Here is a 57,671-nt window from a genome sequence, read left to right as displayed (position 1 = left end):
CTCAAACCTATCAAACTACATATGAAATTGCAGAGGCCCTTGATTCCAGCCAGGCAACGATTGTGAGGAAACTAAAAAAATATCGATTAAAGGTCAGTGAAAAGAATAGGTAAGCACAGGGGATTACCGTTTATCGGTGATCCTCCTTACTTTTGCCGAATATAGCCTAATAGGTGGATTTGAAGTAGATGGTAAGAAATAATACACGTTGAATGAAACAGGGGCGAATGCTAAACGATTAAGTCAGGAATATGATTCGTCGATCATTTTCACGCCTCATAGCAGAGATGGGCTTGCACTGCGGTCTTTAATGAAAAAGAGGAATACGAGTGAACCGGCAGTGACCGAGGGCGGAAATTCATTAACCGTTTGAATTCCGCCGAATTATGAAGGGTATATCGACCTGTTTACAACATAGGAAATGGAGTATTTCGGAAAGAAAATTGCCGCGTTCCCATCAAGCAAGGCGGTAAAATCGTTTTTAATTCGTCGATTGATGAAAATGGAGGATTTGCATCAACAATTGTCGTAGGCGCAGTAGAATACGGGAAAGTTGTCCCCGTCCGTTAAATGGGTCAAGGGATGGAGGTGCCCGGGTTCGGCGAAGCATATTAGTTTCGCATTTTGTTATATTACTTTGAGTACACCGTTCCCAAATCTGGAACAATATACGTTTTTTTCTAGAAAAAATCAGGACAAAAAAAGAAGGATCCTATGAGTAAATTACGGACATTAATAGGCTATATATGCACGATTATATCCAGGAGTAATGAAATTTTCTTGGATTCCGGATAAGGTGCAATGGCATTGGTTTTTTAGGGAATTAGCTAACAAACATCACAAAATATCTTGAATCTAAGTAATGAAAACGCTGTCATTGAATATAATATGAAATATAATTTCATTATTATCTATTAAATAATGAAATTATATTTAAGTAAATGATAATAGGAGGATTTAATTGTCTATGGAAGAACATCTGCGTTCATTAACGACTGAATTACGGAACGAAGATACGGTGAATATCGATAGTTTAAATACGCTGGAAATCATTTCAGCAATCAATAAGGAAGATTTAAAAGTGGCAGCAGCGGTTCAGGAGGTTTTGCCAGAAATAAAAACGGTAGTTGAATGGGCTTGTGAATCGTTAAAAAAAGGTGGGAGACTCATATACATCGGTGCAGGAACGAGCGGAAGACTCGGTGTTCTGGATGCCGTGGAATGTCCACCGACATTCAGTACACCACCTGATAGAGTGTTGGGAATAATCGCAGGAGGGGAAAAGGCGTTTGTTCGAGCCATCGAAGGAGCGGAGGATAAAGAAGAGTTTGGGGAATGTGATTTAATCGACGTGGATCTTACAGCAAATGATACGGTTATTGGCATTGCAGCAAGCGGCCGTACCCCATATGTGAGAGGCGCTTTACGTTATGCAAGAAAAGTTGGGGCTAAAGCGGTGGCATTATCATGCAATAAAAACGCGAGCATCACAGAAGCAGCTGATATAGGGATTGAAGTGGTGGTCGGACCGGAAGTCTTAACAGGGTCCACGAGAATGAAAGCGGCAACCGCACAGAAAATGGTCCTCAATATGATCTCAACGGCTACAATGATCCGGTTGGGAAAAGTCTATGAAAATCTCATGGTTGATGTAAATGTCAGTAATCAAAAACTGAAGGACCGTGCAATTAGCATCATAGAAACTGTAACAAATGCTGACTATAATCATGCTTTGAATATGCTTAAAAAAGCAAATAATCAAGTTAAACCAGCGATAGTCATGATAAAAACGTCAACAGATTATGATAAAGCAATGGAGTTACTAGAAAAAGCGGATGGAGATGTCAGAAAAGCCATTTCGATTTATGAAGATTAAGGAGGGAAGCAATGGCTACAGGAGGATTATCCATCATACAGACGATGTTGAGCAAGCTCCCGCAATCAGAACAAAAACTAGCAGAATATATTCTTCAGAATCCTCATGAAGTTGTGAACAGCACTGTACAGGAATTGAGTACTTCTGCTCAAACAAGCGGGGCTGCTGTTATTAGGTTGTGTAAATCGCTCGGAATAAAAGGGTTTCAAGATTTGAAAATAAGGATTGCCGGAGATTTGATGAAAACTGTTGAACAGGGCTACAGGGATATCGAGCCCTCAGAATCACTGTATCGGATTGTTGAAAAAACAACGAGTAATTCGATTCAGTCCATTCGAGACACATCTGAAATAATCGATCACGACACTCTCAAACAGGCGATAACGTTGATGCTGAACGCTAAAACCGTCCACTTTTGCGGCGTGGGTGCCTCGAATATAGTTGCTGCAGACGCTCAGCAAAAATTACTTCGCATCAATAAAGGGGCAACGGCTTTTACGGATATGCATTTAGTTGCAACCCTGATTGCAAATGCTGATGAAAATGACATCGTTTTTGCCATTTCATTCTCAGGGGAAACTCCTGAAGTTGTCGATATACTGAAGCTTGCTAAAGAACGCGGGGTCAAGACGATCGGGCTGACTCATTTTGGCCAAACAACGGTATCTTCCTTGTGTGACGCCACACTGTATACATCCTTTTCGAATGAAGCACCATTTAGGAGTGCAGCGACATCATCAAGATTGGCGCAGTTATATATGATTGACATTTTGTTTTTGGGGATGGCTTCAGAGCAATATGAAGAGACTGTCCAATATATTGATAACACCAGGTCTGCAATCAAATCGATGACGAATCGTTATAAATGAAATATTACGAGATTTGACAAAGGGGGCTTTTGAATGGGTAAGGGAGATAAGTACGCCAGTTTAGCAGAAGAGTTATTGGGAAAATTAGGCGGGGCATCAAATGTTGCCGATGCTGCACATTGTATGACCAGACTAAGGGTAATGCCAATCGATCGTTCAAAAGTAAACATGGAAGATATAAAAAATACGGAAGGTGTTCTGGGCGTCATTGAAGAGGAAACGATACAAATCGTCCTGGGGCCAGGCGTGGTGAACAAGGTTTATACAGAATTTGAAAAGCTTTTGGAGTCTTACGGCGGTTTGAACTTAAAAGAGGTGGCATCGAAGAACAAATCAGAGAATGATAGAAAAAATGCAAAACCTTTTAAACTTTTTTTACGCAGGATTGCAAGTATTTTCATCCCTTTAATTCCCGCCTTAGTGGCATCTGGTTTGATTACCGGTATAACAAAAGCGACCGTTCAAGCGGGGTGGCTTGCAGCAGAATCGCAATTAGCCATCATATTAACCGTTATCGGATCTGGGTTGTTTGCCTACCTGGGGATTTTGGTTGGGACCAATGCGGCTAAGGAATACGGCGGATCACCTGCACTTGGTGCGCTGGCGGGTATCTTGGTCATCAATCCGGCTGTCGGCGACATATCATTGTTCGGTGAAAATTTGCTCCCTGGACGCGGTGGGTTGATAGGAGTCCTCTTTGCCGCTATTTTCATAGCCTTGGTGGAAAAACAGGTTAGAAAATTCATTCCTCAATCACTGGATATCATTTTGACGCCAACCATCGCTTTACTTTTTACTGGGATTGTCACTTACATTGTTTTTATGCCGCTAGGAGGTTTTTTATCGGATGCCATTACGACAGGGTTATTAAATGTCTTGGATTTCGGCGGTGTAGTGGCTGGATTCGTGCTTGGAGCGACCTTTCTTCCCCTAGTCATTACTGGTTTACATCAAGGTTTAGTGCCTGTCCATCTAGAATTGATCAATTCTATTGGGGATGATCCACTGCTTCCCATCTTGGCAATGGGTGGTGCAGGCCAAGTTGGGGCGGCATTTGCCATCTATATGAAAACGAAGAAAGCGAGTTTAAAGAGAGCAATCGGCGGAGGCCTTCCTTCAGGTCTGCTTGGTATCGGCGAACCCCTTATATTTGGAGTGACTCTGCCATTGGGCCGGCCTTTCTTAACGGCCTGTTTAGGTGCTGGAGTAGGTGGGGCATTCCAAGCACAATTCGGAATTGCGACGTCGTCCATTGGTGTTTCCGGACTGCCGCTTACATTTTTAGTGCATCCAAATCAAATCGGTCTATTCTTGGCTGGGTTGTTCATTTCCTATATAGCAGGATTTATTTTTACGTATTTGTTTGGATTTAATGATGAAATGGCCGTTGAATTCAAATGATCGGAATCTCTTTTTATCTGCAGGACCCACTTGCAGAAGCACAAATCATCCATGCTGCTAACCTAGGAGTGAAGAGGGCCTTTACCTCGCTTCATATACCTGAAGAAAAGGGTGACCTCGTAAAGAGGATGATTAGGCTTTTAAAGCTTTCAGAGTCCTATGGAATGGAAATCCATGCGGATGTCTCATTAAATACGCTTAATCATTTGGGGATTTGTAAATTTACGGATTTAAAGCAATTGGGTATTAAAGGTATTCGTCTTGATGATGGGTTTGATCGAGAAGCTGTTACATCTTTATCCAAGGTGTTTTCCCTCTCACTGAATGCAAGTACGTTGAATGAAGATGATCTTCTAGCCATACTTGGGAGCGGGGTAGAACCGGAAAGTTTGATAGCTTGGCATAACTTTTATCCTAGACGTGAAACGGGCCTTGAGGAAGAATTCTTTCATGAACAAAATCGAATATTCAAGAAATACGGTATACCGATCTTTGCTTTCATCCCGGGTGCTGGAAGTAAACGCCGTCCTCTTCATGATGGTCTTCCTACGCTTGAAAAACACAGGTTAATGAATCCTTACGCTGCCGGTGTTGAGCTATTTCAGCATGTGGACGGCGTTCACGTAGGAGATCAAGGAACCGAGAATAATATGCTTGAGAATCTAACTGCTTATAAAAATCTCAATATTCTTTCTATTAGAATAGAATCCCAACTTTTTGAAGGCGGTCAGTATAAATTAAGGCCAGATGTTTCTCAAGATGTTTTCCGGCTGCAAAATACCCGCGTCACAGCAAATGTCGTGCCGAGTAATACAGTTACACGCAGCCTTGGATCCATAACGATGGACACGGAAGATATCGGGGAGAGATTCAAATTTGCAGGAGAGACTTGGAGGCTAATCACAGAGTCAATGTGATAGGGCGAGTAATAGTTGAAGATATTCCCTTGCTTTCCCTTCTAAAACCTGGTCAATCCATAGAACTGTTAAGTGAAGGGAAATTGAGCTCGAACGATCAATGATACTGGGATGAACGGATATATTACATGAAGGCATGTTAAAGAAGGCGGCTGATGGGATTCCAGATGCTGCCTTGATTTCTTTATAGGATCTATTTAGATCATTTCCACTTCATGGTACTGGATATGGAAGTGTTGCTGCAAGAACTTAAAGGTAAACAAGGGAGGAAGCCTAAATGATAATAAGGATATGTGTCCCCGCTGGAATCGCATTATTCTTGGTAATATCCATTCTGGGAGGGAATGCGGCTGCAAAGGGATTAGAGAACGAAAATTCAGCATCGGATGTTCAGGAAATCGTTGAAAACATGACAGTTGATGAAAAAGTCGGCCAAATGCTCATGCCGGATTTTCGTAATTGGCAAAAACAAGGAGAAGGGAAGGCGACAGGGTTTATTGAAATGAACTCAGAAATTGCAAGCATCATTAAAAAATATCATCTAGGCGGTGTGATTCTGTTCGCTGAGAATGTAGTCGACACCGAACAAACAGTTCGGCTCACGGATGGTTTGCAGATGGCAAGCCCAGACCTTCCGCTGTTCATAACGATTGATCAGGAAGGTGGAATCGTAACCCGCCTTCAAACCGGAACGAACCTTCCAGGTAATATGGCGCTTGGTGCAACCAGAAATGAGAATTACGCTTACCAAACTGGAGAAATCATTGGGAGGGAACTGTCGTCACTTGGCATAAATGTCAATTTTGGGCCGTCTGTCGATGTCAATAATAATCCCGGAAATCCTGTCATTGGCGTTCGTTCCTTCAGTTCTGATCCGGAACTTGTATCAAAGCTGGGCATTCAGACCATAAAAGGATTGCAAAATCAGAACATAATAGCAACGGCCAAGCATTTCCCTGGCCACGGAGATACAGCAGTCGATAGTCATTATGGTCTCCCTCTTGTCTCTCATGATAAAGACCGCTTGCGTTCCATCGAGTTGGTTCCTTTCCAAAAGGCCATCGATGCTGGAGTGGATATGATGATGACTGCACATGTTCAATTCCCTGCATTCGATGACACTACGTATATCAGTAAAAAAGACGGCCAAGAAATTATGGTTCCTGCAACGTTGTCACATAAGGTCATCACGGGTCTATTACGTGAAGAAATGGGTTTTGAAGGTGTTGTGGTTACAGATGCTTTGAATATGAAAGCCATCGCGGACAACTTCGGACAGGAAGAAGCTGTGGTCCTTGCCCTGAAATCTGGAGTGGATATTGCATTGATGCCTGCACAGGTTAATTCGCTCCAAATGGAAAAGAATATAACCACTGTATTCAATGCAGTGAAGGCAGCAGTGGAAAGCGGCGAAATTCCTATAGCTCAAGTCAATCAATCTGTAACGAGGATACTTGAACTGAAAGTGAAAAGAGGGATTTTAAACCCTGATAAAACTCCAATCGATAAAAAGATCAAAACCGCACTTCAAGTGGTCGGGAATGAAGATCATTTGAAAAAAGAAACGGAAATTGCGGAAGATGCCATCACACTATTAAAAAATGAAGGCAGAACCTTGCCTTTCAAACCTAAGAAAAATGAAAAAGTTTTAGTGCTTGCTCCTTTTGATGATCAAGTTGAATCCATGTCAAGGAGCATCCGCGAATTAGCTGATAAAAAGAAAATAAAGAAAGTCCAAATAACGGGTATGAGTTTTTCGGAAAAATCATTTACAGATGAAGTGGCTAGACTTATTGATGAATCAGACTTTGTCATTACTGGTTCCTATATTGTCAAAAATGATCCGACTGTCAATGATGGAGTGATCGATGATAGCGTTCAAGATTCTTCGAAGTGGGCAACAGCCTTCCCAAGAGCGGCCATGAATCATGCTAAGAAGCAAGATAAAGAATTTGTTTTAATGAGTTTAAGAAACCCTTATGATGTTGCAAATTTTGAAGAAGCGAAAGTAGTGCTTGCTGTTTACGGATTTAAAGGTTATTCGAATGGGCGTTATAGACAGCCAAATATTCCGGCAGGCATCTCGACCATTTTTGGAGGATCAAAACCTAAAGGCACTTTGCCGGTCGATATACCATCAGTGACTAAACCCTCTGAAAGCCTTTATAAACTTGGATATGGATTAGATATTAAATCAGGAAAACCCATTAAAAAATAGAGGGGGAAGTAATTTGAAAAGAATGATTATTTTATTTACCATTTGCTTGTTTGCTTTCGGCATCGTTTCGTCAAAAAGTGTGACGGCTGTCAAAGAAAAGAAAAATCAAAAGGTCAGTCCCGGAATTGAAGTCCTTTTAAAAGAAGAAAAGAACGTGTTAAGAGGAAAGAAAGTGGGGTTGATTACGAATCCAACTGGCATCGATTCTAAATTAACTAGCATTGTCGATCTACTTCATGACGATCCGAATATTAATTTGACTGCGTTATTTGGTCCCGAACATGGAGTGCGCGGAGATGCACAAGCTGGTGATAGTGTTGAATATTATATTGATGAAAAAACAGGTTTGCCCGTTTATAGCTTATATGGTAAAACGAAAAAACCGACGCCTGAAATGTTAAAAGATGTTGAGGTCCTTGTCTTTGATATCCAGGATGTCGGAACACGCTATTACACTTATATCTACACGATGGCTTATGCAATGGAATCAGCCAAAGAAAATGATATCCCCTTTATCGTGCTGGACCGGCCGAACCCACAAGGCGGGGAATCGGTAGATGGGCCGGTACTTGAACCTGAATACTCATCTTTTGTTGGTATGTACCCAATACCGCTTAAGCATGGGATGACCGTTGGGGAACTCGCGACTTTGTTCAACAAGGAGTTTAAAATTGGTGCAGATCTAAAGGTCATCAAGATGAAAGGCTGGAAACGAGATATGGATTATGACGATACTGGGCTTCCTTTTGTCTTGCCGTCACCGAACATGCCGACCGTTTCCACTTCATTCGTATATCCCGCTACAGGATTGATCGAGGGAACGAATGTCTCGGAAGGCAGAGGAACGACTAAACCATTCGAACTGATTGGTGCTCCCTATATAAACAGCGATGAACTTGCTGGGAAATTAAATGCGTTACGGTTACCTGGCGCAAAATTCAGGGCCGCCTCATTTACACCTACGTTTTCAAAGCATGCAGGTAAACTCAGCCATGGAGTCGAGATTTATGTTACGGATAGAGCGGAATTCAAGGCTGTTCCTACTGGACTTCATATCATCAAGACCATCCATGATCTATACCCAGATGATTTCGAATTCCTTGCAGCCAACAATTTCAACCTATTGATTGGCAATGGGTGGGTAAAGTCAAGGATTGAAGAAGGTTCATCAGTAAATGAAATCATCAAAGAATATCAAGTAAAGCAGGATGATTTTAAAAAGGTTCGCAAAAATTATTTGCTCTATAAATAAAAGTGAAGAAAAGTCCGGTTGGACTTTTCTTTTTTTATTAACTTTCGATGGAGGAGTAAATTGCTAAGCCTTTTTTCCTGAATATAGACAATTTATAAATGAAATGAAGTTCTAAAATAGAAGGAACCGTTGTCTAATAGAATATAGGGTTTGCCCTAAATCAATATTGTCAGGAGGAAAGCGGGATGAAAAAATATCTTCAAAAAATTGGACGTTCCTTGATGCTGCCAGTAGCCGTGTTGCCGGCAGCCGCCATTTTAATGGGGATCGGTTATTGGATAGATCCAGCAGGATGGGGAGCAGGAAGTCCGTTAGCAGCCTTCTTAATAAAAGCAGGTTCTTCGATCATTGACAATATGGCTATCTTGTTTGCTGTAGGGGTAGCGTTGGGGATGTCGAAAGGAAAAGATGGGGCCGCCGCTTTGAGTGGGCTTGTAGCCTATCTAGTCATAACGACATTGCTTTCCACGGACTCGGTAGCGATGCTGCAGGGAATTGATGCAAAAGATGTAAATCCAGCATTTGAGGAAATAGAAAATGCATTTGTCGGAATTCTCTCGGGGCTTGTAGCTGCAGCTATGTATAATCGGTTCAGTAAGGTCGAGCTGCCGGATGCATTCGCTTTCTTTAGCGGTAAACGACTTGTCCCCATCCTTACTGCTGTTGCCATGTTACTGGTTTCCCTAATATTATTCTTCGTATGGCCACTCATCTACTCCTGGTTAGTTATATTTGGAGAAGGAATAAGTGAAATGGGTGCTGCTGGAGCAGGACTCTATGGATTCTTCAATAGGCTGTTGATACCAACAGGTTTACATCATGCGTTAAACTCCGTTTTCTGGTTCGATGTAATAGGACTTAACGATATCGGCAATTTCTGGGCTGGAACGGGAATAAAAGGAACCACAGGCATGTACCAAGCTGGATTCTTTCCCGTCATGATGTTCGGTTTGCCAGCTGCGGCTCTTGCCATGTACCATTCGGCAAAATCCCAGAAGAAAAAACAAGTGGCATCATTAATGCTCGCTGCAGGTTTCGCTTCGTTTTTTACAGGCGTTACTGAACCATTGGAGTTTGCTTTCATGTTTGTCGCACCTGCCCTTTTTGTGGTGCATGCCTTATTAACCGGAATTTCGTTAGCTATTGCTGCGACTTTCCAATGGACAGCAGGGTTTGGTTTTAGTGCAGGATTCATTGACTTTGTTTTAAGTTCAAGATTGCCGTTGGCAAATGATCCTTATATGCTGCTTCTTCAAGGACTGGTTTTCGCTGTAATCTACTATTTCTTATTCCGCTTCTTGATAAAAAGGTTTAATTTAATGACTCCCGGAAGAGAAGCTGATACAGAAGATGAGCTTGATGGTGGAGGAGCGAATGCACAAGCAGACAGCAGTCTAGACGGGTCTAATCAGAGTAAATTCTTCGGGATGGCTTCTGCAATTTATGAGGGGCTAGGCGGAGACGCTAACGTAATAACTGTAGATAACTGCGTTACCCGTTTAAGAGTGGAGGTGGAGAATATGGGAGCTGTCGATCAGAATAAAATCAAATCAACAGGGGTTGCTGGAATCAATATCGTGGGTCCCCAAAGCATTCAAGTCATCGTAGGGACACAGGTGCAATTCATAGCTGATGAAATTGAAAAGATCCGACGGCAATAGGAAACCGGTTAATGCAACTATTGGTTTATGCTTGTAAATAAGGTGGGTACTCTAATCTACGATCAGTATTGTGCTTTCTCATCTTTTCTGATCGTAGAGTTTTTTATGAAAAAGTACCGTTTTAAACGTACCAATAAATCGACTTTCATTAAATCGATTCCTAATAGTAGATATACCTTTAGACACTTTTCCCTTAAATTAGAATAAAACGAATCGATGTTCTATAATATATTAAGGGTATTGTATTAAAGGATTTGCCATGAAGCTTGGAGAATTAGTAATGAAGCTCGTCCATCATGCAATTGAATGGCTAGGATTTCATCGGAAATTAATGTTTTAGCTGCATACATACACGTCACCGCTTAAAACACGATCGTCTAAGTTTTGGGCAAAGGAAATCTTTTGATTTTTTACTAGTATAGGAGAGGTTCCGGTCATGTATAAACCAAAAACCAAAGAAACTGACAGCAGTGTTATTGAGTTCATTGAGAAGGTCGATAATCTAAAAAAACGTGAAGACGCATATAAATTATTGGATATTTTTACCGAAACGACAGGTCATGAGGCAAAGATGTGGGGACCGAGCATCATTGGTTTCGGTACTTATCATTATAAATATGAATCTGGTCACGAAGGCGATGCCCCTCTAGTTGGCTTTTCACCTCGTAAAGCAAAAATCAGTTTATATTTTACTCCGGGCGACAAAAGAAGAGCAGAATTGTTACAGGCATTTGGAAAACACACCTCCGGAAAAGGATGTGTATACATCAATAAAGTGGCAGATATCGAAATTAATGTTTTGAAAGAATTGATTAATCGGTCTTTCAAGTTTTTGAGAGAAACATATCCGGACAATGATGAAAAATAAAGCATAAGATCAGTTTTATAATTGTTTTAGAGGAACAAGAAAGCGAGAGGGAACGAATGAGAAAAATTAAAGTCGGCATAGTTGGGTATGGATTGTCGGGTGCTACATTTCATGCGCCATTACTAAGTGTTTTAGGGGATTTTCAAATAACGAAAGTAGTCAGCTCCAAAAAGGAAAAAGTCCAAAAAGATTTGAAGGATGTGGAGGTGGTAAGCAGCTTAGACGATATTCTTGAAGATGCGTCCATCGATTTGGCTGTTATTACGACACCGAGTGGTTTACATTATGAAATGGCCAAGCAAAGCTTGTTAGCCGGGAAGCATGTCATCCTGGAAAAGCCGATGGTAGTGGAAGTTTGGGAGGCAGAGGAGCTCATTAAGATTGCCGAGGAAAAGAATCTGCTATTAAGCGTCTATCATAACCGGAGATGGGATAATGACTTTTTGACGGTGAAAAAACTTATTGATGATGGAGTGCTTGGGGAAATCAATACATACCAGGTCCATTATGATCGATTCAGGCCGGTGGTCAGGGATAGATGGAGGGAAAAACCAGGCCCAGGAACAGGTATGCTATTTGACTTAGGATCACATCTGATCGATCAAGCCTTGCATTTGTTTGGTTTGCCGCAATTCGTTTGGGCAGATGTATTTTCACAAAAAGAGAATGCCCAAACGGATGATTATTTCCATGTGATATTAGGATACGAAAAGCTGAGAGTGATATTGCATTCAGGCTCGATCGTACCGGTTAATGGACCGCGGTTTCAAGTGCATGGAAGTAAAGGATCATTTATCAAGTACGGTCTCGATTGCCAAGAGGCGGCGCTAAGTGAGGGGAAAAAACCGGTGGATGGCTCTTGGGGTTCAGATGATCCTGAGTTTTATGGCAAGCTAGTTACCATTGAAGGCGAAAATGAGACATATGAAACCATTGAAACTCTGCCTGGTTCTTATTTAACGTATTACCAGGCAGTTGCCGATAGTATATTGCACGGGAAAAAAGCTCCGGTCACTGCTCAAGAGGGACTATCGGTCATTAAAATCATTGATGCGGCATTCGAAAGCAGTAAAGGGAAAAAAGCAGTGTTTATTAAATGAAATCCATTTTCCCATTATAACAACAATATGAAATGAGAAGAACTGAATGATAAGCGGCCTAATTCTCTTCCAAGAGGAAAAAGGACGCTTTTTATAGCTGTTTACGCACGAAATTGGAGTAAATACTTAAGAGGTTGAAGCGTTACTCGTGAGTTTGTGCCATTTACTCGTGAATTCGAAGCAAATACTCGTGAATTCGAGCTTTCTAGAAGATTTTGACCTGATTACACACGAAATTGAAGCAAATATTTAGGAGATTGAAGCGTTACTCGTGAGTTTGTGCCATTTACTCGTGAAATTGGAGCAAATACTCGTGAGATTCGTACATTTACCCGTGAATTTGAAGCAAATACTCGTGAATATACTGTTTTGCAGGATTTCGATTACAAGCAGAAAGGATATAAAATCATAATGAAAACCCCCGAATAGCGGCAGCTACTCGAGGGATTTGTTAAATGAATAAAATTGATCGTACCTTCTTCAGCCCTAGGATAATGCCTTTGCATGAAGAGATCGCTTTTGCCAAGCCATAGTGATCATCAAAGTGATGAATAAGAGGAAAAGGCCCAACATGAACGGATAGGTAATGTGGACATCATACATCATTCCGGCAAGTGTGGGTCCGAGCACATTTCCGATACTCATATACGCATTATTCATCCCCATTGCAAAGCCCTGCTCATTTCCTGCCATCTTGGAAATCAGTGTGTTAAGAACTGGACGTAAGATGGAGGTGGAAAGGAAGATGATAAGTGAGATTAAAAAGAAAATCAGGTAACTTGAAGCAAAAAGTGATAGGAGGAAACCGATGGCTGCAACACTGATAAAGATATTCAGCACATTCACTTCCCCAAAACGGCGTACAATCCGGTCGACGACAAACAATTGTACAATTACACTGACGATACCTGTGGCTGTAACCATTACAGCGATGTCCTTAGGACTTGAATTGAATTGATTATCAAGATAAAGCCCAATTACAGACTCATATGACATTAATCCAAAGCTCATTACAAGTGTAATGATGAGTGGGATGAAATAGGGCATTTTCACGGATAAGGCAATCTTCCGAACCAACGTTTCAGTTTTTGCATCCATGGATTGAGTAATTTTTGCCGTTTCGCTTTCTTTTAAAACAAAAATGGAAAATACCACTGCTGACAGGGATACAAGCGCAGAAATCAAAAAGGGAAATTTCAAGCCAAAGTCAGCTAAAAATCCTCCAATTCCCGGACCGACTACAATACCTAGGGACATGGCGGCAGATACTAAACTATTGCCTTTAGCGCGCTGATCAAATGTCGTGATGTCAGCTACATAAGCAAATATTGCGGGTATAAGCAAAGCGGCTCCGATCCCACCGATGATACGTGAAGCATACAATAACCAAATGGAATTGACTGCATAAAAAATAAACATGGATAATGTCAAACCGACCAACCCATAAATAATCATTTTTCTGCGCCCAAATTGGTCTGTCCATTTTCCGGCAATTGGTGAAAAGATAAGTTGTGCACCTGCGAAAATGGCAATCATTAGGCCAGCGGCGGTTCCGCCTTGATTAATGGAGGCCAGGTATGCTGGTAAAATGGGAATGATGATACCGAAACTTCCTATTGCTATAAACATATTGATCATTAGGATAATGATCTTTTTACGTTGCTCTGCTGACATGGACAGCCTCTCTCTCTCTCGTTAAAAATCAATAACCATTTTAATTCGTATGGTTAATTTTTTGATACGTTAATTATGTTATAGTTTTATATAGATAGTTGTCAATAAGAAAGGATTGTCAAACATGCATTCAGGTGAATTGTACAATTTACATATTGAAATCAAAGAACTAAGCAGTCTCTCACAGGAATTAGTGGAACCGTTATTGGTAAAATACGATTTAACCTCTGTACAGTATCGCGCATTGCAATTAATAGTCTCAAATGAATCCATGCCTGTTAAATATGTTTCGAATCATTTGAAGATCAAACCTGCAGCAGGAACTGCGCTAATTGACCGGCTCGAACGAAAGAAATTGATTGAGAGGGTACACAGTGAGGATGATCGGCGGGTCGTTTTTATCCAATCAACCGAAAGTGGAAGGGAAACCTATCATTCCATCAATAAGTGTTTCGCCAAAATCTTTCGTGACTTTTATAGCGTCTTAAATGAAGAGGAAACGGAACGGCTTAAACAAATGGTGGGGAAACTGACCGAACACGTGTCGTCTCTCATAGAGAATAAAATATAGTCTTCCTGACATGTCCAGGTTCCTTTATATATAGAAAGAAAAGGCACTATATTAATTTTCATTTTGGTCTAATACATATTAAAGCAGGAATTTCAGTATAACTTCACTGCTTTTAGGGAGTTTATTATCTGAATAACCAATTAATTATTAAGGAGTATCTAAAATGACAGCATTGAAAATAAGGACTATCTTTAGGAAAAAATAGCGGGTATTCATAGGTTACTTTGTAACAATTCGTTTTAATTTTAGGCTTTGTTAAGTAGTATTGTTGTTTTTCAGGTATAAAATATGGGAACGTCCGATTTGGACGTTCCCGTTCTTATTCCATTAAAGCCTACTATAATTGAATAACTGTAAAGCTAATGAAGATTTTTTAAAAGCTGCGTTTCTCTGGCCAAGCTCCTTGCATTTTACTAAGGAATACAATTTGCCCAATATGATATGCATCGTGCATTGCTAAACTCTTCAGTTCAAGCACTAATGGATTATCTCCTGGAATCTGTCTATACAAATCTTCATGTTCTGATTTTGCTAGTATTTTTCCAAGTTCACGATGAACATAAAAGTATTCTTGTTTTGTTTCCTTCCAATTTTCTAACGTCTTAGTTGGTAATCGAAATGTAGAGTCATTATTTTCTGCCTGTGGTTCATTCGCTGTTTTACCAAGAAATCGCATCAGATATCTCTTTTCAAAGAAAAGTAAATGACAAACTAATTCCCAAATAGAATTCATTGCCCCATCAGCTGGTTTCCAAATTGCCTGTTCAAAAGTGATGTCCTCTAGCACTTTTTCAAGTGGTGGAAACCAGTCTTCTTCATCTAAGCAACTTGCCCATTGTTGTAACAAAAGTGTCTTTACATCCATTTTCTATTCCCTCCAATTTAATCCCTTTGGTCAAAATTCATTTGCGTCGTGTTGTAGATAGCTCACTAATTAAGGTATCATGCCAATTCCTTGTTGAATGTTCCGGTATTCGGAAAATTCTGATAACATTAGTTTATCATAAGTTGTTTTAACTGAGAAAGAATTATTTTGGTTATCGCAAAGTTATCTTTTATATGTTTGATGGTGTCTAAGTATTGGAACCAGCTCAAATAATGGTCTAGATATTTAAACGCTCCATCCAGCTCTTTAAACGGCTGTGATAACTATTTATATTCTGGATGTGATAAATCCCTTTAACTCGCTTCCTACCATTTGCTTTAAAGCGATGATGCTCAATTCCTTTTTCTTTGGCATAAGTCATAAACGCCCGCCAAGCATCCGTACATAGAACATTTTGTATTGTTAGCTTGGAACCTGACGCTTCGTCCAAACTCTTTTTTATAATACGCCCTTTTCCTATTGTTTTGGAAAACGTTATCTTTTGGCGGTCTCTGGCTACAAGAACGCATACTTGATCCTTACTTATTCCACTAAACTCCGAACTACCACCGAGTAACCTGGGTTTTCGACATTGAATATTCCGTTTTCCTTTCTCGGAATAGAGGAAATAGGTTTCATCCATTCCTACTATACCTTCGAAAAGTTCAAAATCCATCTGTTTCAATGCAGTTAGAATTTTATGCCTCCAATAAAAAAGCGTCACATAATGAGCACCAATGAGTTTAGCTGATTTCCGAAAGGGAATACCCTTCAATCATATTTACTAGGCATATGAGTTCTGTGAAGAGGAGTGTTCGTCATATCTGTGAATGTTTTACCGCACTCTTTGCAGCGGTATCTTTGACGTTCAATGGTATTGATTGTAGTTTTTACCTGATATTTACCAAAGGGAATGACATTAGTGGATTGACAAGGGGTGCAGGTGTAGCCGTCTTTGTGTTTCTGTTCTGATACATCAGTGAATACAGACTCTGTTTCTCCCGCACTCCCTAATGAGTTTGTGAAGAACTCATTCAATCGCTGCTGGTCTCTTTGGCTAAGATTTCTGATTTGGTTAATTATGTCCGCTAACGTCATTAAAACTCACTCGCTCTCAGTAAATTTAGTTCATTGTTGAACAACTGTTCGAGCAAATCAAATAACAACATTATTCTTTAACAAAGTCTAATTTTAAGGACTTATTGGGCATTCCCTTAATTGATCACACTATATGGGGAAATTTATTGGATTGGCACATGGATAAATAATTTATCATTTTTTAAAAAGTGATTCTGTAAATCAAACATTATAACGTTACATTGATTAGTTCAGGGGAATATGATAATCTATTTATGTAAAGAAAATTAAATGAATTCGCACAATTAAGAAATCGTATATAAAGTTACTTGCACTCGATAGGATGTACCGAAAAGGATGAGGGAAATGACAGGTAGTTTAATTCTGAAAAATGTAAAGATGTTAGACGGAACTGCAGCAGATATCATACTGGAAAATGGGGCGATTAAAGAAATCGCTTTGCCCGGAACTGCATCTGGAGATGAAATAATAGATTATGATCACAAAGTTTTTGTTTCCAGCGGATGGATTGATATGCATGTACATGCTTTCCCGGAATTCGACCCTTATGGTGATGACGTTGATGAGATTGGATACAAAACTGGTGTAACAACGGTCATTGATGCGGGAAGTACCGGGGCAGATAGAATATCAGATCTGGTTAGCAGCTGTGAAAATTCCAAAACGAATGTTTTTGCATTTCTGAATATTTCGCGGATTGGATTGAAAAGGATTGATGAGTTATCGGATATCTCTTGGCTGGACGAGGGGGAATTAAGGAAGGCAATTTCTAAGTACGGGGATTTTATCGTTGGACTTAAAGCGAGAATAAGTAATAGTGTGGTTGGTCCAAATGGTATCGAGCCATTGAAAATCGCCAGGAAGTTCTCGGCTGAAACTGGTTTACCTTTGATGGTTCATATCGGTTCAGGGCCACCTGAAATAAAGGAAGTCCTTGATTTACTTGAGGAAAAAGACATTATTACACATTTCTTAAATGGTAAAGCGAATAATTTATTTGATGAAAGAGAAGAGCCACTGCCTGAGCTCAGTAAAGCGATTGAACGTGGTGTTCATTTGGATGTCGGTCATGGAACGGCAAGCTTTTCTTTTCAGACTGCAGAAACTGCGAAAAAACGGGGAATCTGCTTCAATACGATCAGTACGGATATATACCGGAGAAACAGAGAGAATGGGCCTGTTTTTCATATGGCAAATGTGCTTACAAAATTTTTGTACCTTGGTTATCCATTAAAAGAGGTAATAGATGCAGTTACGGTTAACGCGGCTGCTTGGTTGCATAAGCCAGAGCTAGGTAGGATTTCAACTGGGGATATTGCGAACTTAACCTTATTCTCAATCGAGAATGAGCCGACCCTTTTATGGGATTCCGATGGCGAAAAAAGAATGGCAGAAAAAAGAGTTGTCGTAAAAGGAGTGGTTATAAATGGAGAGTTCATTGAATGCTAAATACGGTTTGAAAAGAGTCATCAATGCAAGCGGAAGAATGAGCATATTGGGGGTTTCTGCCCCAACTGACACAGTGATGGACGCGATGAAAAAAGGTGGACAAAATTATGTTGAAATTTCTGATTTAGTCGATAAGTCAGGACAGCATATAGCGAATTTGCTTCATTCTGAAGCTGCGGTCGTCGTAAACTCGGCATCAAGCGGAATTGCCCTTTCAGTAGCGGCGATCGTTACTGAAGGAAACAGAAGGAAAAGCGAAAGGCTTCATCAAGAACCGATTCAAAGGAATGAAATCATCATGCTAAAAGGTCATAACGTACAGTATGGTGCACCGGTTGAAACCATGATTTACCTGGGTGGCGGAAAATTGGTTGAAGTTGGGTATGCAAACGAAGGGAAGGCGGAACATATAGCGGAAGCCATTAATGAAAATACTTCTGCCATTTTATTCGTGAAATCTCATCATGCTGTTCAGAAAAATATGATATCGGTCGAAGAAGCATGGGAAGTGGCCAAAACGAATAATATCCCCCTGATTGTCGATGCGGCAGCCGAGGAAGACTTGGAGAAATATGTACAATTTGCCGACTTGGCGATTTATAGTGGATCAAAAGCCATTGAAGGACCCACATCCGGGATCGTTGCGGGCAGAAAAAAATATATCGAATGGTTAAAGGTTCAATTGCACTGCATCGGAAGGAGCATGAAGGTCGGTAAGGAAACCACCTTTGGGCTGCTTCAGGCATTGGATGAGTATTTTGTCAAACAGGATAATAGTGAAAGAGAGAAAGCTAGTTTACAAGTTCTCAAGACACTTGACTCAATTGATGGCGTAAAAGTAACGATCGTACAGGATGAAGCCGGTCGTGCCATATATAGAGCACGTATTTCCATTGACCCTTTGATAACGGAAACAACGGCAAAGGAAGTTAACGATCGGCTCAGAAATGGGGATATTGCCATTTATACACGTGATTATGGTATACGGCAAGGCTTTTTCGATATAGACCCCCGTCCATTTCAAGGTGATGATATAAACGTCATTGAAGCTCAATTAAGAACCATTTTAGGAGGAAACCAAGGATGACTAACATAAACAAACGGTTTTTGAATGATCGTGTAGCCTTAAATGTACTTGCCAATAGAGTGGAAAATGCAGTGGAAGTCTTTGAAGCGGCGGAAGGCCATGTATTGGTTGGCGTTCTTTCAAAGGATTATCCAACAGTTGAAGCTGGTGTTAAAGCAATGAAAGAGTACGGGGAAGTCATTGATGAGGCCGTTTCAATTGGATTGGGCGCGGGCGATAATAGACAGGCAGCAGTTGTCGCAGAAATTGCAAAATACTACCCAGGCAGTCATATTAATCAGGTTTTTCCGGCTGTAGGTGCTACAAGGGCAAATTTAGGTGAGAAGGGTAGCTGGATAAATTCACTTGTTTCTCCAACGGGGAAAGTCGGTTATGTAAATATTTCAACTGGTCCAGTAAGTGCAGGTGCAAGTGAAACTGCCATTGTCCCTATCAAATCTGCCATCGCACTGGTTCGCGATATGGGAGGAAATGCATTGAAATACTTCCCGATGAAAGGCCTGAAGCATGAAGATGAGTATCGTGCAGTTGCAAAAGCTTGTGGTGAAGAGGGATTTGCTTTAGAACCAACAGGTGGAATCGATTTAAATAATTTCGAGACCATTCTGGAGATAGCATTGGAAGCAAAAGTGCCTAAAATCATTCCCCATATCTATTCTTCCATCATCGATGAAGAGACTGGAAAAACGAATGCGGAGGATGTTCGGAAATTATTAGCCATAACAAAAAAATTGGTTGAAAAACATGCCTAAAAGGATTGTGGCATTCGGGGAAGTAATGATGCGTTTGCAGGTACCAGGGTATGAATTGCTTTCACAGGCTAACACTTTGCAATACTCCTTTTCAGGCACGGGGGTAAACGTTGCTTCTGCGATGACAAAGCTTGGACATGATGGATATCTCGTGACAAAATTACCGGATAACCCCCTTGGGGATTCAGCGGTTTCAGCTTTACAGCGCTTAGGAGTTGGAAGGAACTTCATCTCTAGAGGTGGCAAATACATGGGGATGTACTTTTTGGAAAATGGATTTGGACAGCGGGCGAGCCGTGTCACATATTCCAATCGACTGGAAAGCAGTTTTAATACAGCATCCATATCCGATTATGATATGGATTTGATTTCAGAAAATACAGATATCCTCCATTTTTGCGGAATCACGCTTGCAATGGGGGAAAATGTACGGGAAAGCATGAAGGTGCTGGCTAGAAAAGTAAAAGAAAAAGGCGGTACAGTCTGTTTCGATTGCAATTACCGCCCCTCTTTATGGAAGGGAGGCTACGCTGACGCAAAGCCTCATTATGAAGCAATGCTTTCTTTGGCCGATATCGTCATGATGAATGAAAAAGATGCCCTATATATTTTAGGAATGAAGTCAGAATGCTCTACAAGAGAAGAACAGCTTGATGAGCTAATCCCTTACGTTGCCAGGAAATTCAATATTCAATCGATAGCAGGGACACATCGTTCGATCAACAGTGATAATACCCATACATTGAGGGGATATATGTACAAGGAAGAAACATTTTACTTTTCCGATATTCTATCATTTTCCGTATATGATAGAATTGGTTCAGGCGATGCTTATACCAGCGGGATCTTACATGGCGAATTGCTGGGATTTCCCCCTGAAAAGACAGTTCGGTTTGCGGCTGTATCAGGAATGCTGGCGTGTACTGTCGTTGGGGATACTCCTTTGGTAACGGAAAAGGAGATACTCTCGGCCATGGAAGGTAAAATGGAAGATATAAAGAGATAAAGGCAGGAGATTAGGGATGAATGTGAACAGAAAGAATGGACCGATGTATTTACAGATAAAAGAAATAATGAAGGATCGTATTTTACATGGTGTTTATGCCATCGACACAAACATTCCCTCCGAGCCTCTATTGGAAGAAGAATTTAATGTAAGTAAGGTCACTGTCCGTAATGCAATCAAAGAACTCGTGCAAGAGGGGTATGTTGAAAAGAAAAGCGGCAAAGGCACCAGAGTCATAGCTAATGGTTCGATTGTCAAACTTTCTAAAGGAAAGCGTTTCACAGAGCTTTTGGTGGAGGAAGGGCACTTCATTTTAAAAAAGGTGTTAAACATAAGTCAAGTTGACCTTTCTTCAGACGCTAAGCTTCATTCTTTATTTGGTGACCATTGCACAAGAATCGAACGAATATATTTATTGGACAATGAGCCTTATATTTACTTTACACATTATGTTTCACTTAATTTAAACCAAGAAGAGATAAAAGAGGTCCAAATCAATTCTTTGTACCGATTTTTGGAAGAGCAAAACGTCAAACTTGAAATATTCAGAGATGAGTTTGCCGTTGACATCGCACCTGATCACATTTGCAAAACACTGAAAATCGAAAACAATAGTCCAGTATTAAAAAGGATTCGGATTTCCAGTGATGGGGACGGAAATGTTATGGAATACAGTGAAGGGTATTACAACACGGATAAACAGAACTACATTGTGACATATAACGAGCCGGTACAATAATCTTATTTATTGTACGGGTTTGATTGTAAGCGATTTCAAAAGGGGTGGGGAGAACTTATGGATCTATATTTATTAGGAATCACGCTGATAGCAATCGTAATTGTTATTTTGGGGGTATCATGGTGGAAATGGCATGCATTCATAAGTTTGACTGTAGCCAGTTTATTTTTAGCAGTTTTTTCTGGACTGCCTATGGACAAGATTGTAGGGGCTTATGAAACGGGTGTCGGTGCTGTCCTTGGTCACCTTATTGGAATATTGGCCTTAGGGACCATCTTAGGAAAGATGATGTCCGACTCAGGAGCCGGTATGCAGGTAGCTGACTTTTTCATTCATAAATTCGGCGTGAAGAACCTGCCATGGGCCATGCTTTTATCTGGTTTCATCATCGGTATTCCAGTATTTTTTGAAGTTGGTTTAGTAATATTGCTGCCTTTGGTCATTTCCATCCGAAAAACTACCAAAGTGAACATCTTGTTAATAGGAATTCCAGTACTTGCTGGCTTATCAATCGTACATGGGTTGGTACCTCCGCATCCGGGAGCCATGACAGCTATAGGGATCTATAATGCAAATATGGGACACGTACTTCTGTACTCACTCATCATTGCATTCCCGACTGCTGTAATTGCCGGACCTTTATTCGCAAAATGGATTCATAAACGGGTTATACCCGTTGGAGAACCGGAATTAATCCGTGTGGAAACAAAGTCAAGTGGATTACCAGGGACTGGTGTTTCCTTCTTCATCATCCTTTTGCCTGTTTTGTTAATGGTTTTAACTGTAGTGGCACCTTTTCTGCCGCTACGGGGTTCCCTTGAAAAATTCTTGGTGTTTATCGGCAGTCCAGTGATTGCCCTATTAATCTCCTGTTTTGCTGCTTACTATTTCCTGGGCTACAGACAGGGAATGGACAAATCGCTAATTAAAAAGTTAACGGAAGAATGTTTATTGCCATTAGCCTCCATAATACTAATTATCGGTGCGGGTGGCGGGTTCAAGCAAATTTTGATTGATAGTGGCGTAGGGACCGCAATTGCTTCCATGTCTGAAGAAATATCATTATCACCAATCGTCCTTGCATTCCTGGTGGCTGGATTGATTCGGATTGCCACAGGTTCTGCAACAGTCGCTTTGACTACGGCAGCAGGAATTGTTTCACCGGTGGTTGCAAATATGACGGGTGTAAATCTAGAATTACTTGTTATTGCAACTGGGGCAGGCTCACTTATGTTTTCCCATGTTAATGACGCCGGTTTCTGGTTAGTAAAAGAATATATGGGATTAACCGTAAAAGAAACGTTCAAAACATGGACAGTCATGGAAACCTTACTTTCTTTCGTGGCATTCGGTCTGGTTTTAATTTTGGATATATTCATATAGTCAACAAAGGAATTTCTGCGATTGCTGAATAATTAGTCTTTACCTCCGTAATATGTCCTGGGGTGATATATTACGGAGGCTTTTATTTATGGAAAACATTCGGGATAGGGATCTAGTCTTTCTAAGTAAATGAAAAGGGTTGAATATAGCTGACTAAGCCCCTAAAGATAGGCCGATGCAACAGGGCAGAAATAAAATTCAAATCTTGATTCGAAAATGTGTCAGAAGTGTTCTTTTCATCCAGAAGATGTTTGTTTTGCTCCTCGAAGATATAATTCCTGACAGAGACTCCTATATTGAAAGATTGACAGCTTCCCGTTTACATATTCCTTCTGAATATAATCCAATAATTCATTGGCATGATTGGGCTTTTGACGTTTTTCCTGAATATAATGGAGTATTAAAACTTCTATATTCACACACTCACCTTACTTGACAAGTATTTTTAACATTAACAATATAACATGGGTTACCGAGCAATTGTCATTTTTTGAATATTTTAACTATCGACATTTTTATACAAAGTGAATATATAAATTATGCTCTCCTCATTCTGAGTTAACTTTTTTAAAAAATGCTGTTTTCCAACTCTTGCTGACTAACAGAGATAATTAGGAATAACTAAATGAAGTTATATACATATTATAGGATATGTTCGATCACTCAGAATTGTTTTCAAGTATAACTCCATAATAATATCCAATAAAAGGGTGGGTCCACTTTAATAGAGATCCGCTATTTTAAGAAGTTTGAACTAGTGATCCATGTAAAAAAAGTAAGAACGGGGCATGGCTTTGCTGCATGCTCCTTTTGTTCGCGATATGTTCTAGTAGTGATGCCTAAATGATAAAGCCGGTGGTAGTGAGCAGGACTTTCTTGGAAATAAAACGGTTTTATGCTTTAGTTGTGGAGGACCAGGTAAGCAATGGATCCAGGAATGGTACACTTACTAATGGAATTTGAATAAGTGAAGCTATTTTTAGGATGGATGGTGGATGGCAGCCATATTAAGATTCTGGGACATTTAAAAAAATTAGATTCGTGGATTCGCAGAAGAATAGGATTTGATCAAGGAACAATGAAAGATCCCGAGGGACAAGAGTAAAAGGACTATCTAGTAGCTACAATGAGTAATAGAAGGGATAATAGTACATGACTCATAGTCCGCTCAAGAAAAAACCCTTGATAATTCAAGGGTTGGATAAAATGTTGGTCATGATTGCAAGGAGCTTACGCTTCATACTTGGATCTTTTGTGCAGGCAAAGGTGATAAATGCAGTGCTGCCGCTTCTCTTTTAATGGAGAATATATACGCTCCCAAACCTAAGATGGCTGCAAAAATCAGCATGGCAATCGATGTACTGAAGTCCCCGCCAGACAAGTCTCGAAGCCACCCCATGATATAGCTTGAAAAGCCGCCCATAATGTTCGTGAATCCAATTAGACCAGCAGCCCGTCCTGCCGTTTCAGGTGTTGAGTATTTTACCATGAGCATATTACTTAAATGGAACACACCGCCTTGACATCCCATTGCAAGTCCCATACATAGCCCGGCCATAATAGGGTCGGGGATGAAGACCGCTACAGTTAAAAAGACAGCAGTCAATGAAAATAGAATCGAGGCCATCAAACTTGGACGCTTGGTTTTGTCCGCCAGAAAACCGCATGCCAAGACAAATCCTAAAGCAAATAGCCAGGAAAGCGAAGTAATGCTTGACATCCCTTCCTTTTCGAATCCTTTTGCTTCAATTAGATAGGTAGGGAGCCAAATGCTGATTCCGAAGAAAAGGAAGGAGCATACGAGCATACCGAACCATACAATCCAGAAACGATAATCCTGAACGAAACTTTTTTTCTCGGAAGGGGGAATTTCTTTCTCTTCATCATCCGATTGGCGAATGAAGGCCAATTCATCCTTACTTAAACGGGGGTGCTCCTCTGGTGTATTCCTAGTCATAAAGATGAACATCGGGATATTAATAAATAAGTTGAAGGCCGCAAGCATAAAAAAAGCTGCTTGCCAGTGGAGTAAAGATATCACGAGCACCAAAACAATGGCTCCAGTTGCCGGACCTAAATAGTTTCCGGAAATCCATGATGCCTGGGCCCTCCCCAATTCGCGTTTATTAAACCAGTTAGAAATGAATTTTCCGGAAACTGGAATCATCATCCCTTCGCCAAAACCAAGAATGATCCTGCTTATTAAAAACATTTCATATGAATTTGCTAAGCCTGACATAATCATGGTAAGTGTCCATACGAATAATCCGGCGATGGCTGTTTTTCGGGCACCTAATTTATCAATGATGAAGCCCCAAAAAAGATTTGAAACTCCATAAGCTATGGTGAATACAAAGGAAAGAAGACCGATCTTTGCATTTTTGTCATCGCCTGTCATTCCGAGTGCATTCAAGAATTCTGGATCTGTTTGAATGATGGAAATGCCAACCTTATCAATTTGTCCGAAAAACCAAAAGAAAAAAATTGGAACGGCAATATACAACCATCTTTTTTGCCCATTTAACATAATACCATCTCCTTGTCGCTTTTTAGCATTGCTTAAAAACACTTACCTTTTAGGTGGACTAAGGTTTTCCTTTAAATAGGCACTAGTTTCGATTTCCCCATTTACGAGCTGCACCCCGCCTTTCTTTAAAATACTGAGAGATAGATAAGTTATTGGTAATGTTTTGCAAGGAAAACAAAGTTTCACTTTATTAACGATAAAATAAATAGAATTGATTGTCAATTTAATATTTTGATAATTTTGTATTTTTAGAATAAATGGATATATTTCCGTTTTTTATGTTTAAAATCAAACTCTATTGGCATTACACTTTTTGCGTTGTGGGGAATCATACAAGCTGAATGGCCTCTATTTAGGACTTAAAAGGGGAAGTGGATTTGATCTTTTGTGTCAAAAAAAGTAATTAATATCAAATTATTAAAAATTCCGACTTATTGATATTGAATTTAAAATCAGGAAAATCTATAATTCATTTATATTGTTTTGTATATGAAATACTTATTACGGAAAATATCAAAAGATTAAAATTCTTTATTTGTTCTTATTTGCGCATTTGGATATATTGGGTTGATCGATATGTCTTCGATCATAGCGTATTATTCTATCAATATGCCAATTAAGTTAGGTCTTCCAAATAGTTTTAAATGTGTAATTATGCTTTAATTGACAAATAAACACTTAAATTTTTATTCATTAAGAGAAAAGGATTGTGAGGTTGAAAAGGATGCCAATTAGCCAATTAAAAGAATTTTCGATTCATTATCTGGAATCGGGAGAAGGAAAAGCGCTTGTTATCCTGCATGGTTTGGGAAATAATTCTCAATCATGGAGAAAACAGCTCTGTCAGATGAATGAAGAATTTAGGGTAATTGCCTGGGATGCGCCAGGGTACGGTGAAAGTTCCGATCCAAAAGAGGAATTTCAAGATTTTTCTCAGTTTGCAGATGTATTGAAAGAATTCCTTGAGAGTCTTGGTTTGCAATCGGTATACCTGCTCGGTCATTCGATGGGCTCGGCTATCGCACTCGATTTTACTAGCCGTTTTCCGGAGATGGTCGAGGCGCTGATCATATCTGATGCAACTCGTGGGGCAGCTGGTGTTAGCCAGGAAGAGAATAAACGGAAACTTCAGAATAGATTGCACTCTATCGATGCGTTAAATCCAGGTGAACTGGCAAAGAAAAGGGTCAAAGCACTAATGTCTCCAAATGCTTCTATTGAGTTAGTTAAGGAAGCAGAACGCATCATGTCGCAAGTGCGCCCGGCTGGATATCGGTCTGTTTCCTTCTCTTTATCAAATTTAAACCAAATGGACATCCTTTCTTCTATATCCGTTCCGACCTTGGTCATATGCGGTGAACTGGATCAGGTCACACCGGTTAGTGAATCCAGAATTTTTCATGAATTGATTCCTAATTCCGAATTTGCCATCGTACCGAATACCGGCCATTTATGTTATCAGGAAGATCCAGGGATGTTCAATAAATATGTTACGGATTTTTTACAGAGACAACAGGTAGGGCAAAATTGAAGTATGTATGAAAAAATATACATCAACTAAATTTGCAGGAAAAGATGTAGTACATATGCTGCAAGTTTCTTTTAGGTAAAAGGTGAGGTGAAGAAAGCTTATTAAAATGGTTTATAGCTCTTAGAGAAATGAGAATTACAACGGGGGGAATACTCGAATGGCAAGCGAAGAAAAAGATAAAGAGAAATATAGTGCTAATTCATTGGTAAGAGGGTTGGAAATCATTAAGCTCTTTAATGAATTACAGCCGAGTTTGTCCCTTTCAGAAATTGCAAAACAACTTGGAGTAAGCAGAACGGTGCCATATCGTTTATTATTCACATTACAAAGTATTGGTTATCTGTCTCAGGATGAGCATACCAAACGTTATAGTTTAACGCCAAAGGTTCTTGAATTGGGCTTCAGCTATTTGAATAGTTTGAAATTCCAGGAAATAGTCCAACCTTATATGGAGACCCTGCGTGATGAAATCGGAGCCTCCTGCCATCTGTCCATTTTGGATGGATTGGAAGTTGTTTATGTTGGCAGTGCCCCGATCAGAGGGGTGTCTGCTGTCAATGTGAACATAGGTTTGCGGCTGCCAGCACATGCTTTGGCCAATGGAAAATTACTTTTGGCGTATCAACCGAAAGAAATGCTCATGCAAATGTTCAAAATCTCAAACCTCACTCCTTATACAGACAAAACACTTACCGCGCCGGGTGAGTTTCAAAAACAGTTGGAATCGATTCGGCAAAATGGTTATTCGATGACAAGCGGGGAATTCCACCCTGGAATCCGTTCTGTTGCCGCTCCGATTTTTGACCGGACTGGAAAAGTATTGGCAGCCTTGAATGTCGTTGCAACAGAGTCGGCTTATCAGGAAGATTTCATCGATAAAATTGCCTTGCCGAAACTGCTGGAGGTTGCTCGGCAGTTATCCCTTTATATGGGATATAGTGGGGTTAAGCCGTTTCAACATGAAGATGTGTGAACATGCTTGAGTGCGAATCTAATAAACGAAAGTGTGGATATCCCAAGTCTGGGGTGTCCGCACTTTTTTGCGTTAATAAAAAGAAATATTTGGTTAAATCGTTCACAAGTTATCGTAAAAGAATAAATTGTTCGGATTATAAAAATAGTTTCAAATATTCTAAAAATTAATTGACAATGAAAGGGTTTCATTTTAGAATTAATTCATAGATGAAACACTGTTTTGCTTATGAAACATAATGTGATTTAGAAACAACAAATAAGGGAGGATTTTAAAAATGACAAAAGAAATTTTTTCAGTGAAAGATTTTGAAAAAAAATATGTTGCCCGATTGAAAGACCGTACGCTTGATTGGGATGTCTTGAAGTTCCAAGAAGAAATCAATCCAACTTATAGACGTGCACAGATGAGATATATAGGACGAGGTGCTACTGCAAATAACGATACAAATGTAATTGCAGGTGAACATTTCACTCTTAGTACAATGGTCCTGCCGCCGGGATGCATTGGACCTTTGCATCTTCACGATGATGTTGAAGAAGTGTTTTTCATTCTTGAGGGTGAAGTCACTGCGTTAATTCAAGAGGATAGCTACAGCGAAGTGCATGAAATTAAACTAAGTCCGAGAGACTGCATCAGCAGTCCGCCAGGGGTTTATCGGGGAATAAGGAATGACGGGGATGTTGAGGCGCGCATGCTCGTGATGCTAGGGGCAGTGAAGCCTAACTTGCCAACATATCCTGAAGGTAGTGAACTGGAAGAACTGCGTAAACAACGCTCAAAAGAAAGAGAAGCCATCATTAAAGACTGATCATTTAGCCGAAAAGGGCACCTGCATTATGGAAATTAATGAGGCGCCCTTTTCGATTAGATTGTTAAATGTGGTCAATGCAAATCTTCTAAAAAGCAATCTAATTTATGGGAGGTATAAAAAAGATGCTTGGGATTACTCATTTACGGCATATTAGCATGATTACTCCGAATTTCGACGATCAAGCAAAATTTTATGAAAAGGTTTGGGGCCTGGATAGAGTGGATACTCCGGAAGAGAAGAATACCGTTTATTTTCGGGGTGCAGGACCGGAACATCATATTTTAAGCCTTCATAAGGGAGAAAAACGTGGTTTGCATCATATATCTTTCGGCATGGTCGATAAAAATGCAGTGGATCGTGCAGCGGGGATATTACAATCGAAGGGCGTTCGAATTATTGAACCACCTGGCTATTTGGATGAAGCAGGTGCTGGTTATGGATTGCGGTTTATTGATCCGGAAAACCGTGTGATTGAGCTTTCGGCTTGGGTTGAAGTTCAAACGTCAATTTGGAACAAGAAAAATGTTGATCCAGTGAAACTGAATCATGTTGTAATGAATACCAAGAACTTAGATATGATCGTTGAGTTTTATACAGATGTACTTGGTTTTAAAGTTACCGATTGGAGTGAGCATCAAATGTCATTTCTGCGATGCAACAGGAAGCATCACTCCATTGCCTTCAATCAAGATGAACATGCATCAGTCAATCATATCGCATACGAAGTCGATTCCGTGGATGAACTGATGCGCGGCATAAGCAATGTGCGAAAAGCGGGACTGTCAGAACTTTGGGGACCTGGACGTCATGGACCCGGAGACAATATTTTCTGTTATTTTCAAGACCCAGGCGGTTTTGTTATGGAGTATACCTGTTATTTGGAAACGATTGAAGATGAATCGGAGTGGAGAGCACGTGTATGGAAACGGGTACCACATTTAATGGATCAATGGGGGATTGCAGGGCCGCCGAAACCGGAAGCCCGCAAAGCAATGGGAGGAGATCCTGATCCGGGCTGGGTGAATTCTGTTATAGATGATTCAATAATGGCCGAGAAATGAGAGGGGTTTCCATTTCCTTCATTTCTACTTGCACTAAATGTAATGGTTACAGTGAGAGTTAGCTTCTTGTTTTTTGAAGGACTGTACTTAAGGAAAATGGTTTTAAAGGAGTGACGAGATGGATTTAGGATTGCAAGGTAAAGTGGCTGTCATTATGGGAGGCACGTCGGGTGTAGGATTAAAAACAGCAGAAATGTTTTTAGCTGAAGGAGCGAAAGTGGCTATATGCGGCAGAAGCAAAGAGCGAATGGAAAGTGCACAAAGTCAACTTTTCTCATTTGGTGAGAAGGAAGATATTTTTGCATCAACCTGTGATGTCACCTCAAAAACGGATGTGGATTCTTTCATTAATGGTACGGCTGAGAGGTTTGGCGGGATCGATATATTGGTGAATGCAGCCGGTCAAAGCGTTATGGGTCACTTTTTTGACATTACGGATGACCAGTGGGATGAACAGATTCAATTAAAGTTCTTTGCCATTATATATGCCGTTCGTTCTTCGCACCCTCATTTAGTGAAAAGGGGAGGGGGGCGGATTATTAATATTAATGCAACACTTGCTAAAGAACCTGAACGTCACATGGTAGCGACTGCAGCAGCTAGGGCTGGTCTCCTTAACTTAAGCAAAACCCTGTCCCAGGAACTGGCCTATGACAACATACTGGTGAATTCAGTGAGTCTTGGATTGATCAGGACAGATCAATGGGAGCGAAGAAGATTGAAAAATGCTCCTGATATGGACCCGGAAGAATATTACAGGGACCTTGCGAAAAAACGGAATATCCCTCTCGGCCGTGTAGGGGAAGCGGAAGAAGTGGCCAGTGTTATTGTTTTTCTTGCTTCAGACAAAGCAAGTTATGTTGCGGGTTCGACGATTGAGACGGCAGGAGCGATCGGAAAGGCACTTTAAATATATTAAAAGGTAGGATAACGCGATGAAAATACAAGAAGAAATAGAGTTTACGACCGCCGATTCCATCGTAAAGGAGCTTGTTCAAGCAGGAGTGGAAGCTGCTTTCGGGATTGTCAGTATTCACAATATGCCCATCTATGATGCCATTCTTAGAGAGGGGAGCATTAAACTCATTTGTTCACGCGGTGAGAGCGGTGCCGTAAATATGGCTGATGGATATGCACGTGCTACTGGGAAATTGGGTGTAGTGATTACCAGTACCGGAACAGGGGCAGGAAATGCTGCTGGTTCATTAGTGGAAGCTTGGGCAGCTGGTGTCCCCCTTCTTCATCTTACCGGTGAGGTCGCTTCTTCTTATCTTGGTACAGGCAAAGGATACATACATGAGTGTAAAGACCAGCTCTCAATGATGAGCGGAGCTTGTAAAAATGCAGTGAGGCTTAGGAACCCTGCCCAATCTGCAGCAGTTGTAAGAAAGGCGATCCAAGAAGCTTTAACTGCACCAATGGGACCGGTCACATTGGAAGTTCCGATTGACTATCAATCGGCAATCATAGAAGATCTTTCACTCGAGGATCTACGAGTTTCGGCGTCTGAAACAAATTCAAAGCCATTTATTCCCGAACAAGCCGTGCAAAAAATGATTGGAGCACGCCGTCCTGTGATATGGGCCGGGGGTGGAGTCATAAGTGCCAATGCTTCGCACGAACTGCAAAAATTGGCGGAAATCCTTGGTGCAGCAGTGATAACCAGTCAGTCAGGAAAAGGTTCGATCCCAGAAAGTCATGAACAATGCATAGGACATTTTGCGGCCTATGAAACTACAAAAGAGTTTTTGAGAAATGCGGATTTATTGATTAGCGTAGGTGTAAGATTTAGGGGGAACGAAACATCCAACTGGAAAGTACCTGTTCCAGAAGAACATATAGCGATAGATGCAGATTGGCAGGCAATTAACCGCAACTACAAAGCCACGCTAGGTTTGGTTGGCGATGCAAAAGATATGCTAGCTGGCATCATTCAAAAGCTCGAAGAAAATTCAGTGAATGCTGAACCTTCTTACTTACAAGAAGTTCTTTCGCTTAGAAATGAAGTGCGCGCTCAACTCCGGGAAACGCTTGGACCTTATGAGAAATTTTTAGATGGCATGAGGGAGATATTACCTGACGATACCATTTTAGTTCGTGATGTAACTGTGCAGGCAAACGTATGGGGCAGCCGTTTATTCGAAATCTGTGAACCGAGAACCTCCATTCATGCATCTGGGGGCGGAATTGGTCAAGGTCTTCCAACAGCAATCGGTGCCCAGATGGGGTGCCAAGATAAAACCGTCGTTCTTATGGCTGGAGACGGAGGCTTTATGGTGAATGTCGGGGAGATGGTTACGGCTGCCGAAGAAAACTTACCAATTATCATCGTATTGTTTGATGACTCAGGTTATGGGGTTCTGCGCAATATTCAAACAGCCGCATATGGCCGGCAGGTTGCAGTGGATTTATTGAGTCCCGATTTTGTAAAACTGGCGGAGTCCATGCATTTCGATGCAGTACGGATTGGTTCTGGAGATGAATTCATATCCGAATTGAAAAAGGCAAAAGAAAGACGTAAACCCTCCATGATCGTTGTTGATATGGAAGCTGTGGGACCAATGGCAAAGCCATTTGGTGGGCCACCAGGAGCAGCGGAAGCATTTAAGCCCAAAAAACTATAAGGAGGGATTGAGGATGATTTCGACATACCCATTTGTTTCAGGTAAATACCTTGTTAATGGAGAATGGTTGGAAGTGACGGAAAAAGTCGATGTAATAAATCCGGCAAACTCATCGGAAGTAGTTGGCCAGGTGGCAAAATGCTCTGGGGAAATCGTGAATGAAGCGATTGAAGCGGCAGAAAATGCTTTTGAAAGATGGTCTCGTTCTGATGTCAGGGATCGGGCTAACCGGATGAACTCAGCGGCAGAAGAACTTTCAAAAATAATCGAGGAAAATGTTACAGTGTTTGTACGTGAAAATGGCAAAACACTAGTTGAAGCTAAAAAGGATTTACTTCGATGTGTTGAAGTCATGAAGGGCTGCGCAACAGAGTTACTTGATTGGTGGAAGCCTGAAGTGCGTCAAGGAAATCAAAAAGTGCAAATCCGAAGAAGGGCAAGAGGCGTCACTGCAATTATCACTCCGTGGAATTCTCCGATGATATTAACATTCAAAAGGGTCATACCTGCTGTCTTGGCAGGCAATGCAGTTGTAGTGAAACCTGCAACGAATTGCCCGTTAACGATAATGACCTATTTAAAAGTAGTTGCTGAACATTTTCCACCAGGAGTCATCAATATAGTCTCAGGATCAGGAAAAGCAATCGGCGATACGCTTTGTTCCGATTCCCGTGTCCGGACAGTGGCGTTTGTCGGTAGTACTGAAACCGGAAAAAATATCATGCAGGAATCAGCTGGAAATCTACAAAAAGTATATATGGAACTTGGCGGCAATGACCCTGCCATTATTTTGGAAGACGCCACTATGGATGAAGCGGCAATCAAACGTTTGAGGATGGGGATTTTACGAGCTGCAGGTCAGGTGTGTTCTGCTGTTAAACGAGTGTACGTCCAAGAATCACGTTTTGATGAGGTTGTTGAAAAGCTGACCAAAGAATTTAGCCGGATGGTAGTTGGTGATGGCATTCAGCCTGACGTAACGATGGGGCCATTGAACAATAAAGCACAGTATGACTTTGTGAATGGCTTGATCGAACGTACAGCTAGGTCTGGAGCAAACATAATCACTACTGGCATTCAACATAATCCTGAAGCTTGGGATACAGGTTATTATATGCTTCCTTCTATTATTACTGATGTCAATCAGCAGAGCGAAGTGGTTCGGGTGGAACAATTCGGACCTGTCATTCCCATCCTACCTTTCAATGATATTGAAGAGGCTGTGAAATTAGCGAATGATAGTGAGTTTGCCTTGCGTGCATCTGTTTGGACCGAGAATGAAGAGATAGCTATTGAAATGGCAGATCGACTCGAAGCTGGTGCGGTTTTCCATAATAATCATACCGTTTTCAGTGACTTGGCTCTCGACTTCCCTGGATTAAAAGAAAGTGGTGTTTCCCGGGAAACAAGACATTGCGGGCTGGAATTCTTTGCGGACTCATACGGGTTTGCTAATTGAGGAAGGATGAATCTACATGAAGTTAGGCTTAATCGGATGCGGCAATATCGGGAAATTTCTGCTTCAGGCAATAAATAACGACGGGCTTCTTCCAGGTGGGAAAATCGTTTCGGTTTATGCCCGCCGTCAAGAAATCGCAGCTCAACTAGCTGAAGAATTCAGGACACAACCATTTAATGATGTTGATGAACTACTTAAATCGGATGTAGATTTAGTCATAGAGGCTGCAACGATTGAAGCTGCTGAAGAGTACGCATTGAAAGTGCTTAAAAGCGGGAAAAATCTCTTACTAAGCAGCATAGGCGTGATGGCCAATGCTGCCTTTGAAGAACAATCAAACCTGATTTGCAAAAATGAAAATGTGAATATTTTCCTTCCTTCTGGTGCGATTGGAGGACTTGATGTACTTAAATCAGCAAAAGCGGTGAATGGCCTTGAATCTGTTTGCATCACCACGAGAAAACCGCCAAACGCATTACCTGCAGGTTCTTCAATGGAAGAAGAAACGGTTTTATTCGAAGGGTCGGCTGCAGAAGCGATCAAGCAGTTTCCGAGAAACATTAATGTTGCGATTGTACTGTCTTTGGCTGGTCTGGGATCTGAAAAGACAAAAGTGAAAATCATTGCCGATCCAAGTGTACTGAAAAACATTCATCTAATCGAAGCGTCAGGCTCGTTCGGGAAACTCAAACTCGAAGTGGAAAATGATCCGATGCCAAATAATCCGAAAACGAGCTATCTAGCCGCATTAAGTGTTTTGGCTACTCTGCAAAACAAGGAAAAGAGTGTTCAAATCGGATAATGAATTATGAGGTCAATTTTATGGAAGGGAGAGAAACAGTATGCTTAAAACTGATAAGTCCTTGGAAGAAATGTCGAAACAGCAAGTTGTTAACTATTTGAACGAAACGGTTAAACCAGAGGAAGGCGTTATACCTGCATACCTCCTTGGGGATCAAAAGGTTTATGATATAGAACATGAAAAAGTGTTTTTGAAAACATGGGTTTTTGTCGGCCATGAATCTGAAGTTCCCAACAAAGGAGACTTCTTGACCCGTGAACTCGCGGGCTATTCGCTCATCATAACCCGTGATGGTGAAGGGGAAATCAGGGCGTTTTATAATATGTGCACCCATCGCGGAATGAAACTATGCCGTGCTGATAAAGGAAACAAGTCTTCATTTACGTGTCCATATCATGGATTTAATTTTAAAAACACTGGTGAGCTCGTGGGGGTACCACTTCAAAAGGACATATATGGGGGCACACTTGACCGTTCAGAAATGGGCCTTCACAAAGTGAAGCTTGATTCTTATAAAGGACTTTTATTTGGAACTTGGAATGAAGACGCTGAGCCGCTTGAAGAGTTTCTTGGAGATATTAAATGGTATTTGGATTTACTGGTAGGGCGCGCAGAAATGGAAGTTATCGGGGTCCCGCAAAGATTCGTTGTTAATTCCAACTGGAAAGTGGGTTCCGATAACTTTGTTGGTGATTCCTATCACACGATGGTCACACACGGATCCATTGCAAAACTTGGCATGGTACCCAATGCCACCTATTCAAAACGTGGTTTTCAAATCCATATGGATAACGGCCATGGGCTGAACTTAGGGACACCTAACCCTGACTTCGCTTTCCCGGAAGAATTGAAAGATGAATTTAAAAGTAATTTGTCTGAAGAACAATATGAAGTTTTATCAAACTTAAAGAATATGATTGGGAACGTTTTCCCCAACTTATCCTTTTTAATATCCCATACAAAAATCAAAGACCAGTTCATCTCCAACACTTCAATTAGAATGTGGCGACCAATTGGTCACAATAAAATGGAAGTGATCGCTTGGATGCTCGTCGAAAAGAATGCCTCCCAAGATTGGAAAGATAGATCAAGGGATTCGTTTATCTTGACCTTTAGCCCATCCGGTATTTTCGAACAGGATGATACGGAAGTGTTTACGGATATTACTGAAGCAGCCCAAGGTCCAATGCCTTTTCTAAAGAATTTAACCTATAATTATACCATGGGTCTTCATCGTGACCCTGTTGATTTCATAGGACCGGGCATTGCTTACGATGATAAATTCACAGAAGCGAGCCAACGGAATTTTTACAAGTACTGGTTGGAATTGATGACGAAATGATAAGCGGGAGGGGGAACGGAAATGAATGTGGAGAAAATGTTGCTTAAATGTGAATTTGAACAGTGGTTGTATGATGAAGCACAATTACTGGATGATATTGAATTTGATGATTGGTTCGATCTAATGCACTCAAGCTTGTGTTACCAAATGCCTGTTCGCATTAATAAAGAAGGGGTGGAACGCCCGGATTATTCAACGGAAATGTTTACATTTAATGATGATATTGAGCTGCTGGGACTGCGCGTGGATCGTTTGAAAACAGATTATGCATGGGCGGAAATACCGCCATCAAGAACACGCCGTTTTGTCTCTAACGTGCGCGTTAAGGACTTTGTTGAAGGTGAAAAGGCAGTCGTCAAGAGCTATCTACTTATCTATCGAAGCCGTAGCACGGATATTCAACATGATTTGATTTCAGGGGAACGAAATGATGAATTCATATTCGAAGATGGTAAATGGAAACTTTCCAAACGGATATTCATCGTTGACCAAACAACGATAAATACCAGGAATCTTGCTATCTTCGTATAATATTACTTGCATAAAAAAGATAACAAGGAGGCTGGTTGTAATGGCAATGGCGTTAAAGGATAAAGTAGTATTGATTACCGGAGGCAATTCTGGTATAGGAGAAGCTGTCACTAGACGTTTCATACAAGAAGGAGCAAAAGTCAGCATTATCGGCCGCTCAATAGAAACGCTGAAGAAAATGAAGGAGGAATTTGGTGAAGGGATTCTTGTTCACCAAGGCGATGTAAGCAAATATGAAGACAATGAGAGGGCTGTAAAGGCCACTGTCAAGCAATTCGGAAAGCTGGATGTTTTCGTTGCAAATGCTGGAGTCTTTGATGGATTTGCCAAATTTGCCGACGTAACTCCCGATGCACTTTCCGAAGCATATGACTTTCTGCTCGATATTAACGTTAAAGGATCTTTCTTCGGTGCAAAAGCCGCCCTTGATGAACTGCAAAAATCGAACGGCAATATTATTTTTACCGTATCCGGTGCTAGTTTCTATCCTGATGGCGGCGGAGTTTGGTACACAGCAAGCAAGCATGCTCAAATAGGGTTAATGCGTCAACTTGCTTTTGAACTCGCTCCGAATATTCGGGTAAACGCTGTGGCGCCTGGTGGCACACTGACGGCATTATCGGTCATTCCTCCTCTAAGTCCATTCGTTAAAATCGTGGATAATGATACGAAGGCCAGCAGCATAAAGAAAAGAAACCCACTTCAGCTTGCCCAAATGCCCGAAGATCATGTAGCTGCTTATGTCCTCTTAGCATCGGATGAAGCACGTGCAATTACCGGCGAAGTCATTTCCAGTGATGGTGGATTGTCAGTTCGTGGACTGGGTTGAGTTTATAACAAAATAAACGATAGGGAGAAGGTTTATATGCTTGGCTGAATCACTATTGGGCAATAGGAATATTAATCAACTCGCATTTGTTGTAAAAGATATTGAAGCTGCTAATCTAGCTTTCACAAAACTGCTAGGCATTAAGAAGGCAGAACCATTTCTAACTGGTGACAGCTCAGTTTCGAAAGTCACTTTTAGAGGTGTACCAACGGAATCAAAATCTAAACTGGCTTTTCTGAATACACCAACCGTCCAATTTGAACTAATTGAACCTGATGAAAATCCAGGAACGATGCGTGAGTTTCTGGATGGAGTAGGTGAAGGGATCCACCATATTGCTTTTGATGTTGACTCTATTCAAAAGAGGCTGTCAATCATGGAGAAAAGTGGATATCCAGTTTTGCAAACGGGCGAATTCACTTCGAGTGACGGCCGATATGTATATGTAGATACACTAGATGATCACAAAACGTTAGTTGAACTGCTTGAAAGTGCAGAGCCGCGGCAAACGGAATGGGAAAAACCTGAAGCTGCAAGAGCTCAGCCGCTATTAGGGACTAACAAAGTGGAACAGCTTGCGTTAGTTGTAAAAGACCTGGATGCGGCAGCAGATGCATACTGTAAGTTGCTGGGTATTGAAAAACCTTCCATCATTCATTCGGGCCCCATCGAAATTACAAATGTGATTTACAAAGGGAAGCCCACTGCAGGAGAATCTAGATACATGTTCATCGATACCCCGTTAATTCAAATTGAATTGATCGAGCCGGGCGAATCACCTAGCACATGGAAAGATCATCTAGAAACATATGGTGAGGGTGTTCACCATATCTCTTTTGTCGTTAAAGACATGGAAGCTAAAATGAAGATGTTGGAGGAAATGGGTTATCCGATCATACAGACAGGTAACTTTTTTAACGGGAAAGGGCGATATGCCTATATGGATACAATATCTACCTTTAAAGTGATTATTGAATTACTAGAACGTTTTGATGGGTAACCATGTTTCAATTGATCATTAAAAAATATTCCGGCTGAATTGCCTAAGCACTTAACACTTACATAATTAGGAATGGTGAACCCCGACAGTAAATAAATCCAGTCATTTATTTACGTTCCCCTTGTCAGCTGATGTACGTACTGGACAATAAAAAACCGTTGAAAGCATTTACAAGGCAATGGAAGAAGGGGACTTCAACCATGGACTTGTACGGTTGGAAGCAATATCAGTTTTTTTAATTAATTCCTCTTCCGTAATTCCTTCAAAGGCTTTTTGTATCGAATAGTTTTCGAGCATTTTCCTGATTTCCAATTTCCTCAGGAGGTTCACGAACTGATGTACGGCTACAATTGAATTGTGGGGCGATGCCATCTTCCTTCTTTGGAAATGGTTCTTTTTTCATTTAACTGGAAAATTCTTCAGCACTTACTGATTTATTAAATGGTTTGGGATTCCGTAACATTACCGTTTCAGTAAGGCAAATGTAGTCCAGGAAGAGGACTAAATGTATTTGACGTTTATAGCGAAATGGTCCTCGCTGGGCCAGTAATCACCATTATCTCTGATTTTTTGTTTTCAAAATAGCTTCTTAGCATACAAATGGAAGCAATGTTTTATTTCCTTTTTTTAATTTCTGAAGTGTTTTAATGCTTTCATCACCTGAAAATACCCCCTAGTTTTTTGATTTGGGCAGGCTGGGTGAAAAAAGTGAATAAACAATCATATAAAGTCAATTCTATATACAAGAATGATAAAAAGGAGATTACATCGTGAAGCCATATGAAATAAAAAATATGATTATTGATGACGAGTTTGATGGTGAAGAAACTGTTACAGCTGATTTTACTCACAATTATAAAAATTATAGCATTACTTTTAAAAAATCAGATCTTGAAATAATTAATACATGGGTTTTTGAGGAGGGTTCATCTCTTCCAGCAAATTTATCAGGTACTATCATTGAATCAATAAGGGAAGATATTAAAAAGAGAATCTAGTTGAAGATGCTGATTGAATGCTACCGCTGCCAAATGTAAGCTAGACAATATGGAATGATATAGGTCAACCACCGTATTCATTTCAGGTTATTCCATCTAGTGAAGATGCAATTGATTACATCATTTTTCTGAAGTCGAGGGGCCCTGCCATTTATCTTAAACGGGATGGTCTGCTTGGTCTGACGGCTGGGAGAAATAAAACAAGAAAACTTGAGTTCCTTTTTGCCTATACATTGGAAAAAGGAGGGATACGTTAATTACATGTGGAGGCATTCAATCAAATCATTGTCGCTTAGTATTAGCCGCTGCCGTTAAAGAGAAAATGAAGTGCATCCTTGTGTTTGAAGAGGGTCTTTCAAATTCTGAGCCAGTAACTATTTTCTCTATCATTTATTGGGCGCTGAAAAAATCATAGTAGTGCCAAATGGAGCGGACTTATGCTAGGAATGCAGGAAGTTGCTAAAGAAGTGACAGAGAAAGGACATCGCCCTTACATAATCCAGGCGGGGGATCAAATGTCATTGGCGCAAATGGATATGTTGCTTGCGCTCAGGAGATTTTGACACAGTCCTTTGATCAAGTAATCGATATGAAAGTTGTTGTTTGTGTAAGTGGAAGCGTTGGAATGCATGCGGGTGTGTGACCGGGTTTTGTGGAAATCAACGTAGAATATCGGTAATTGGAATAAAAATAAGCAGAGGAAAAGCCGAACAAGAAGAGAAAGTGTTTCAGCTTGTTAAAGAAAATTCAGCACACATCGGTATTCCGAATTCAATACCTCGTGAGGCTGGCTACGTGTTTTGATGAGTATGTTTGCCTACACCTGAAATGGTGAAGCTGTAAAGGTTAGGGCAAGAACAGAAGGGATTTTACTGGATCCGGTCTATACGGGTAAAGCGGCAGCGGGACTCATTGATTTAATAAAAAAAGGCATATTTAAGCCGGAGGATAATATCCTATTTGTACACTCTGGAGGTGCCTCATCGTTAAAAGCCAATACCTCTCTCTTTAATTGAAGTTTAATTAATATAATTATAATATATTAATATGGAAAAGTAGCCCTTTTTATTTAAAAGAAAATATGGGAGGTATTATATATGTATATTACAATTTCTGATTTTATAAAAGAATGGAATAAAGAATCCATACTAACTCAAAAAGTTTTGGATAACTTGACAGATGATTCTTTAGAACAACAAGTTTATCCTGAAGGGCGTAATTTAGGAAGAATTGCGTGGCATTTCACAACAAGTATTCCAGATTATTTAGCTCATTTTGGTTTTAAGATAGATCGGATAGATAGTGCAGAAAACGTCCCATCATCAGCCCAGGAAATTGCTATTACTTTTAAAAATGTAAGTGCTCACGCAGCCAAAATCATTGAACAACAATGGACAAATGATTCCTTAGAACAAATACAAGAAGCGTTTGGAAGACAGGAAACAAATGCTTCCATCCTTATGGGACTTATCAAGCATACTGTTCATCATCGCGGACAAGTTACGGTTCTGATGCGTCAAGCAGGAATAAAACCTTATGGGGTTTATGGACCACCAAAAGAAGATTGGATTCATTTAGGTGTGGAGAATCCACCACTTTAATGCTTTCTTAAATGAAGTTTAAGGTAATTATCTTCAACAAACGGGCGCTAGTGTTGAAAAATCAAATCCCAATTTCCCATTTATATGAGGGAGCGATTGGGGTTTTAATGGATGCGGCAATAGGAGAGAGCCGAGTCTTTTTATGAATTTTTCTTATTTGTTTAGTGGTTCGACAATTACCAACACACAACTTGTTTTATTATCTATGTTTATTCTTGTTTCAGCTATAATTGCAGGAAGATTTGGAGTAGATGGTCTGTTGCTGGTATTCCTTAAAGACAAACTAGTTACTAACAAAACGAAAGCGATGAAAGATACTGATTAGTTTATTAAATAAACCCGAAAGATCGCTGGTATAGGCGGTTTTTTTTTGCACTGTTCTTAGATTTATGTCATAAGACGCTAATACAGCTTTAATTAAGGACCATCACAAGTCTTTATTTCGTTCATGTATCCTGTGTTGGAATCCATATATATATCCTTTTTTGGATCGCTATATTTAATGTAATAATTTGTTATTGACGTAACAGATAAAAAGAATTTATAATTTTAAAGAAATAATAAATGATAATGATTTTCATTTTCGTTTTATACATTTAATGGTTAATTTATTTCTTTTGGGGAGAGGGAAAATAATGCAAGGTAGAACAAGTCTATACATAATTATTTTGGTAGTTGCAATGATAGCATTCCCGTTTCGTAGTTTTGCAGCAAGTGCAGAAAATGACTTACAAGGTGCAAACAAAAACATTATTGAAGCAATGCATTCTGTACAAAATGGGGAAATGGAAGAGGCTAAAAAACAATACGAATCATTTTCATCTACATGGATGTCGATTGAAAGTGGAGTGAAAGACGAGTCTCAAGATGCCTACCGTGAAATAGAAGACGGAATGGGGCAAGTACAGTTTGCTTTAGCCCAACAACCTGTGAAAAAAAGGAGTCTGGAAAATTCCCTCAACAAATTAAAGCAAACCAATGAAAAGTTCATTGCTGGAAAATTCCCTCATACCGTCGCAAAAGCTGAAGATACAGAAACAAATCAGGGGAATGTAGCCGATTTGATTGTGCTATTAAATCATTCACTTTCTAAATTAGATCATAACGATGTGAATGGTGCAAAAACAGATATTGAGCAGTTTCGTACCTCATGGCTGGATATAGAAAGCGTAGTATTAACACAGTCTTCTAAAATCTATACAAACGCTGAGAGGGACATGGTAACGTCGTATGCAATGCTTACTTCAAAGAACCCTGACGTAAAGGGAGCTAAAAAAACAATTGAAGGAATGCGTGATTATCTTTCTCCACTTGCATCTAAAACAAGTTACAACATGTTAGATGCTACAACTATCCTTTTGCGTGAAGGTTTAGAAGGGTTACTTGTTGTAGTAGCACTTTTAGGTTTTTTGAAAAAGGCTGGTCATGCAGATAAGAGTAGATGGATTTGGATCGGCGTTGGATCAGGTTTAGGAGTAAGCATTATCTTAGGCGTAATCGTAAACATGTTGTTCTCTGCCGGTGCATTTGGGAGTAATAACTTCTTAATTGCTGGCTGGACCGGAGTCTTTGCTTCAGTGATGCTTCTGTACATGAGTTATTGGCTTCACAGTAAATCAAGTACGGCGGCGTGGCAACGATATATTCAGACTCAAAGTACAAAGGCCATTGATAAAGGGAGTCTATGGTCGTTAGCTATTCTTTCTTTCCTTGCTGTTTTCCGGGAAGGAACAGAAACCGTGTTATTCTTTATCGGGATGGCTGCATCCATTAAAATATCTACACTTTTAACAGGTATAGCTATCGGATTAGTACTATTGATTGTGCTTTCTTACTTAATATTAAAAGTTGGATTGAAGATTCCAATGCGCCCATTTTTCCTAGTATCCAGTATTCTAATGTTTTACCTATGCTTCAAATTTGCAGGTATGGGCATTCACGGGCTTCAACTTGCTGGATTATTACCAGCTACACAAGCTCCAATCCCTACTATAGATTTCTTTGCGATTTATTCAACATGGGAAGGTGTAATTCCACAAATCATTCTACTTATAGTGGCAATTGTCGCAATGATATTGAATAAAAAAAAGGATAGAATAACAAAATTACAACAGACAAATCAGGAGGAATCAAAACATGCGATCTAAAAAACTTATAGTACCAATCATCTTAGCGATGTCCTTAACATTAGCAGCGTGCGGAACAAATGAAGAAACAAAGAAAGAAGCTCCAAAAACAACAGAAGAATCATCGAATTCAAAAGCAGTTTCAATAACTGACGGTGCACAAGACATGAAACAAGTACTGGCTGATTTGAAAACGCAACTTACGGAAAAAGATGCTACGAAAGTAAAAGATAGTGGAGAGAAGTTAGAGGAGAAATGGCAAGTATTTGAGGACTTAGTAAAAGAGAAAAGTCCAGATTTATATGAAAAGGTAGAAACGCCACTTCATACAATTGAAGCAGGAGCTAAGGTTGAACCACTTGATGCAAAAACGCTAGACAAAGCAGCAACAGAGTTAGACGGTATGTTAACAGAAGTACAAAATTTAAAATAAAAATATTGACAAAGAGTGCTTTTTCTATGATTAATATAGATTAGAGCGCTCCTTTTTTGTTTTTTATAAAATCTATATAGCTTTAACCATTTATAATATGTACTATCCTTACTGGTGGGTTGATGGTTCGCTCATATCCAATTACATGTCACATCGTATCATTTTGAATATCTCTTGAAATTTTTTCAATTCTATTAATGTGAATAATTGACGATCACCGTGTATTTCCATAACTTCAAGAATAGTTCCATCAAGATATCTTAGAAAAGCTAATTACATAATGGAGGATGGCTTGTTTTAAGAAGGAATTGTTTCTATTGTGTTTTTGCTTCAGTATCACTTTCTAGACGAAAAGAAAAAGGTAAGAAAGAGTATGGCTATTTTTTTCTTTATTAAGTCTCCTTTTAGCCATGATTATATTTGTCTTTACTTTGCGTAAACTAGAGCTCTTCGCACGATAAGAAATGAGTGGGTTAATAAGTAACCTCTCTCCTCAAGATACTGTACAACGGGCGAAATAATGCCCCGTAGATTCAAATACAATCGGAGGTTTGATCCCCGTTATCCATGACCATGCAACTCTTATGTGGAATCCAAAACAATCTAATTTCACTATCTATTTAGAAGATGATACAGCATATGAACTTTCCCTTAAGCAAGTGTCAGGCATTGTAAGATAGTTCTAAATAACACATTGAGAAGTTGCATACTGTACCTTCTGTTTTATGCCTTCATGCCTTTCTAAAACTTCTTAAAAAATGTGTGTATAAAGTTATACAATTTTTTAATCTTACATGTAGTCCAGTTTATTTGAAAAATATTTTAAAATTGTAGCTTTGTAAAAAAGATTGATCATTTATAATAAAGACTGATTTTTTCTTGTTCAGCAAACGGGCCATATTGTGGAAGAAGGAATTTGAAATTCACATACAGAATTATTTGATGTAAAGAAAAGGGGGGAGAGGAATTGAACCATGATTTTTATCGCTCATTATTTCCTATATTAGCTACGCACACACATCTAGCTAGTTGCTCCCAAGGTGCCTTGGCAAAGTCCGTTTCAAAAGCTATTGAGGATTATCAAAATAGCCTACTTCTCTCAGGAAGTAATTGGAATGAAGCGATAAGTAAAGTGGAGGAGACAAGGGTGAAATTTGCTGAACTTATTGGAGCCGAAACAGATGAAGTTGCTGTATTATGTTCTGTTTCTAATGCTATTTCTGCTATTGCAACTTCCCTTCCTATTCAGCAAAAGAAAAATAAAATCATGTTTACGGAAATAGATTTTCCAACTGTTGGTCATATATGGTTTGCGCAAGAACCGTTTAAGGATAATATTTCAATAATTTGTTCTTCCAATGGGGAAATACCTCTGGAACAATATGAAAAAGAAATAACAACTGATACGCTGATGACATGTATTCCCCATGTGAATTATTACAATGGATATAAGCAAAACGTTAGAGAGATCGCTGATATTGTGCATAGAAAAGGCTCGCTTTTGTTCGTCGATGCTTACCAATCAGCAGGACATATTCCGATTGATGTAAAAGAGATGGATATTGATATATTAGCAACGGGAACTCGTAAATACATGTTAGGAATTCCCGGCGTAGCGTTTTTGTATATAAAAAAAGAACTAGCAGAGCAATTAAAACCAAGAGTTACTGGGTGGCTGGGACAAGAACAAGCATCTTCATTTGACATTTATAATCCTGTCTTTGCAATGGGGGCTCGTCGATTTGAAACAGGTACGCCTTCTTTTATAAGTATTTACGCGGCTTATGAGGCACTAAAATTGCTCCTTGAGGTTGGGATAAGTAATATTGAAACCCATTTAAAAGAACTAACCCAATTCACCGTATATTATGGACAAGAAAAAGGATTACATCTCACTGGACCATTTTCTACTGATAATAGGACGAGTCTGATGTCTTTCCAAGTTGAAAATGCATCAAAAGTGGAAGCGATGTTAAGAGACAAAAAAATTATTGTTTCTGCAAGAAAAGATGTAATAAGAATTGCCCCTCATTTCTATAACATTAAGGATGAAATAAAATGTGCAATAGATGAGCTTGTAATCATAACAAATAGGGATTAAGCAAATATTTACTCAAACAAACCTAAATTGAGGATTGTTTTGTTATTCTGTTTTGGATTTGAGTCAATATTTTGGACACAAAAAAGTTAAATCTTAAGCTGTATTTCTAATTTGATCTTCAATGGCTTGTGGGGTTTTATATCCTAGGCTGCTGTGAATTCTTTTTCTGTTATACCAACCTTCAATAAATTGGAACATTGCTAATTTTGCTGTTTGGTAGTCTAGATACTGTACGTGGTTGACTTCTTCCTTCTTTAATATCGCATGAAAGGATTCAATACAGGCATTATCGTACGGGCAACCTTTCTGGCTAAAGGATTGCTTAATATGATGGTTTTGGATATGTTGAGTAAACTCACTACTTGTATATTGTGAGCCAAGATCCGTATGAAGAACTAAGCCCTCCGAGGGCTTTTGTGATAAGTGTGCGTTATTGAAAGCTTTTATGACCAGTTCTGTCGTCATTGAACGTGAAAAGGAATACCCTACTATTTTCTTAGAATGAAGATCCAATACAGAAGCTAAATAACACCATCCGTCTTTTAACGTGTGGATATACGTAATGTCAGCTACCCATTTCTCATTAATGGTCTGGGTGGTAAAGTCTCGTTTAAGCAAATTGTCTAACTGAATAACCTTTTCTTTAGATGGATAAGGACGGTATTTTTTCTTAGTAATAGAACGAATTCTTGCCTTGCTCATTAAACGTTGAACACGCTTAAGACTGAGGGAAAACCCTTTGGTTAATAAGCTTTCATGAATCTTTGGAGCCCCATACCTTCCCTTGCTTTCCAGGTAAATGAGATGAATTTCCTTCGTGAGTTCTTGGTTTTCCTGTTCACGATTCGATACGACTAATTGAAGGGACTGATAATGGCTGCTTCTTGGGATTTCTAGTATTTCACACATCTTCTGTATGGGATATTGTTTCTTGTGTTCCTCAATAAATTCGGTAAGATCTGTCTCGGTTACTTTTTCGCGAATATGGCCATAGCCTTTTTTAAGATTTCAACTTCTTGCTTTAACCGAAGGTTTTCCTTCTGTATGGCGGCTAATTCCTTTGGAGTCATGGACTCTTCTCCTAAACCGATTGGAGTAAATTCTTTAACCCATTTATAAATGGTTACGTCTGATACGCCATATTCGCTGCTTAATTCTTTGACCGAATTACCCGAGTGATAAAGATCTACAATAGTCTTCTTGAATTCATTATTATATTTTTTAGCTGTATTCTTACGTTCCAAGACGGACACATCCTCTCAAAAATCATTGTAAGGACTTAACTAAAATGTGTCCATGAAACTATACTAACTCCAGTTTAAAGGCGCGATTGTTGAGAAAAACGGGTAGAAAATGAACAAACCTTTTTATAAAACCGATACTTAAATCTGCTGAATATGAATCCATTTTGATCAATCTTTTTTCAAAATGGATTCTTTTTATGTTGAATAAGATAGTAGTTTAGTTATATAGATTATAAATACGCATAACGCTATAATTTTCAGAGTATTAAAAAAATATCAAGAAGAGGATTATAATGAAACAAAAATTGTTGGTATTTCTTTCATTTTTGGCGTTAACCACAATGTCATTTTCTATTCCCAATGTAGAGGCTGCAAGTTATAACGGGAAGAGTCCAGTTTCTACTGGTTGTCAAAATGATGCCTACAAGGCAGTTTCTACGAGTGTGAAGAAGGATAATGGAACCATTGTTGGAACAATTCAGTTAAAATATAGTCCATCCTGTAAGTCTGCTTGGGCGAAAACTACATTTAATTCTGCCTTGCCATCCGGTTATACAGGGAATGCCTTTATTCACCAGTTTAATTCCGATCATTCGATAAAGCTCCGATCATATGATTGTAATAGTTCTGGAGGAAATGGAAAAGTACTTTCCGGACAAAAATCATGTTATACCCCCATGGTTGATGATCCAGTGGGAAATTATGCGAAAGCAGAAGGATATCGATCAACAAGCTCGAATCCTTTTGAAGCTTATGGTATTACTGGATACTATTAATAGGGGTCCTGCCGACAAAACACGAATACGCTAAGACAATTTGGGAATAAAAAGCCCTGAATTTTCTACACTAAGTAGAAGATTCAGGGCTTTGTTTGAAAAAACTTATCTTATTGTTGATCACAATGGCGTTCAACAAGTACTCAAAGACAACTCCGTCTTTCAAAGGACGATAAATTGCGTGAACGGATAAAACAGATTAACATAAAGCACAAGGAATATGGTTATCCTCGCATGACAATTGCCTTATGAGAGAATGGCTTTTTAGTGAACCACAAAAAAGTATATAGACTTATGCGAGAGCTTCAAATTTATTCGATCATTCGTAAAAAGCGACGCTTTTTCAAAGGAAAACCCTCGAAGATTTTCCCAAATGTATATTAGAAAGACAATTCCAAAACCGCAAATAAAATGAGGTACTTGTTACAGACATCACCTACTTGCCATTCAAAGATAATTTTCTCTATTAATCGGTGGTCCAAGACATTTACAATAATGCTTGGAAACTCTCACAAAGCAATGATTTACAACTTGTTCTAGAAACACTTGATTTAGCCACACAAAAAAGAGATGTGTACGGAACCATCATCCACTCAGGTCAAGGATTCCCATACACATCTCATGTTTTATCATCGCACGCTTCAACAGATAGGTGCCATCGGCAGCCACTCTCGCAAAGGAAACTGCCATGAAAACGCTTGTGTCGAATCAATCTTCTCTCATTTTAAATATGAAATGTTTTATCTCAATCATTTTCAAACAGATGAGAACTGAATCAAGCAATTGAAACATATATCTATCGTTATAATTACAAACGGTTCCAAAACCGACTTAACCATCAAGCTCCGATTGAATATCGAACCTCGATGGTTGCCTAGTCTTTTTTTAGCTGTCTACTTGACTGGGGTAAGTCCATGTCAACAATAATCTTTAACAAAGCCAATGAAGTAAAGCACGAGTTGAAATGATAATGATTATTGATTTATGAGGTAGAATATTATCTATGCTTATTTTTATTAATCAATTTCAATTAGTATTTCATCTATAATTTCTGCTAATAATTCAACGCTCCTATTTTCTTCGTTCATTGTATTTTCTACCCCTCCAATTTGAAGAAGGAGTGAGTTCGCAAATAAGTCATGATTATAAAAGTTTTGTTTATAAGGATTTTTTGTTTGTGATTTTTTCAGTAAGACTCCTCTAGAAAGTCCAGGATATTTCTTTTCTAATTTTTGATGAAAGAGATTTGCGATTTTTCGGTTTTCTTTAAAATTAGGACTGTTTTCCGAGACAACAAATGACACACTGGCTACATCTTTTCCATCTATTCTAATGGTTGTAGCATCTTTTAGTTGAGTATCTCTGTGAATATCTATAATTAATTTTAAATTCTTATTTTTTTCTAGAACGGTTTGCACTTCTTTCCCTGAAATATCGTATATTTTAGAGTAATCCAAATTTCGATTTCGAAGTTTTTGTTCAAAATCCGTGGTGCTATGCAATACATTAATATTTTTTTTCTTCAATGCACTAGTTAGTTCTGCACCTACCACCGTAATATTTTTATTCTTATCATATGCTTCATCTAAGTTTTTATTTTCAAGTAACGGCGTAAAGGATTCCGTGTTATGGGTGTGGTAAATAAATACAGAAGGATTTTTATTTGAAGCAGTCATGCTTTCCTCATTATTTTTAGGAATGGCAGACATTACAGTATGATAAGACTTTACAATGTGCTGATTTCCTCCTAAAAGGAAAGCCCAAGCAGTTATTGCCACTGTAGCAATAACTACAGACCAATAATAAGAAAGTTTCTTTATTTTACTTACTTTGCTTATACGGTTAGCTTTTTTAATTAATAGGAGTCTTGTATCATTTACAAATTCTCTTCTTGGATTTAAATCGAAAGAGTGTTTTATCTCTTCAAAAATTTCATTATCATTTTGCATTCTCGAAAACCTCCTCTATTGAAACATTAAGTTTCTTTCTTAATACTTTTAAGGCTCTATGGTAATCGACTTTGACTTTTGCTTCGTTACATTGCAATATTGTTGCGGTTTCCTTAATCGAAAATTCATTTATTCCCCTTAGAATGACAATACTTCGATAAGTAGGTTTTAATGACTGTATAGCCTGTTGCAATATTTTTGTACGTTCATTATCTTGTAGAATCTCATCAGGGATTTTCCTATTTGAAACAAGTTGTTTAAAAAAGCTATCTTTAAATACAGAGTAAAATCTTTTTTTTCTGTGGTAGTCAATTGCAGCGTGTTTGGCTATGGAAAGAATCCACGTTTTTAATGTACATTGCTTGTTAAATTTAGATTGAGATTGTAGTAACCGTATAAAAACATCTTGGGTTAAATCTTCAGCTTCGTTTTGGTTCCCAGTAAAACAAATTAAGAACTTATAAACATCTCGATAATACTTGTTATAGATTATCTCGATACTCTCATCTAAATTATCTTTATCAAGCAAAAATATCCCTCCTTTTTTGTGTTCAATTATTAATCGAATAAGAATCCAAAAAGTTACAATATTTAAAAATAAAAAAGATATTAATTTAAAATAATTTAGAATTAATCGTAAATAATTGCATAGAGCTGAATTATTTCGGGGGAATAAATTTACTAGTAACAAACCATTCCATAACTTTTATGAACTCCCCCAGTATGATAGCTATATCTCTCGAATGCCCACTTATTCGCAGGATTTCAAAACCCTTGAAAATACATTAACGATCAAAAGCAATGAGCTTAGATTATTTTGACTTCGTGGAGACATAGTTAAATAAAGTAGTAATAGATAAATCCGTATTTTACCATTTATTGCGCGTAATCTCCACGCCGCCCCTGGAGGTTTTTCCCTCCAATTTCTCAACGGGGCATAAAAAAATATGTCCTTTCATTCCTTCGTCATGCCTGTCCAAGGGTGTTTTCTTATTCGTAAGATTTTTAAAGATGCACGGAGTACCAGATTTATCCGTTAGGTTAGTGTGACTGCCTCCTAGTTAATTAGAACTATGTAACATTAAAATTCATACTACCTTCCATTATTTGATTGCAAGGATAGTAAGGAGTTGTTGTTTAATTGAATGTTAAAAATATAAGTACATCCATTTCTGAAGATATTATTATTACTAATTTGACAGGTTTCATAACCCTTGTTGATGTAAACACCTGGTTTAATTCATTTGAGAAAACGTGCTATTCATTTATTAGACAAGGAAAAAAGTATAAGTTGTTAGTTAATCGTAAAGGTTATACTCCAGAACATTTTTCTGTACAAAAAATGTGGAAAGACAAATTGTTCTCTAATAATTTATTAGAGAACACCATTGCAGTCGCTTTTTTATTAGAAGAAGGGGATATTCTAATTCACCTTGAACAGTCTAATACCAAAGACAATGCAATGTTCTCAAGTAATTATGACCAATTAATTGACTGGCTTACTAAATATAAATAACGGATTTCTACTCCTAAGTTGCTGAAAGGTAACTTTTTTTAATGAACAGTTTTTGTCAACTCTACAAGCCTTATAGAACAAACGGGTTGCTTCACTTCATTAGGGAGGGCTGCTAGCGCAACATTTTTCTTATGGCGCTAACGGCGCAGGATGGTTCCATAATAATTGTTATAAACCCTTAACTATCTATAACAATAGGGACTTATATAAGTAAAAGGGAATGCTTTATCGTTTTTAAAACTAACAATTGGTAATATAAGGTGCGATTTATTCATAACCTATTTAAAATGATTTATTTTTTTTAGGAGGAATAATGAATAAATTCCAACCATTAATGTGGGTAGTTCTAACAATATTTATTGTAGTATTAGTAGTACCTTCTATTTTAGTAGCTTCATTTTCAAACAATACAAAACAGAATATTCATGCATCTACAAAACAGAATATTGTTGCTTCAACTGACATTAAAGAAAGCAAAAATGATAAAAATTCGACTGAACCATCCATCGACGTGTCAGTCTATAGGACAAACACTAAAGAGATTGAAAAGATCCCTTTAGAAGAATATGTAGTAGGTGTTGTTGCTTCAGAAATGTCAGTTACTTTTGAATTAGAGGCATTAAAGGCTCAATCTTTAGCAGCTAGAACATTTTTAGTTAAACAAATGCTTTCTAATTCTAAAATTAATTTACCAGACGGTACTGATATAACTGATAATATTCAATACCATCAAGTCTATAAAAATAAAAAAGAACTAGCTAATCAATGGGGAGAAAATTATAAATCAAATATCTCTAAAATTCAGAAAGCAGTTGACGCTACAAAAGGTCAGATTTTAACCTATGATGAGAAACCAATCGATGCTTCTTTCTTTTCGACCAGTAATGGATATACGGAGAATTCTGAGGATTATTGGGGTAATAAAACGCCATATCTAAAAAGCGTTGAAAGTCATTGGGACATAAAATCTCCTAAGTTCCAAGACCAAACAACAATTCAAGTATCTAAATTTGAAGAGTTGCTGGGAATTAAATTGAATAATGATGTTAATATCGGCAAGGTTATCTCAAAATCCAAAGGAAATCGTATAAAATATTTTGAAATAAACGGTAAGAAATATAGTGGAAAGACGATTAGAGATAAGCTAAAACTTAATTCTTCCGATTTCACATTTAAAAGAGAAGGTAATGAGGTAATTATTAATACTAAGGGAAATGGTCACGGAGTAGGTATGAGTCAATATGGTGCTAACGGATTGGCACAAGAGGGTAAAAATTATAAGGATATTGTAAATTATTATTATCAAAATGTAACCATTTCTTCAGTTGAACCCTTTATAAACAAAATGTATGTAAAAAAATAAAATTACCTCTTACTAACAGTTTGTAATTCCTTATAAAACTAAATAGATTAGAGAAATGTTTGTTCTTCAACTAACAGGTGCAATAGTTTTTTTTGGAGCTGTGACGTTTAGCTCTTAGCACGGGCCACGTGTACGTGTTGGGCAATATCCACACCAACAACTAGATGTTGATCCGAAATTCTTTCAATTAGTTGATTTTGTTTGTTTTGCATTTTAAAATTCATAGTAGGGCTTCCTCCTTAAGATTTTGAGTTAGATTGGACTCTATACTCATATCTTATTGGGGGGTCTATTTTTTTCAAACCTGATATTTAACGATCTACAGGAATGCTAACAGGAGCGTTAGTTGATTAAGGAACACAAAAATGATCAATCCTTTTTATAACAGAATAATCCAATAAGGGCATGTTTTGATTAATCTTTTTTCAAAATATGTCTTTTCTACTTTTTCTTGCATTTATTTGAGCAAACTTTGTTTCAAAGCTACATTGAGGAAGATTTGCTTAATTGACAAAAGTAAATAGCCCTTTTTTATTGCATTTCAAGCAGTGTCTAGATGCGATTAAACGCTGATAAATTTAAGGATGTTTAAAAAGATGCATAAACGAGATTAGAAACCCCTTTGGACGCAAAGAGGTTTGATTTTTAATGGATTCCTTAAAGAGGTATTTTGTGAACTAAAAATGAATAGTATATCATGATCAAAATTATAAGCTTTGTTACCAATCTTTCAGGATAAATCTTTGAAAATAAAGGAGGAGGGAATGAAATGAAAATTATAGAACACAACAAAGATAATTGGGATAAAAAAGTACAACAGAAAAATCAATGGACAATCCCTGTTAGTAGTGAAGAAATAAGTAAAGCGAAAGAGGGAAACTGGAGTATCATTGTTACCACGACAAAAAAAGTTCCCAAAGAGTGGTTTCCTAACCTTGAAGGGAAACATGTGCTGTGTCTAGCTTCTGGAGGTGGGCAACAAGGACCCATACTAGCTGCAGCTGGTGCAAAAGTGACAGTATTAGATTTTTCAAAAAAACAATTGGAACAAGACCACTTAGTTGCAGAACGAGATAATCTAAAGATTGATACGATTATGGGTTTCATGACAGATTTAAGCATGTTTGATACAGAAATATTTGATGTTATTGTTCATCCTGTATCAAACCTTTTTATTCCAGATATTCAGCCTGTATGGAAAGAGGCATGGCGCATACTTAAATTTGGTGGAACAATGATTAGTGGTTTTATGAACCCTATATTTTATTTATTTGATTGGGAATTGCAAGAGGAAGGGATACTACAAGTAAAGCATTCACTCCCTTATTCAGAGTTAGATTATTCATCAGAAGAAGAAATAGTGAAAAACAACCATGCAATTGAATTTGGTCATACATTAGAGCAACAAATCCAAGGTCAAATTAAGGCTGGATTTATGATTGCTGGATTTTATGAAGATACATTTGGTGGGGAAAGATTATTAGATAAATATAGTGCTAGTTGTATTGCTACAAAAGCAGTAAAAGTAAAATAACGAAAAAACAGATTGCTACTTAAGTTATATTTAGTTACTACCGATAAGTGGCAGCTGACGAACTTCCGAATGTACAGGTCTACACGCACGATACATAGAAATGTGTATATCACCAAATATGAGGTCAGCGGTGGATGAGTAAGAATAGCTAATATGAAAATCCATGATATGTTATAGGCGTATGATGACTAACAGGCTTAGAGGAAAGCCCCTAAGTTCTTTGTAAGCAGCGTGGAGGCCTTGCTTCCTTAGAAGCGTTGAAAAGGAAAACACTAGCGAAGCTACTGTATAACTTATCATTATATCAGTGAAAGTGGTGGCACAGTACCGTTGAAGTGTCTAATTAGCATGGAGGGATAGCCACTAGACTAATGAAGATTCATTTAATCATGCAAGGCAATTCTTTATCGATTGATAAGGTTCTCGTATGACTAAAAGAGGTTCAACTCCCAAGGGAGTCACCGACTTATTAATACGAAAGAAATGAGACACAGTGAGTATTTGCTGCTCAAAAGTGTTAATGGTCAAATAGAATTGGATTAGTTGGCCGTATGCGGTGAAAGCCGCACGTACTGGTGTGAACAGGGGGAAAAGGGAGCGATAACGTCAAACCCTTACCTATCTGTATGAAGATCGGAGCAGTCTTTAATGCAGATTTTCTTTATTACATACTATCGGGACAGTTGTGGTTTTTCAGTTATTAATAATTAAGAACATTATTATTAATTAATAAAAACTTTTTATCATTGGGAGATATTATGAAAAGAATACCGTTTTATAGTTTCTGGTTTGCTAAGGCAAGCATAGCCTTAGCTGATGTCATTTACATTATGGTTATTACCACATTTATATATCAAAAAACTGATTCTGCATTAATTGCTTCATTATTTCCTTTATTCAAAGCCTTGGCTAATATAATCGCTGGTCTAACATCACCATTAATATATAAAAAGTTCACTTTTTCTAAATTAATGGTGAGCCTTCAGGGTTTAAAGGCAATAATACTTACTCTCTTACTCTTTGGTTTCTTGCCTATTACTACTCATATTTATGTTCTGTTATTTATAATTTTAGTAATATCTTTTATGGAAGGATGGGGAAACCCGTTACTTAATTCTGTAACACCTAAAATTGTACCGAAAGAAAATCTTGTGAAAGCAAACAGTTCTATATCCATCACAACTCAATCTGTTCAAATAGCTGGGTATAGCTTTACTGGTTTTGCCGTAATAAATTGGGGGCATAATCCAACTTTGGCTTTTAATGCAGTGTTGCTTTGGGTTTCCGTATTATGTTTATATACTACTTCACAATATTTAATTGATATCGTTGAAGTTCAAACGGAAAAGCAATCCAAATGGGCACTAATGAAAGAAGGCTGGGGTATCTTATGGTCTAATCAAACTCTTAGAATGGTTACTTTAATGGATGTTATTGAGGGAATGGCAGGTTCCGTTTGGATTGGAGCAATAACATTGGTGTATGTAAAAGAAGCCTTAAACCAAGGGGAGCAATGGTGGGGTTTTATTAATGCAAGTTATTATATTGGTGCTATTTTTGGGGGGATAATCACCTTGTTCATAGCTAAAACAATTCAGAAGCACTTGATATTTAGTATGGCGATTGGTTCGTTATTATTTAGTATTTTCACGTTAATTTATGGGCTGACGAGTATTCCTATATTGGCTCTTCTGCTTTGTGTTGCAATGGGCCCAGCCTACCAAATAAGAGATGTAGCTCAACAAACTGCATTTCAAATAAATATTCAAACCGAACATTTACCTAAAGTGTATGCATCCCAAGGTATCCTATTATCAACTGTTACAGGTTTATCCATTTTTCTAATGGGTTTCATTGCTGAATTTGTTGGAGTACGAGCTGTATATATATTCGGTTCAATCCTGATCTTTATTTCTGCTATATTATCTTTTACTTTAGTTAATGCAAACAAGAAAAAATTTTCTACTGTTGATTTTAAATCATAATAAAATGAAGATCGGGTGCACAATGCCAATGGAACTTTTTGAAGAAATGTCCAAAGCAATGATTCAAGATTAACACAATGTGTTTTTGCATTAATAGGTCCTTTTCTTATGGCACTAAACCAGCTAATAGTTAGTCAACATTTATCAATGAAAACTTAAAATATTTCATACTATACTAAATTTGTGTTTGCCAAATAACCTTCCAATGAACTGTATTTGGAAAGTTTTATGCTGTGTTTTTATACTTTTAAACTAGGTTAGAACTTGGAATGTCAAGTTGTTTTGTAATAGTGCATAAATCCATTGTAGAAGCTTATTGGCACATGCTATCACAGCTACTTTAAAGGGCTTTCCTTCTTCACGTTTCTTATCATAGAACTCTCGTAATCTCTTGTTCCGAGGGATGATATCATCTGTCGTTTTCTTCTTGCGACAATCACGAATGGCACAACGTATAAGGAGGTCGTAGTCTACCAGAACCTCTTTTGGTAATCCGATTTACTGTGCCTTAAAATTTACCTGATTCAAATATACTTGGCTCAATTCCGGCAAATGTCACTAGTTTTTTAGGGTGATTAGACCGATCAATCTCTCCATTTTCAGAAATAACCGATGCAGCGATTTTTTCACTGACTGAAGCAGCCATAAGTTTCGATGCCTGTGTATTCGTCCACTTTCTAGAACGACTTGGACAAAGTTAATCCTATTTGCTACAGTTTCTTCATCGACTGCTAATATGTCTTCAGAAGTAGTGAATTCTAATAGGGTAAGCAAGAAACAACCGAATACAAATCTCCAAAAACCCCTCTATATTCAGGAACATAATATTGCCGGTAACCCCTAATCCTACTTGCAGTATCATAGCTTCGCTTGTTATACGAGATCTTGGTCCCAGCCAGCCAAATCATGTTTAAGCAAGTAGGGGGGCGAACTGTTTAGTTGACGGGGTCCAAGCCTCAGGGGCAGGAACGTTCTACCCCGGCTACGGTTATCATAAATCGATATAAAGAATGGTTAACCAGAAATATCTGGCTGACATAATAATACGATCGGGACAGGATAGTCTATTTAGATGTATAATATTGGATATGCTTGAGGGGTGATTTGATGTTAATAAGAGAGGTAAAATCTGAGGATGCTGAAAGGTTCGATTGGCTAATGAAGCAAGTTGAAAATGAGGCTGATTTTATGCTTATGGATCCAGGAGAAAGAAAAGGTTCTCCTGAACAACAACGTAAATGGTTGGAACGAATGGGTAAAGAGAGTAATTCAACGGTACTTGTTGCAGAACAAGAAGGTGGACAGTTAGTAGGTTATTTAGCAGTAATTGGAGGAGATACAAAAAGAACAAAACACTCAGCCTACCTTGTTATAGGTATTTTGAAAGAATACACAGGGCGTGGTATAGGAACAAAACTATTTCAGAGGTTAGAAGAATGGGCAATAACTCATAATATCTTACGGTTAGAACTTACAGTGGTCATTCAAAATGAAGCAGGAGTATCTCTATATAAGAAAATGGGATTTGAGATAGAAGGAATAAAAAGAAACTCACTAGTGATAGATAACAATCTTTTTGACCAGTATTTTATGTCCAGGTTATTATAAGGTCCTGTTAAAACTACTGGTGCGTTAGCTTAAAATCGGAGCTGTCTTTAAGGCAGCTTTTTTTTAGTGTGCCAGGCATGGCAACTATCTAGGTGGTGAAAGTCCACTGTGGGGGTACACATCGACCAACCACTAAGGAAGCGCAAGGTACTTATCGT

Annotated in this window: 52 protein-coding genes and 4 pseudogenes (1 of these 56 running past the window's edge); 45 read left to right on the top strand and 11 right to left on the bottom strand. The window is 38.8% G+C overall.

The window, feature by feature from the left end; all coding sequences use genetic code 11:
• The 12 genes from ACQKKK_RS12945 to ACQKKK_RS12890 form a co-directional block, all read left to right on the top strand.
• Positions 1-113, top strand: the 3' portion of a protein-coding gene (locus ACQKKK_RS12945) for a sigma-54 interaction domain-containing protein (protein WP_427616559.1). The gene continues 1,585 nt to the left of window position 1, outside the view; 113 of the gene's 1,698 nt are visible here — the last part of the coding sequence; its start codon lies beyond the left edge, outside the window; its stop codon occupies positions 111-113.
• A 95-nt stretch (positions 114-208) separates the two neighbouring features.
• Positions 209-373, top strand: coding sequence for a hypothetical protein (locus tag ACQKKK_RS12940; RefSeq protein ID WP_427616558.1), 165 nt, complete (start codon positions 209-211; stop codon positions 371-373).
• A 594-nt stretch (positions 374-967) separates the two neighbouring features.
• Complete coding sequence (gene murQ / locus ACQKKK_RS12935; protein ID WP_427616768.1) at positions 968-1,876, top strand: N-acetylmuramic acid 6-phosphate etherase; 909 nt, start codon at positions 968-970, stop codon at positions 1,874-1,876.
• Positions 1,877-1,887: 11 nt separating this feature from the next.
• Positions 1,888-2,745: a MurR/RpiR family transcriptional regulator gene (locus ACQKKK_RS12930; protein ID WP_427616557.1), complete on the top strand. Its 858-nt coding sequence runs from the start codon at positions 1,888-1,890 to the stop codon at positions 2,743-2,745.
• Between the two features lie 33 nt (positions 2,746-2,778).
• Complete coding sequence (locus tag ACQKKK_RS12925; RefSeq protein ID WP_427616556.1) at positions 2,779-4,146, top strand: PTS transporter subunit EIIC; 1,368 nt, start codon at positions 2,779-2,781, stop codon at positions 4,144-4,146.
• Positions 4,143-5,063: a MupG family TIM beta-alpha barrel fold protein gene (locus ACQKKK_RS12920; protein ID WP_427616555.1), complete on the top strand. Its 921-nt coding sequence runs from the start codon at positions 4,143-4,145 to the stop codon at positions 5,061-5,063. Before ACQKKK_RS12925 ends, ACQKKK_RS12920 begins: the two co-directional genes overlap by 4 nt.
• Positions 5,036-5,167, top strand: a complete 132-nt coding sequence (locus ACQKKK_RS12915) for a phospho-sugar glycosidase domain-containing protein (RefSeq protein ID WP_427616554.1) — start codon at positions 5,036-5,038, stop codon at positions 5,165-5,167. The genes ACQKKK_RS12920 and ACQKKK_RS12915 overlap by 28 nt, the downstream gene beginning before the upstream one ends.
• A gap of 173 nt (positions 5,168-5,340) precedes the next feature.
• Positions 5,341-7,281: a glycoside hydrolase family 3 N-terminal domain-containing protein gene (locus ACQKKK_RS12910; protein WP_427616553.1), complete on the top strand. Its 1,941-nt coding sequence runs from the start codon at positions 5,341-5,343 to the stop codon at positions 7,279-7,281.
• Between the two features lie 13 nt (positions 7,282-7,294).
• On the top strand, positions 7,295-8,533 hold the full coding sequence (locus ACQKKK_RS12905) for an exo-beta-N-acetylmuramidase NamZ family protein (RefSeq protein WP_427616552.1): 1,239 nt from the start codon (positions 7,295-7,297) through the stop codon (positions 8,531-8,533).
• Positions 8,534-8,718: 185 nt separating this feature from the next.
• Positions 8,719-10,194, top strand: a complete 1,476-nt coding sequence (gene nagE, locus ACQKKK_RS12900) for an N-acetylglucosamine-specific PTS transporter subunit IIBC (RefSeq protein ID WP_427616551.1) — start codon at positions 8,719-8,721, stop codon at positions 10,192-10,194.
• Positions 10,195-10,630: 436 nt separating this feature from the next.
• Entirely contained in the window at positions 10,631-11,062 is a 432-nt protein-coding gene (locus ACQKKK_RS12895; protein WP_427616550.1) for a DUF1801 domain-containing protein, read from the top strand.
• Positions 11,063-11,118: 56 nt separating this feature from the next.
• Entirely contained in the window at positions 11,119-12,162 is a 1,044-nt protein-coding gene (locus ACQKKK_RS12890; RefSeq protein WP_427616549.1) for an oxidoreductase, read from the top strand.
• Between the two features lie 486 nt (positions 12,163-12,648).
• Here ACQKKK_RS12890 and ACQKKK_RS12885 read toward each other — a convergent pair whose 3' ends face one another.
• The gene (locus ACQKKK_RS12885; protein WP_427616548.1) at positions 12,649-13,836 is read right to left on the bottom strand and encodes an MFS transporter; all 1,188 of its coding nucleotides are present in this window, start codon (positions 13,834-13,836) and stop codon (positions 12,649-12,651) included.
• 124 nt (positions 13,837-13,960) lie between these two features.
• Here ACQKKK_RS12885 and ACQKKK_RS12880 point away from each other — a divergent pair, with 124 nt between their 5' ends.
• Complete coding sequence (locus ACQKKK_RS12880; protein WP_427616547.1) at positions 13,961-14,407, top strand: MarR family winged helix-turn-helix transcriptional regulator; 447 nt, start codon at positions 13,961-13,963, stop codon at positions 14,405-14,407.
• Between the two features lie 373 nt (positions 14,408-14,780).
• On the opposite strand, the gene ACQKKK_RS12875 is transcribed toward ACQKKK_RS12880, so the two are convergent.
• Positions 14,781-15,272, bottom strand: a complete 492-nt coding sequence (locus tag ACQKKK_RS12875; protein ID WP_427616546.1) for a DinB family protein — start codon at positions 15,270-15,272, stop codon at positions 14,781-14,783.
• Positions 15,273-15,341: 69 nt separating this feature from the next.
• A pseudogene (locus ACQKKK_RS12870) lies at positions 15,342-16,370 on the bottom strand (IS1595 family transposase).
• 345 nt (positions 16,371-16,715) lie between these two features.
• Here ACQKKK_RS12870 and ACQKKK_RS12865 point away from each other — a divergent pair.
• Genes ACQKKK_RS12865 through ACQKKK_RS12840 form a run of 6 tightly spaced genes read left to right on the top strand, consistent with a single transcriptional unit; the run spans position 16,716 to position 22,786 of the window.
• Positions 16,716-17,819 carry an amidohydrolase/deacetylase family metallohydrolase gene (locus ACQKKK_RS12865; RefSeq protein ID WP_427616545.1) on the top strand — a complete coding sequence of 368 codons (1,104 nt, stop codon included), beginning with the start codon at positions 16,716-16,718 and terminating at the stop codon, positions 17,817-17,819.
• Positions 17,797-18,906, top strand: a complete 1,110-nt coding sequence (locus tag ACQKKK_RS12860; protein WP_427616544.1) for a DgaE family pyridoxal phosphate-dependent ammonia lyase — start codon at positions 17,797-17,799, stop codon at positions 18,904-18,906. Before ACQKKK_RS12865 ends, ACQKKK_RS12860 begins: the two co-directional genes overlap by 23 nt.
• Positions 18,903-19,658: a 2-dehydro-3-deoxy-phosphogluconate aldolase gene (gene dagF / locus ACQKKK_RS12855; protein WP_427616543.1), complete on the top strand. Its 756-nt coding sequence runs from the start codon at positions 18,903-18,905 to the stop codon at positions 19,656-19,658. The genes ACQKKK_RS12860 and dagF overlap by 4 nt, the downstream gene beginning before the upstream one ends.
• Positions 19,651-20,664, top strand: a complete 1,014-nt coding sequence (locus ACQKKK_RS12850; RefSeq protein ID WP_427616542.1) for a sugar kinase — start codon at positions 19,651-19,653, stop codon at positions 20,662-20,664. The genes dagF and ACQKKK_RS12850 overlap by 8 nt, the downstream gene beginning before the upstream one ends.
• 16 nt (positions 20,665-20,680) lie before the next feature.
• Positions 20,681-21,403 carry a GntR family transcriptional regulator gene (locus ACQKKK_RS12845; RefSeq protein ID WP_427616541.1) on the top strand — a complete coding sequence of 241 codons (723 nt, stop codon included), beginning with the start codon at positions 20,681-20,683 and terminating at the stop codon, positions 21,401-21,403.
• Between the two features lie 57 nt (positions 21,404-21,460).
• Positions 21,461-22,786: a gluconate:H+ symporter gene (locus ACQKKK_RS12840; RefSeq protein ID WP_427616540.1), complete on the top strand. Its 1,326-nt coding sequence runs from the start codon at positions 21,461-21,463 to the stop codon at positions 22,784-22,786.
• Positions 22,787-23,022: 236 nt separating this feature from the next.
• Here the strand turns inward: ACQKKK_RS12840 and yppF are convergent, their stop codons facing one another.
• Together yppF and ACQKKK_RS12830 are read right to left on the bottom strand one after the other, a co-directional pair.
• On the bottom strand, positions 23,023-23,205 hold the full coding sequence (gene yppF / locus ACQKKK_RS12835; protein ID WP_061463025.1) for a YppF family protein: 183 nt from the start codon (positions 23,203-23,205) through the stop codon (positions 23,023-23,025).
• A gap of 818 nt (positions 23,206-24,023) precedes the next feature.
• Entirely contained in the window at positions 24,024-25,313 is a 1,290-nt protein-coding gene (locus tag ACQKKK_RS12830; protein WP_427616539.1) for an MFS transporter, read from the bottom strand.
• A gap of 724 nt (positions 25,314-26,037) precedes the next feature.
• On the opposite strand from ACQKKK_RS12830, the gene ACQKKK_RS12825 reads away from it, so the two are divergent.
• The 12 genes from ACQKKK_RS12825 to ACQKKK_RS12770 all read left to right on the top strand — a co-directional run bounded on the left by ACQKKK_RS12825 (position 26,038) and on the right by ACQKKK_RS12770 (position 38,279).
• Positions 26,038-26,844 (top strand): alpha/beta fold hydrolase, encoded by an 807-nt coding sequence (locus tag ACQKKK_RS12825; protein ID WP_427616538.1) that lies wholly within the window; start codon positions 26,038-26,040, stop codon positions 26,842-26,844.
• 157 nt (positions 26,845-27,001) lie between these two features.
• The gene (locus ACQKKK_RS12820; RefSeq protein ID WP_427616537.1) at positions 27,002-27,817 is read left to right on the top strand and encodes an IclR family transcriptional regulator; all 816 of its coding nucleotides are present in this window, start codon (positions 27,002-27,004) and stop codon (positions 27,815-27,817) included.
• A 277-nt stretch (positions 27,818-28,094) separates the two neighbouring features.
• Positions 28,095-28,628 (top strand): cupin domain-containing protein, encoded by a 534-nt coding sequence (locus tag ACQKKK_RS12815; RefSeq protein WP_427616536.1) that lies wholly within the window; start codon positions 28,095-28,097, stop codon positions 28,626-28,628.
• A gap of 125 nt (positions 28,629-28,753) precedes the next feature.
• On the top strand, positions 28,754-29,692 hold the full coding sequence (locus ACQKKK_RS12810) for a VOC family protein (RefSeq protein ID WP_427616535.1): 939 nt from the start codon (positions 28,754-28,756) through the stop codon (positions 29,690-29,692).
• 118 nt (positions 29,693-29,810) lie between these two features.
• Positions 29,811-30,602 (top strand): SDR family oxidoreductase, encoded by a 792-nt coding sequence (locus ACQKKK_RS12805; RefSeq protein WP_427616534.1) that lies wholly within the window; start codon positions 29,811-29,813, stop codon positions 30,600-30,602.
• A gap of 25 nt (positions 30,603-30,627) precedes the next feature.
• Entirely contained in the window at positions 30,628-32,316 is a 1,689-nt protein-coding gene (locus ACQKKK_RS12800) for a thiamine pyrophosphate-binding protein (protein WP_427616533.1), read from the top strand.
• Between the two features lie 13 nt (positions 32,317-32,329).
• A complete protein-coding gene (locus tag ACQKKK_RS12795; RefSeq protein WP_427616532.1) occupies positions 32,330-33,775 on the top strand; it encodes an aldehyde dehydrogenase family protein in 1,446 nt (481 codons plus the stop codon).
• A 16-nt stretch (positions 33,776-33,791) separates the two neighbouring features.
• Positions 33,792-34,577 carry an aspartate dehydrogenase gene (nadX, locus tag ACQKKK_RS12790; RefSeq protein ID WP_427616531.1) on the top strand — a complete coding sequence of 262 codons (786 nt, stop codon included), beginning with the start codon at positions 33,792-33,794 and terminating at the stop codon, positions 34,575-34,577.
• A gap of 40 nt (positions 34,578-34,617) precedes the next feature.
• Positions 34,618-35,919: an aromatic ring-hydroxylating oxygenase subunit alpha gene (locus ACQKKK_RS12785; RefSeq protein WP_427616530.1), complete on the top strand. Its 1,302-nt coding sequence runs from the start codon at positions 34,618-34,620 to the stop codon at positions 35,917-35,919.
• A gap of 21 nt (positions 35,920-35,940) precedes the next feature.
• Complete coding sequence (locus ACQKKK_RS12780) at positions 35,941-36,450, top strand: aromatic-ring-hydroxylating dioxygenase subunit beta (RefSeq protein WP_427616529.1); 510 nt, start codon at positions 35,941-35,943, stop codon at positions 36,448-36,450.
• A gap of 40 nt (positions 36,451-36,490) precedes the next feature.
• Positions 36,491-37,279: an SDR family NAD(P)-dependent oxidoreductase gene (locus ACQKKK_RS12775; protein WP_427616528.1), complete on the top strand. Its 789-nt coding sequence runs from the start codon at positions 36,491-36,493 to the stop codon at positions 37,277-37,279.
• A 40-nt stretch (positions 37,280-37,319) separates the two neighbouring features.
• Positions 37,320-38,279 carry a VOC family protein gene (locus ACQKKK_RS12770; protein WP_427616527.1) on the top strand — a complete coding sequence of 320 codons (960 nt, stop codon included), beginning with the start codon at positions 37,320-37,322 and terminating at the stop codon, positions 38,277-38,279.
• Between the two features lie 168 nt (positions 38,280-38,447).
• Here ACQKKK_RS12770 and ACQKKK_RS12765 read toward each other — a convergent pair whose 3' ends face one another.
• A complete protein-coding gene (locus ACQKKK_RS12765; protein ID WP_427616526.1) occupies positions 38,448-38,651 on the bottom strand; it encodes a hypothetical protein in 204 nt (67 codons plus the stop codon).
• A 398-nt stretch (positions 38,652-39,049) separates the two neighbouring features.
• On the opposite strand from ACQKKK_RS12765, the gene ACQKKK_RS12760 reads away from it, so the two are divergent.
• From ACQKKK_RS12760 to ACQKKK_RS12740, 5 genes and pseudogenes are all read left to right on the top strand, one after another.
• Complete coding sequence (locus ACQKKK_RS12760; RefSeq protein WP_427616525.1) at positions 39,050-39,277, top strand: hypothetical protein; 228 nt, start codon at positions 39,050-39,052, stop codon at positions 39,275-39,277.
• A gap of 140 nt (positions 39,278-39,417) precedes the next feature.
• Positions 39,418-40,293: pseudogene (locus ACQKKK_RS12755) on the top strand (D-cysteine desulfhydrase); the annotation flags it as partial.
• A gap of 81 nt (positions 40,294-40,374) precedes the next feature.
• A complete protein-coding gene (locus tag ACQKKK_RS12750) occupies positions 40,375-40,878 on the top strand; it encodes a DinB family protein (protein ID WP_427616524.1) in 504 nt (167 codons plus the stop codon).
• 635 nt (positions 40,879-41,513) lie between these two features.
• On the top strand, positions 41,514-43,025 hold the full coding sequence (locus tag ACQKKK_RS12745) for an FTR1 family iron permease (protein WP_427616523.1): 1,512 nt from the start codon (positions 41,514-41,516) through the stop codon (positions 43,023-43,025).
• On the top strand, positions 43,015-43,437 hold the full coding sequence (locus tag ACQKKK_RS12740) for a hypothetical protein (protein WP_427616522.1): 423 nt from the start codon (positions 43,015-43,017) through the stop codon (positions 43,435-43,437). The genes ACQKKK_RS12745 and ACQKKK_RS12740 overlap by 11 nt, the downstream gene beginning before the upstream one ends.
• A 400-nt stretch (positions 43,438-43,837) precedes the next feature.
• On the opposite strand, the pseudogene ACQKKK_RS12735 reads toward ACQKKK_RS12740, so the two are convergent.
• Positions 43,838-43,999, bottom strand: a pseudogene (locus tag ACQKKK_RS12735) (IS110 family transposase); the annotation flags it as partial.
• A 405-nt stretch (positions 44,000-44,404) separates the two neighbouring features.
• Here ACQKKK_RS12735 and ACQKKK_RS12730 point away from each other — a divergent pair.
• A complete protein-coding gene (locus ACQKKK_RS12730) occupies positions 44,405-45,538 on the top strand; it encodes an aminotransferase class V-fold PLP-dependent enzyme (RefSeq protein ID WP_427616521.1) in 1,134 nt (377 codons plus the stop codon).
• Positions 45,539-45,631: 93 nt separating this feature from the next.
• Here ACQKKK_RS12730 and ACQKKK_RS12725 read toward each other — a convergent pair.
• Positions 45,632-46,782 (bottom strand): IS3 family transposase gene (locus ACQKKK_RS12725; RefSeq protein WP_427616520.1). Its coding sequence is split into 2 segments (ribosomal slippage): positions 45,632-46,533 and positions 46,533-46,782, totalling 1,152 coding nucleotides; the frame shifts between segments, so codons are not numbered across the junction.
• Between the two features lie 293 nt (positions 46,783-47,075).
• On the opposite strand from ACQKKK_RS12725, the gene ACQKKK_RS12720 reads away from it, so the two are divergent.
• From ACQKKK_RS12720 to ACQKKK_RS12710, 3 genes are all read left to right on the top strand, one after another.
• Positions 47,076-47,558, top strand: a complete 483-nt coding sequence (locus tag ACQKKK_RS12720; protein ID WP_427616519.1) for a DUF2690 domain-containing protein — start codon at positions 47,076-47,078, stop codon at positions 47,556-47,558.
• Between the two features lie 267 nt (positions 47,559-47,825).
• The gene (locus tag ACQKKK_RS12715; protein WP_427616518.1) at positions 47,826-47,942 is read left to right on the top strand and encodes an IS3 family transposase; all 117 of its coding nucleotides are present in this window, start codon (positions 47,826-47,828) and stop codon (positions 47,940-47,942) included.
• Positions 47,943-48,328: 386 nt separating this feature from the next.
• On the top strand, positions 48,329-48,436 hold the full coding sequence (locus ACQKKK_RS12710; protein ID WP_427616767.1) for an IS3 family transposase: 108 nt from the start codon (positions 48,329-48,331) through the stop codon (positions 48,434-48,436).
• Positions 48,437-48,574: 138 nt separating this feature from the next.
• Here the strand turns inward: ACQKKK_RS12710 and spoIIP are convergent, their stop codons facing one another.
• Positions 48,575-49,507: a stage II sporulation protein P gene (spoIIP, locus tag ACQKKK_RS12705; protein WP_427616517.1), complete on the bottom strand. Its 933-nt coding sequence runs from the start codon at positions 49,505-49,507 to the stop codon at positions 48,575-48,577.
• Positions 49,497-50,036 (bottom strand): RNA polymerase sigma factor, encoded by a 540-nt coding sequence (locus tag ACQKKK_RS12700; protein WP_427616516.1) that lies wholly within the window; start codon positions 50,034-50,036, stop codon positions 49,497-49,499. Before ACQKKK_RS12700 ends, spoIIP begins: the two co-directional genes overlap by 11 nt.
• A 612-nt stretch (positions 50,037-50,648) precedes the next feature.
• Here ACQKKK_RS12700 and ACQKKK_RS12695 point away from each other — a divergent pair.
• The 4 genes from ACQKKK_RS12695 to ACQKKK_RS12680 all read left to right on the top strand — a co-directional run bounded on the left by ACQKKK_RS12695 (position 50,649) and on the right by ACQKKK_RS12680 (position 55,905).
• Positions 50,649-51,023, top strand: coding sequence for an STAS/SEC14 domain-containing protein (locus tag ACQKKK_RS12695; protein WP_427616515.1), 375 nt, complete (start codon positions 50,649-50,651; stop codon positions 51,021-51,023).
• Between the two features lie 313 nt (positions 51,024-51,336).
• Positions 51,337-52,386, top strand: coding sequence for a stage II sporulation protein D (gene spoIID, locus ACQKKK_RS12690; RefSeq protein WP_427616514.1), 1,050 nt, complete (start codon positions 51,337-51,339; stop codon positions 52,384-52,386).
• Between the two features lie 769 nt (positions 52,387-53,155).
• Positions 53,156-53,920, top strand: a complete 765-nt coding sequence (locus ACQKKK_RS12685; RefSeq protein WP_427616513.1) for a class I SAM-dependent methyltransferase — start codon at positions 53,156-53,158, stop codon at positions 53,918-53,920.
• Between the two features lie 758 nt (positions 53,921-54,678).
• Positions 54,679-55,905 carry an MFS transporter gene (locus ACQKKK_RS12680; RefSeq protein WP_427616512.1) on the top strand — a complete coding sequence of 409 codons (1,227 nt, stop codon included), beginning with the start codon at positions 54,679-54,681 and terminating at the stop codon, positions 55,903-55,905.
• 252 nt (positions 55,906-56,157) lie between these two features.
• Here the strand turns inward: ACQKKK_RS12680 and ACQKKK_RS12675 are convergent.
• Positions 56,158-56,723, bottom strand: a pseudogene (locus tag ACQKKK_RS12675) (transposase); the annotation flags it as partial.
• A gap of 289 nt (positions 56,724-57,012) precedes the next feature.
• On the opposite strand from ACQKKK_RS12675, the gene ACQKKK_RS12670 reads away from it, so the two are divergent.
• Positions 57,013-57,513, top strand: a complete 501-nt coding sequence (locus tag ACQKKK_RS12670; protein ID WP_427616511.1) for an N-acetyltransferase family protein — start codon at positions 57,013-57,015, stop codon at positions 57,511-57,513.
• Positions 57,514-57,671 lie beyond the last annotated feature (158 nt).

It is taken from the genome of Peribacillus sp. NPDC006672, from assembly GCF_050274955.1.
GTDB lineage: Bacteria > Bacillota > Bacilli > Bacillales > DSM-1321 > Peribacillus.
Note: the sequence above shows the minus strand (reverse complement) of the source record. Positions and strands in the feature narration are given on the sequence as shown.

Excerpts from the sequence above, each read along its gene's own strand:
- ACQKKK_RS12670 (WP_427616511.1), top strand. The coding sequence starts at position 57,013 with ATGTTAATAAGAGAGGTAAAATCTGAGGATGCTGAAAGGTTCGATTGG.
- spoIIP (WP_427616517.1), bottom strand. The coding sequence starts at position 49,507 with ATGCAAAATGATAATGAAATTTTTGAAGAGATAAAACACTCTTTCGAT.
- ACQKKK_RS12850 (WP_427616542.1), top strand. The coding sequence starts at position 19,651 with ATGCCTAAAAGGATTGTGGCATTCGGGGAAGTAATGATGCGTTTGCAG.
- ACQKKK_RS12830 (WP_427616539.1), bottom strand. The coding sequence starts at position 25,313 with ATGTTAAATGGGCAAAAAAGATGGTTGTATATTGCCGTTCCAATTTTT.
- ACQKKK_RS12920 (WP_427616555.1), top strand. The coding sequence starts at position 4,143 with ATGATCGGAATCTCTTTTTATCTGCAGGACCCACTTGCAGAAGCACAA.
- ACQKKK_RS12740 (WP_427616522.1), top strand. The coding sequence starts at position 43,015 with ATGCGATCTAAAAAACTTATAGTACCAATCATCTTAGCGATGTCCTTA.
- ACQKKK_RS12685 (WP_427616513.1), top strand. The coding sequence starts at position 53,156 with ATGAAAATTATAGAACACAACAAAGATAATTGGGATAAAAAAGTACAA.
- ACQKKK_RS12810 (WP_427616535.1), top strand. The coding sequence starts at position 28,754 with ATGCTTGGGATTACTCATTTACGGCATATTAGCATGATTACTCCGAAT.
- ACQKKK_RS12795 (WP_427616532.1), top strand. The coding sequence starts at position 32,330 with ATGATTTCGACATACCCATTTGTTTCAGGTAAATACCTTGTTAATGGA.
- ACQKKK_RS12805 (WP_427616534.1), top strand. The coding sequence starts at position 29,811 with ATGGATTTAGGATTGCAAGGTAAAGTGGCTGTCATTATGGGAGGCACG.
- ACQKKK_RS12820 (WP_427616537.1), top strand. The coding sequence starts at position 27,002 with ATGGCAAGCGAAGAAAAAGATAAAGAGAAATATAGTGCTAATTCATTG.
- ACQKKK_RS12780 (WP_427616529.1), top strand. The coding sequence starts at position 35,941 with ATGAATGTGGAGAAAATGTTGCTTAAATGTGAATTTGAACAGTGGTTG.
- ACQKKK_RS12925 (WP_427616556.1), top strand. The coding sequence starts at position 2,779 with ATGGGTAAGGGAGATAAGTACGCCAGTTTAGCAGAAGAGTTATTGGGA.
- ACQKKK_RS12800 (WP_427616533.1), top strand. The coding sequence starts at position 30,628 with ATGAAAATACAAGAAGAAATAGAGTTTACGACCGCCGATTCCATCGTA.
- nagE (WP_427616551.1), top strand. The coding sequence starts at position 8,719 with ATGAAAAAATATCTTCAAAAAATTGGACGTTCCTTGATGCTGCCAGTA.
- dagF (WP_427616543.1), top strand. The coding sequence starts at position 18,903 with ATGACTAACATAAACAAACGGTTTTTGAATGATCGTGTAGCCTTAAAT.
- ACQKKK_RS12875 (WP_427616546.1), bottom strand. The coding sequence starts at position 15,272 with ATGGATGTAAAGACACTTTTGTTACAACAATGGGCAAGTTGCTTAGAT.
- ACQKKK_RS12785 (WP_427616530.1), top strand. The coding sequence starts at position 34,618 with ATGCTTAAAACTGATAAGTCCTTGGAAGAAATGTCGAAACAGCAAGTT.
- ACQKKK_RS12890 (WP_427616549.1), top strand. The coding sequence starts at position 11,119 with ATGAGAAAAATTAAAGTCGGCATAGTTGGGTATGGATTGTCGGGTGCT.
- ACQKKK_RS12745 (WP_427616523.1), top strand. The coding sequence starts at position 41,514 with ATGCAAGGTAGAACAAGTCTATACATAATTATTTTGGTAGTTGCAATG.
- ACQKKK_RS12910 (WP_427616553.1), top strand. The coding sequence starts at position 5,341 with ATGATAATAAGGATATGTGTCCCCGCTGGAATCGCATTATTCTTGGTA.
- spoIID (WP_427616514.1), top strand. The coding sequence starts at position 51,337 with ATGAATAAATTCCAACCATTAATGTGGGTAGTTCTAACAATATTTATT.
- murQ (WP_427616768.1), top strand. The coding sequence starts at position 968 with ATGGAAGAACATCTGCGTTCATTAACGACTGAATTACGGAACGAAGAT.
- ACQKKK_RS12845 (WP_427616541.1), top strand. The coding sequence starts at position 20,681 with ATGAATGTGAACAGAAAGAATGGACCGATGTATTTACAGATAAAAGAA.
- ACQKKK_RS12720 (WP_427616519.1), top strand. The coding sequence starts at position 47,076 with ATGAAACAAAAATTGTTGGTATTTCTTTCATTTTTGGCGTTAACCACA.
- ACQKKK_RS12750 (WP_427616524.1), top strand. The coding sequence starts at position 40,375 with ATGTATATTACAATTTCTGATTTTATAAAAGAATGGAATAAAGAATCC.
- ACQKKK_RS12930 (WP_427616557.1), top strand. The coding sequence starts at position 1,888 with ATGGCTACAGGAGGATTATCCATCATACAGACGATGTTGAGCAAGCTC.
- ACQKKK_RS12880 (WP_427616547.1), top strand. The coding sequence starts at position 13,961 with ATGCATTCAGGTGAATTGTACAATTTACATATTGAAATCAAAGAACTA.
- ACQKKK_RS12680 (WP_427616512.1), top strand. The coding sequence starts at position 54,679 with ATGAAAAGAATACCGTTTTATAGTTTCTGGTTTGCTAAGGCAAGCATA.
- nadX (WP_427616531.1), top strand. The coding sequence starts at position 33,792 with ATGAAGTTAGGCTTAATCGGATGCGGCAATATCGGGAAATTTCTGCTT.
- ACQKKK_RS12840 (WP_427616540.1), top strand. The coding sequence starts at position 21,461 with ATGGATCTATATTTATTAGGAATCACGCTGATAGCAATCGTAATTGTT.
- ACQKKK_RS12825 (WP_427616538.1), top strand. The coding sequence starts at position 26,038 with ATGCCAATTAGCCAATTAAAAGAATTTTCGATTCATTATCTGGAATCG.
- ACQKKK_RS12765 (WP_427616526.1), bottom strand. The coding sequence starts at position 38,651 with ATGGCATCGCCCCACAATTCAATTGTAGCCGTACATCAGTTCGTGAAC.
- ACQKKK_RS12775 (WP_427616528.1), top strand. The coding sequence starts at position 36,491 with ATGGCAATGGCGTTAAAGGATAAAGTAGTATTGATTACCGGAGGCAAT.
- ACQKKK_RS12860 (WP_427616544.1), top strand. The coding sequence starts at position 17,797 with ATGGAGAGTTCATTGAATGCTAAATACGGTTTGAAAAGAGTCATCAAT.
- ACQKKK_RS12885 (WP_427616548.1), bottom strand. The coding sequence starts at position 13,836 with ATGTCAGCAGAGCAACGTAAAAAGATCATTATCCTAATGATCAATATG.
- ACQKKK_RS12895 (WP_427616550.1), top strand. The coding sequence starts at position 10,631 with ATGTATAAACCAAAAACCAAAGAAACTGACAGCAGTGTTATTGAGTTC.
- ACQKKK_RS12865 (WP_427616545.1), top strand. The coding sequence starts at position 16,716 with ATGACAGGTAGTTTAATTCTGAAAAATGTAAAGATGTTAGACGGAACT.
- ACQKKK_RS12815 (WP_427616536.1), top strand. The coding sequence starts at position 28,095 with ATGACAAAAGAAATTTTTTCAGTGAAAGATTTTGAAAAAAAATATGTT.